This window comes from Sphingomonas sp. CFBP 13603, assembly GCF_014892665.1.
GTDB lineage: Bacteria > Pseudomonadota > Alphaproteobacteria > Sphingomonadales > Sphingomonadaceae > Sphingomonas.
Genome location: NZ_JADBIA010000011.1, coordinates 55,838 through 111,681, shown reverse-complemented (window position 1 = coordinate 111,681; position 55,844 = coordinate 55,838). Strand labels below are relative to the sequence as shown.

Sequence of the window (55,844 nt, the reverse complement as noted above, 5' to 3'; positions counted from 1 at the left end):
CGGGGGTGTGCTTCATCCTCGCCCTGCGCGGGCTGTCGAGCCCGGCGTCGAGCCAGCGCGGCAATCGCTTCGGCATCATCGGCATGACGATCGCGGTCGTGACGACGCTGGTGACGCATGTGCCGTTGCGTTCGGAAGCATGGCCTCCCGGCAATCCGCACGATTGGATGATCGACTGGACCACCGTCGTCGAAATCCTTGCGGCGATTGGCGTCGGCGCCGCGATCGGCCTCGTCACCGCGCGACGGATCGCGATGACCGCGATGCCGCAGCTCGTGGCCGCATTCCACTCACTGGTCGGGCTCGCCGCGGTGCTGGTCGGAGTCGCCGCGTATCTCAACCCGCAGGCGTTCGGAATTTCGGACCTCGTCATTCCGCTGATCGGCCAGCCGTTCGCGGTCATCCACCCGGTCAGCCGGATCGAACTCGGGCTCGGCGTGGCGATCGGTGCGATCACCTTCTCCGGCTCGGTCATCGCGTTCCTCAAGCTCAACGGCAATATGGGCGGCAAGCCGATCATGCTGCCCGGCCGCCACGTCATCAACCTCGCGCTGCTCGCCGCCATCCTCGGGCTGATCGCCTACTTCGTCACCGACCAGGCCCCGTGGATCTTCTGGACGGTCGTGATCCTGAGCTTCGTCATCGGCTTCCTGTTGATCGTCCCGATCGGCGGCGCGGACATGCCGGTGGTGGTCAGCATGCTCAATTCCTATTCGGGCTGGGCGGCCGCCGCGATGGGCTTCACGCTCCACAACAGTGCGATGATCATCACTGGCGCGCTGGTCGGCAGCTCGGGCGCGATCCTCAGCTACATCATGTGCCGCGCGATGAACCGCAGCTTCATCAGCGTGATCGCAGGCGGCTTCGGCGCGGTCGCGGACACCAGCGGCGGCGCGGTCGCGAGCGATCGCCCGTGGAAACGCGGCTCGGCGGAAGACGCCGCGTTCCTGATGAGCCAGGCGGAACAGGTTATCATCGTTCCGGGCTACGGCATGGCGGTGGCGCAGGCGCAGCACGTCCTGCGCGAGATGGGCGACAAGCTGAAGGCCGAGGGGGTGCGCGTGAAATACGCGATCCACCCCGTCGCGGGGCGCATGCCGGGGCACATGAACGTGCTGCTGGCCGAAGCCAACGTGCCGTATGACGACGTGTTCGAGCTCGAAGACATCAACAGCGAGTTCGCACAGACCGACGTCGCGTTCGTGATCGGCGCGAACGACGTGACCAACCCGGCGGCCAAGACCGACAAGTCCTCGCCGATCTACGGCATGCCCGTGCTGGACGTCGAAAAGGCGAAGACGGTATTGTTCATCAAGCGCTCGATGGGCGGCGTCGGCTACGCAGGCGTCGATAACGAGCTGTTCTACCGCGACAATACGATGATGCTGCTCGCCGATGCCAAGAAGATGGTCGAGGATATCGTCAAGGCGCTCGATTGATCGTGGCTCAGTAGGTTCCCAACTCCGACGAAACTCGATCCAGTTCGGGTGTAACTCTTGGTCTGACGCAGGTTAGTCTCGCTACCACAGCGGAGACCTTGATGACCCGACCGGACAACGCACCTGATGCGGCAAATTACGATACCGGGATCGACGCGGTTCTGGTTGCTGCTACGGGCGCGCCAGACCGGCTTACCGTCGCGCTCGACGCTCTACGCGGGAGGATCGTAGGCCGGTTCGATTGGCAGACCCCGTTCGGCGATCACGCCACGCCTCAGGTGATTGTCATCGAAGCGATCGGCGTCGCTGACGCGATGCTCGAAGAGCGGCTGCCTGCGATCGTCGACCAGGCAGTTGCCGTGCAGGCAGGCCTCGTGGTTGCCCTGACGTTCGACCAGATCGATGTCGTGACTGCGGCAACGCTTGGTGGCGGTACGCGATTGCTGGTGGACCCGACCGTCAGTGACTGCGTCGCGGCGATTGTTGTCGCAGCGGAGACCGCACGCAGCCCCACCGGCGTGTTCGACGTCGGTCGCGAGACCGATGGCACGCGACTGGAGCGGCTGAACACGGAAGTCGCGCGGATCGCCGAAGCGCTGGCGCGCCTGACGCGCACGGAGATCGAGGATGATGCTCCAGCGGCGGCGATCGTCGGCGACCGGACCAATCGCTACGGCGCGCCACCGCCCTTGGCCGAGCCGAGTGCGGCGGATGTTCGTCGGGCGATCCGCGCTCGGCGGTTGCGCGACCAGTTCTTCGGCGCGACGCTGTTCGAGGATCCCGGCTGGGACATGCTGCTCGATCTCTATGCCGCCGAACTGGAGCGCGGCCGCGTGTCAGTGTCGAGCCTGTGCATCGCCGCCGCGGTCGCGCCCACCACTGCGCTGCGCTGGATCGCGCGGATGACCGACACCGGGTTGTTCGAACGCCGCCCCGACCTGCACGACCGGCGGCGCGCTTTCATGGTGCTCTCCGACCGCGCGAGCGAGGCAATGCGCGGCTATATCGTGGCCACCAGAGGCGCCGACCTGCGGATTCCGTGATTTTAGCTTGCCCCCGCCGCCCGGCTTTGGCATCGGACGTCGACCCGAGAGGGGCGATTAGCTCAGTTGGTAGAGCGTCTCGTTTACACCGAGAATGTCGGCGGTTCGAGCCCGTCATCGCCCACCATCCTCTATAGTTCGCGGACCAGCCGCACGACGACCGCGATCCAGGCCGGATCGGCGATGGTCAGCGACTGCGTGCCTGCGCCCGATGGCAAGACGGTAGCGCCGCCGTCGCATCCAGTCAGCCGTCCGAATGCGAACCTCCCGGCCGGTTGGGGGACAAGGACGTCGCGGTTGAGCGCGGTTGTGAAATCATCGGGCCCCAGCGTCGCCGCCCAGATCACGTCGCCCACGCGGTAATCGCCCGTGCCGTTCACGACGGTGATGGCGATCTGGCCCGGCGCGACCTGGGGTGGCGGTGCCGTCGTGGTTCGCCGCGGTGCGTGGGCGCCACGGCCGTCTAGGATCGCGGCGACGGGCAGGTCGGTGCGGTCCGGCAATGTTACGAGGTCGCTCGCCTCGACGCCCAGTGCGGTGGCGATCCGGTTGAGCCAGCCGATCGAGACGGTGCGCGTGCCCGTCTCCAGCCGCCCGATCGTCTGCGCGGTGGTCGATGGATCGCAACGCCTGGCGACGTCCTCCAACGTCAGTCCCTTGGCGCGCCGGACTTCGCGAATGGCAGTGATCATTGAAATGCGATCATCGAACATCTCCAAACCAGATGGGTTATTCTTGTGTCCTACAACCATGCGGATATGGCAACCGCCAAGCGCAACGGGAGATGGTGGATGCGCGAACTGGTAGAGCGGACGATCGATTCGGAGGGGATTCCGCAGCTGGTCGGCGTGCGTCGCGGCCGTACCGTGACCTTCAACCTTGCGGAGTCGCCGCTCGGGTGGCTGCGGTCGCGCGGGTTGATCGACGTGACGCAGTTCGAGGCGGGGGAGCGGTTGCGGGCCAATTACGAACGCGCGTCCATCGCGCCCAGCGTGACGATGCGCTGGGCGGAGCGCGTCGATGGGGGAGGCCATGACGGGCTCGATCCGACGTCGGCGCAGATCGCGGCGAAGCGTCGGTTCGACGAAGCGCTGGCGGCGGCGGGGCCGGGGCTGGCGGATATCCTTTGGCGCGTGGTTTGCGCGGGGGAGGGGCTGCCGGTGGCGGAGAAGGCGTTGCAATGGCCGGCGCGGGCGGGGCGGGTCGTGCTGACGCTCGCGCTCGATCGTTTGGCCGCGCATTACGGGATCGGTTAGGCGCTCGCTTTGATCCGCGGGCGTGACTAAGTGGCTGGTATGCGCTTCGACCTTATCAAATGCCACGGCTCCGGTAACGACTTCCCGCTGATCGACGCGCGTGCGTCGACGCTCGGCGATGCGGCTTGGGCTGCCGTCGCGCGGGCGCTGGCGGACCGCGCTGGGCCGGTAGGTGGCGACGGGCTTCTTCTGCTGACCGCCGGCGACGAGACCCACGCGTTCGGGATGCGGATGTTCAATTCGGATGGCAGCGAGTCTGAGACCTGCCTCAACGGCCTGCGCTGCGTGGCGCGCGCCGGGTTCGCAGCCACGGGCTATGAAACTGCTATGGCGCTGCTGAAGACGAGCGACGCGGCCGTGCAGCGCGATGCCGATATCGCCGAGGGCGTGTTCACCGTGCGCGAGATCGCCGGCCCTGCGTCTCTGGATGCCGCGGCGTGGCCGATGCATGTCGGGACCGATCGCATCGTCGATACGCCGATCGCGCGCTTGCCGACGGACCGCGCCTTTACCGCCGTCGCAATGCCCAACCCTCATCTCGTGACGTTCGTGGATGCCGTCGACGAAGCCGAACTCGTCCGCGTCGGCGAGGCGTGCGAGGCGGCACCCGACTGGCTGCCGAATCGCGCGAACGTCAGTTTCGTAGAGGTGCGTGGCCGCGACCTGTTCGTGCGGACGTTCGAGCGCGGCGTCGGCCTCACCGACAGTTGCGGCAGCGCGATGGCGGCGTCGACCTATGCCGCGTGCCTGACCGGGCGGATCGCGTACGACACGCCGACGACGGTGTTCAACAAGGGCGGGCTGGTCCGCACGGAGGCGAGCGAGGCGGCGATGGTGACGCTGTCGGGCAATGCGACGTTCGAGTGGACCGGCACGATCGAGGTCGATCTCGACACGGCGATCGCTAGCGACCTGGTCATCACACGGCGGCATGACGATGAGGTCGCGGCCTGGGCGGGACTTCTCGCGACCATCTGAACGCCGGCTGCGTCCTTCTCCCGGCGGGCGCGTATCTCCCCGCAGTGGCGCCGCACACCGGCTCCGCACGCAGGAGAGAAGCCATGAACCACTTCATTCGTACCGCGATAGTCGCAGCGGCAGTTGCCGTCAGCGGCAGCGCCATCGTCGCAGCCCAGACCAACCCGATGGTCGGCGGCGCCGCGATGTACCCGACCAAGACGATCGTCGAGAACGCCGTCAATTCGAAGGATCACACCACGCTGGTCGCCGCGGTCAAGGCCGCCGGCCTGGTCGAGACGCTGTCGGGCCCGGGTCCGTTCACCGTGTTCGCGCCGACCAACGCGGCGTTCAAGAAGCTGCCGGCCGGCACCGTCGACACGCTGCTCAAGCCCGAGAACAAGACACAGCTCGCCAGCGTCCTGACCTATCACGTCGTCCCCGGCACGATCACCGCAGCCGACATTGCCGCCAAGGCGAAGGCGAACGGCGGCACCGCGACCTACACGACCGTGCAGGGCGAGCCGCTGATGTTCAAGAAGGTCGGCACCGGCTGGGGCATCATGGACGGCAAGGGCCACAAGGGCCGCATCACGATCGCCAACGTCATGCAGTCGAACGGCGTGATCCACGTCGTCGACACGGTGATGCTGCCGTAATCGGCGATCACGCGAGATAGCTGCCTCGCTTCCCCCCCCCCGCGAGGCCGTTTACGTCGGGCCCGTTGCCGAAAGGTGGCGGGCCCGATTGCGTTTGGGAGCCGCGTCATCCCAATCCTGTCATCCTGACGAAAGTCAGGATCCAGGGTAACAAACGACACCCTCGTGGCTCTGGATCCTGACTTTCGTCAGGATGACGGAGAGGGGTCAGCCGATCAGCAGACCCGCAAGCGCGGCGGACATCAGGTTCGCGAGGCTTCCTGCGGCGAGCGCACGCAGGCCCAGCTTGGCGATCATCGGCCGCTGGTTCGGCGCGAGGCTGCCGGTCACCGCCATCTGGATCGCGATCGACGAGAAGTTCGCAAAGCCGCACAGCGAGAAGGTGATGACCGCGATCGTCCGCGCGCTCAGCCCCTGCTGCGTACCGAGCGAGATATACGCGACGAACTCGTTCAGCACGATCTTCTGCCCGAACAGGCCGCCGGCGATCCCGGCCTCGCTCCACGGCACGTTCAGCAGGAACATGATCGGCGCGAACACATAGCCGAGCAGCCCCTGGAAGCTCAGCCCCGGCAGCCCGATCATGTTGCCAAGCCCGCCGAGCAGCCCGTTCGCGAGCGCCACCAACGCGACGAACGCCAGCACCATCGCGCCGACTGCGACGGCCAGCCGCACGCCGGTCTGGGCGCCCTGAGCGGCGGCCATGATCAGATTGGCCGGCTTTTCCTCGTCGTGCGTCGCCTGCGGCATGGGCTCGCCCGCGCCCGATTCACCCGGCTGGTCGCCGAGTGCCAGTTCGCCCTCGGGTGGCATCACCCGGTCGGGCATGATGATCTTCGCCATCAGAATGCCGCCCGGCGCCGCCATGAAGCTGGCCGCGAGCAGGTAATCGATGCGGATGCCCATCGACGCATATGCCGCGAGGATCGTGCCCGCGACGCCGGCCATCCCGCTGGTCATCACGGTGAACAGCTGCGCCGGGGTGAGGCCCGCCAGATACGGCCGGATCACCAGCGGCGATTCGCTCTGGCCGACGAAGATGTTCGCCGCCGCGCACAGCGATTCGACCTTCGAGACGCCGATGACCTTCTCGATCCCGCCGCCGACCCAGCGCACCACGAACTGCATGATGCCGAGATAATAGAGGATCGAGACGAGGCTGGCGAAGAAGATGATCACCGGCAGCGCGGCGATCGCGAAGCTCTGCCCGCCGATCTCGGGGGTCGCCATCTTGCCGAACAGGAATTCGGTGCCCTTCTGCGAATAGCCGAGCAGGTTGGCGACCCCGCCGGACATCTCGCCGAGCACGACCTTGCCGAAGCTCGAATACAGTACGAGGACCGCGATCCCGGCCTGCAATGCGAACGCGGCGCCGACGATGCGCAGGCGGATCGCACGGCGGTCGCTCGACAACAGCACGGCAATGCCCAGGATGACGGCGATGCCCGCCAAACCGATGAAGAGTCTTTCCATGGACGCCCTGCGTTTTCTTGCGATGACACGCGCCGCCCCCCGGCTGCGCAAGCGACCGACATGACACGCGAGCGCCGCGCTCGCCAGTTATTTGAAGCGCGCTAGTCATTTGACGGCGCGCGCGTTTTCGCTAGCGTCCCGCGCGATGGATAAGTTGCCCCCCGCGTTCCCGCGTTCGCTCTTCGTTTTCTCGGTCCTGTACGGTGGCATGGTGTGCATCGCCGGCGTGTTGGGAGTGAAGCAGGTCGCGCTCGGCCCGCTCGCGGTGGAGGCCGGGATCTTCGGATTCTTGTTGCTGGTCGTGTTGAGCAGCGCGATTTCCGAGTTGCACGGCCAGAAGACCGCGACGTTCCTGGTGCGCCTCGGGTTCATTCCGCTGCTGGTGTCGGCCGCGCTGATCCACCTCGTACTGGCATTGCCGCACGATCCGGGGATGTACCCGCCCGCGGTCGACGCGTTCCCGGTCGTGGTCGGGCAAAGCTCGCGGATGATGATCGCCGGGCTGATCTCCTACGGGATTTCGCAGACGCTCAACGTGCTGATCTTCTCGAAACTGTCGGGACAGGTTGGCAGCGGCGAGGGCAAGCTGGTGTGGCTCCGCGGCATGATCGCGAGCATCATCTCGCAGATCATCGATACGATCCTGTTCATCACCATCTCGTTCCTCGGCGAGCGGCCGATCCTCGGGCTCATGGAGGGGCAGATGCTGACCAAGGTCGTGCTGTCGATCGTGCTGGTGCCGTTCATGATCACGTTCTTCGTGAAACTCGGGCGGCGGTTGGACCGGGCGTAAACTCCGTCACCCCAGCGAAAGCTGGGGTATCCCCGTTGGCGGACGCTGAGGCTCGAACCGGGAGATCCCAGCTCTCGCTGGGATGACGGCGGGGGAGTGCAAAGACCACGCACGTTCCCCGGATGACGAACCGCCTGCGACTGGCTAAAGCGCGACGATGACCGATCACACGCCCGATCCCGCCCTGCTCGCCAAGGCGGAAACGCTCACCGAGGCGCTGCCGTATCTGCAGCGCTATGCCGGCAAGACGTTCGTCGTAAAGTACGGCGGCCACGCGATGGGCGATCCCGAGCTGCAGCGCGACTTCGCCGAGGACATGGTGCTGCTCAAGGCGGTCGGCATCAACCCGGTGGTGGTGCACGGCGGCGGGCCACAGATCGGCGCTATGTTGAAGCGCCTCGGCGTCGAATCGCGCTTCATCGACGGCCTGCGCGTCACCGATGCGGAGACCGCACAGATCGCCGAGATGGTCCTGGCGGGCTCGATCAACAAGGAAATCGTCGGCTGGATCGGCCAGGCCGGCGGCCGCGCGGTCGGGATCTCGGGCAAGGACGCAGGCCTCGTCCTCGCGCAGAAAGTCGGCCACGGCCGAGAACCCGACAAGCTCCAGGGGATCGAGCGTCACGTCGATCTTGGCTTCGTCGGCGAGCCGATCGCGGTCGACCGGACGATCCTGGACACGCTGATCGCCGCCGACATCATCCCGGTGATCGCGCCGATCGGCATCGGTGCCGACGGCCACACCTACAACATCAATGCCGACACGATGGCGGGTGCGATCGCCGCCGCGATGGGCGCCGCGCGCTTCTTCCTGCTGACCGATATCGTCGGCGTGCTCGACAAGGAGGGCGAGCTGCTCACCGACCTCGACCCGGCGCGTATTGCCGAACTGCGCGCCGACGGCACGGTAACCGGTGGCATGATCCCCAAGCTCGACACCTGCGTCGCGGCAGTTGAATCGGGCGTCGATGCGGCGGTCATCATCGACGGCCGCGTGCCTCACGCGATGCTGCTGGAGATCTTTACCAAGCAGGGCGCGGGCACGCTTGTCAGCGCGAACGGGCGCTCGCGGTAAGGGACGCGACGGGTCTTACCCTCCCCAACACCACGCCGTCATTCAAGCGAAAGCCGGGATGACGATCGTTGGTTGGCCACGAGAGAGCGGCGGCGGAAACGAGCCGCATCACAGGGGTTATCGTTCTCTTCCCGCCTCCTTATATCCGGATCACACCAGCGGAGACCCACGCCTTGATCGCCCTTCTTCAGATCGTCCAGTTGCTGCTCACCGTCATCTGGTGGATCATCGTCGTGCAGGCGATCCTGTCATGGCTGATCGCGTTCAACGTCATCAATACGCACAGCGATTTCGTCCGCACCGTATGGACCGCGCTGCAGCGCATGACCGAGCCGATGTACCGCCCGATCCGCCGCGTGCTTCCGGATTTCGGCGCACTGGACCTGTCGCCGCTCGTCGTGCTGCTGATCCTCTACATCCTGAGCAACATCGTCATTCCGAACATCGCGCAGAACTACCTCGTCGCGACCTATTGAGGTCGGCGTCTGAGGCTTATGTCACCGCCACCTGCAATGCAGGTTGTCTTCGCCCGTGATTGCGCGGGAAAGGCGGTTTTCGGCCGCGTGACTTTGCGCTAGTCGGAGGCATGGCATCGACGATCTCCTGCGACGTCGCGATCGTTGGCGCGGGTTTGGCCGGCGGGATGATCGCGCTGGCGCTCAAGGCCAAGCACCCGGCGCTCGACGTACGGCTGATCGACTCGGCGTCGGTCGTCGGCGGCAACCATCTCTGGTCGTTCTTCGGCAGCGACGTGGCGCAAGGCGATCGGTGGATCGTCGCGCCGCTCGTGGTGCATGCGTGGCGTGGGTACGACGTGCGATTTCCTGCGCACGAACGGACGATCGACGCGACCTATTATTCGATCGAGAGCGAACGGCTCGACCGCGAGGTTCGCCGCGTACTTCCGGCTCATGCACTGATGCTCGGGCGGAAAGTGTCGGGCGCGAGTCCGACGGCGGTGGTGATGGCGGATGGCGACCGGATCGAGGCGACCGGCGTGATCGACGCTCGGGGGGCGGGCGACCTGTCCTTGCTCGACCTCGCATGGCAGAAGTTTCTCGGGCGCGAACTGGCGTTGAGCGTGCCGCACGAAAGCCCGCGGCCGATGGTGATGGACGCGACGATTCCGCAGATCGACGGGTACCGGTTCGTCTATTGTTTGCCGTTCTCACCCGAGCGCATGTTCGTCGAGGACACTTACTATAGCGACACGCCCGATCTCGATATCCCGGTGTTGGGCGCGCGGATCGATGACTATGTCGCCGGCCGCGGCTGGTCGGTCGATAGCATCGTGCGCGAAGAGTCTGGCGTGCTTCCGGTGGCGATGGGTGGCGATTTCGAGGCGTATTGGCGGTCGGGTGGCGCGCATGTCGCCAAGGCTGGCATGCGCGCGGGGATGTTTCATCCGACGACGGGGTACTCGCTGCCCGATGCGGTGCGGACCGCTTCGATGCTGGCGGGCCTCGGCGATTTCTCGGGCGCGAAACTCCACGATGCGACCCACGCGATGGCGCGGGCGACGTGGAAGTCGCGCGGGTTCTACCGGATGCTCGACACGATGTTGTTCCGCGCCGCCGAGCCGGAGGAACGCTACCGCATCCTCGAGCGCTTCTACCGCCTCTCCCCATCGCTCATCGGTCGTTTCTACGCCGGACGTTCGACGCTTTCCGACAAGGCGCGCGTTCTGACCGGCAAGCCCCCCGTCCCCATCGTGCGCGCCGTCCGCGCCATCGCAGGCAGTATGTCATCATGAAGACCGCAATAGTCATCGGCGCAGGTTTCGGCGGGCTGGCGCTCGCGATCCGGCTGCAATCCGCGGGCGTGCAGACGACGATCGTCGAGAGCCGCGACAAGCCGGGTGGGCGTGGGTATTTCTGGGAGCGCGACGGCTTCACGTTCGACGCGGGGCCGACGGTCATCACCGATCCGGACTGCCTGCGCGAGCTGTGGGCGCTGACCGGGCGCGACATGAGCGAGGACGTGACGCTCGATCCGGTGCTGCCGTTCTATCGCCTCAACTGGCCCGACGGGACCAATTTCGACTACACCAACGACGACGTGCAGATGCGCGCCGAGATCGAGAAGCTGCATCCCGGCGACTGGGCGGGGTACGAGAAGTTCCTGCAATATTCGGCAGGTGTCTTTCACGAAGGCTATGAGAAGCTCGGCCATGTCGCGTTCCTCGACTTCGGGTCGATGATCAAAGCGGCGCCGGCGCTGGCGAAATACCAGGCGTGGCGGTCGGTCTATTCGATCGTGTCGAGCTTCGTGAAGTCGGAGAAGCTGCGCGAGGCGTTGAGCTTCCACACGTTGCTGGTCGGCGGCAACCCGATGACGACGAGCGCGATCTATGCGCTGATCCACAAGCTGGAGCGTGACGGCGGGGTGTGGTTCGCGCGTGGCGGGACCAACCGGCTGGTGGCGGCTTTGGTGACGCAGTTCGAGCGGCTGGGCGGCGTGCTGCGGCTCGACGATCCGGTGACGTCGATCGAGACTCTCGGGGATCGTGCGACGGGTGTGACGACCGCGAGCGGCTGGTCGGGTCAGGCGGATGCGATCGCGGCGAACAGCGACATCATGCACACCTATCGCGACCTGCTGGCGACGTCGCGCAGCGCCAAGCGCAAGACCGGGTCGCTCGAGCGGAAGAAATATTCGCCGTCGCTGTTCGTGGTGCATTTCGGGATCAAGGGCACGTGGCCGGGCATCCCGCACCACATGATCCTGTTCGGGCCGCGCTATAAGGGGCTGCTCGAGGACATTTACGACCACGGCGTGCTGAGCGAGGACTTTTCGCTGTACCTGCATCATCCGACCGTGACCGATCCTTCGCTGGCGCCGGAGGGGCATTCGACGTTCTATGCGCTGGCGCCGGTGCCGCATCTCGGGAAATTCCCGGTGGATTGGGACGAGATCGCACCGATCCTGGAGAAGCGCATCCTCGACGAGATCGGGCGACGGTTGATCCCGGATATCCACGAGCGGATCGTGACGAAATTCTCGTACGCGCCGAAGGATTTCGCGGAGGATCTGAATGCGCATCTGGGGAGCGCGTTCTCGCTGGAGCCGGTGCTGACGCAGAGCGCGTATTTCCGGGTGCATAATCGCGACGAGCATATTCCGAATATGTACTTCGTGGGGGCTGGGACGCATCCGGGTGCGGGGATTCCGGGGGTTGTCGGGAGCGCGAAGGCGACTGCTCGGTTGATGTTGGAAGGCGAGAAGTAAGGCTTTTTGTTCACGCGAAGGCGCTAAGGCGCTAAGATTTTCGTGAAGGGCGTGGCGCCATGCTGCACTGGCCGTTTTCGCGGCTTGGGATGTGTAAGTCGCTTTGCGACGGGAAAGACATCTTCGCGCCTTTGCGCCTTCGCGTGAACCCATTCTTTCCTTGCAGCAGCCTGCGCGCTTCCCCTAGCGGTGCGGGATGAAGAGACTTGCTGTGTATTGCGGGTCGGCGACGCCGGCTGATCCTACTTATATCGAGGGTGCTCGGGCACTGGGGCGCGCGTTTGCCGAGCGGGGGATTGGCCTTGTTTATGGCGGTGGGCGGACCGGACTGATGGGCGCGATCGCCGATGGCGCGCTCGAGGGCGGCGGTGAGGTTATCGGCGTTATTCCCCAGGCGCTGGTCGATGCGGAGGTGGCGCATCGGGGGCTTACCGAGTTGCACGTCGTGCAGGGCATGCATCAGCGGAAGCAGATGTTTACCGATCTCTCCGATGGGTTCGTGACGATTCCGGGTGGGACGGGGACGATGGACGAGCTGTGGGAGGCGCTGAGCTGGGCGCAGCTTGGGTATCATGCGGATCCGGTTGGGTTGCTGAATACCGCCGGGTATTACGATCACCTGATCGCGTTCTGGGAGAAGATGGGCGAGGTTGGCTTTTTGCGGCCGCAGCACCGGGATCTGCTGATCGTGGCGGATACGCTGGATGTTCTGCTCGACCGGATGGGGCGCCACGTCCCGACGCAGCCGATCGTGCGGATGAACGCGTCGGATTTGTGAGCTTCGAACCACACCCCGACACCATGCACCACCCCGGCGGAGGCCGGGGGCCAATTGGGGAACGTGAATTGGTTTGCGTTGCGCGTCGTTACTTCAACCTTTCCAATTGGGCCCCGGCCTTCGCCGGGGTGGGGCCTGCAATGGTGGTAGCGTTGGGGGGCAGGTCGTGAGTCAGCCTCTCCCATCGCGCGAGGCGATCGTGGCTACCGCGCATGAGTCGATCTCGCGCGGGTCGAAGAGCTTTGCCGCTGCCAGCTTGTTGTTCGACAAGCCTACGCGCCAGCGGGCGTGGCTGTTGTATGCGTGGTGCCGGCGGTGCGACGATATCGCCGATGGGCAGGACCATGGCCATGGGATGACCGTGGTCGACGACGCCCCAGCCCGGCTGTTGGCTCTGTCGGCCATGACCGAGCAGGCACTCGCGGGCGAAGTGGTCGGCGAGCCGGCGTTCGATGCGCTGCGGATCTTCGCGGCCGAAACGCGGCTGCCGAAGCGGTATGCGCGCGACCTCGTCGAAGGCTTTGCGCTGGATGCGCGCGAGTGGCGGCCGCGGTCGGAGAACGACCTGTACAAATATTGTTACCATGTCGCCGGTGTCGTCGGGTGCATGATGGCGATCGCGATGGGCGTCGATCCCGAGGACGAGGATACGCTCGATCGCGCGTGCGACCTGGGAATGGCGTTTCAGCTCGCCAATATCGCGCGCGATGTCGAGGAGGATGACCGGGTCGGGCGGTGCTATCTGCCCGAGGAATGGCTGGTCGAGATGGACTTTCCACCGGGGCAGCACATGAAGCCGCCGTTTCGCTCGCGGCTCGCGGTGTTGACGAAGCGGATGGCGGATCGGGCTGCTGCGTTCGAGGCGAGTGCACGGGAGGGAACGCCGGCGCTGTCGTTCCGTTCGGCTTGGGCGGTGTTGTCTGCGGCGGGGATTTATGGGGCGATCGGGCGGACTGTGGCGGCTCGGGGGGAGCACGCTTGGGATAACCGGGTGACGACGTCGGGGATGCAGAAATTGGGATTTATCGTGACCGCAGCGCGAGAGGCGGCGCGGCGAGATACGCTGTATCCAAGGACTGTGCGCGATGCTCGGTTGTGGACGCGGCCTAGAGCTTAAACTTCGTCATCCTCGCGAAGGCGGGGATCCATAACCTACGCCGTATCGATGGATCGAAACGTCAGCCGGCATGGGTTCCCGCCTCCGCGGGAATGACGCGCATTGGGTGTCAGCCCTGTGGCTTCGCCTTGCCGGCCTTCGCCATCAACTGGCCTTGCGCACGGCAATTCGCGCCGATCATCGGATACGGAACGTCGGTGTTCTGCGCCAACTGGTCGGGGAGCGCCGCGCGGCACTGGGCCATCGTCTCATACCGCGCCGGGATCACGCGCGCCTCGGTGCAGTTCACGTTGCCGTCACCGCAGCCCATGATGGCCATGACGTAGAACAGCGGTTCCATTTCATTCTCCAGTGGCTCGCGGTGTCCGACGTTGGACACGGTAACAAAAGCGACGAAGTGGCAGGATTGTTCCCCCAACTGCTTTCGCCGGGGCTTGACTGCGCCTACATCGCATCGATCCATGCCACCTGACACCTACACCTCCACCCGCGCGGACCAGCCGTTGCTGCCGACGCTCCGCCGCTTCCTGCCGTTCCTGTGGCCGGCGGGGCAGCCGAAGCTGAAGGTGCGGATCGTCGTCGCGATGCTGCTCGTGATCGCCTCGAAGCTGATCCAGGTCTTCGGCGCCGCGTTCACCCTGAAATACGCGGTCGACCGGATGGCGGGGAACGATCGCGGGGCGCTGACCTTGGTCGTGCTGCTGGTGGTCGGGTATGCGGCATCGCGGTTCGGGACGACGCTGTTCGACAATCTGCGCAATGCGGTGTTCGAGCGCGTCGGGCAGGATGCGTCGCGGCGGCTGGCGGCGCAGGTGTTTCGCCATCTGCATGCGCTGAGCCTCGATTTTCACCTGTCCAGGCGGACGGGTGCGGTCACCAAGGTGGTCGAGCGCGGCACCAAGAGCATCGATACGATGCTGTATTTTCTGCTGTTCAATATCGCGCCGACGGTGTTCGAACTGGTGCTGGTACTCGGGCTGTTCTGGACCAAGTTCGGTTGGCCGCTGGTCGTGGCGACCGTGGTGATGGTGGTCGGCTATATCGCGTTCACGCGGATGGTGACAGACTGGCGCAATGCGCTGCGCGCGCGGATGAACGACCTCGATACCGGCGCGGTCGCGCATGCGGTGGATTCGCTGCTGAACTTCGAGACGGTGAAGTATTTCGGCGCGGAGGAGCGCGAGGCGCGGCGCTACGACAGCGCGATCACCGCGTATTCCGAGGCGGCGGTGAAAAGCGAGAATTCGCTCGCCTGGCTCAACCTCGGCCAGGCGCTGATCACCAACGTGATGCTGGCGGGCGGCATGGGGTTCGTAGTGTGGCGGTGGAGCCGCGGCGAGGCGTCGGCGGGCGACGTGGTGTTCGTGTCGACGCTGCTGGCGCAGCTGTTCCGGCCGCTCGATCTGTTGGGGATGGTGTATCGCACGATCCGGCAGGGCGCGCTCGACATGGCGGCAATGTTCGACCTGATCGATACGCCGGCCACGGTCGTCGATGCGCCGGGGGCGCCTGCGCTGGCGGTGAGCGCGGGGCATGTCCGGTTCGAGGGGGTGTCGTTCGGCTATGACGCGGGGCGGCCGATTTTGCGCGACCTGGAGCTGGACGTGCCGGCGGGATCTACGCTGGCGGTGGTGGGGCCGTCGGGTGCGGGCAAGTCGACGCTCGCCCGGTTGCTCTACCGGTTTTACGACCTGACGGGCGGGCGGATTACCGTCGATGGGCAGGATATCGCGCAGGTGCGGCAGGCTTCGCTGCGGGCTGCGATCGGGATCGTGCCGCAGGATACGGTGCTGTTCAACGACACGATCGGGTACAACATCGCCTATGGCCGTGAGGGGGCCGAGATGCCCGAGGTCGAGGTTGCGGCCAAGGGTGCGGCGATCTCGGGGTTCATCGAGCGTCAGCCGCTGGGGTATGAGACGCGCGTCGGCGAGCGTGGGCTGAAGCTGTCGGGCGGCGAGAAGCAGCGTGTGGCGATTGCGCGGACGCTGCTGAAGAACCCGCCGATCCTGATCCTGGACGAGGCTACGTCGGCGCTCGATAGCCGGACCGAGGCGGAAATCCTCGATACGCTGGAGGCGATCGAGCGCGGGCGCACGACGATCGTGATCGCGCACCGGCTCTCCACGGTGGTGCATGCGGACCAGATCGTCGTACTGGAGGCGGGGAGGATCGTCGAGAAGGGGACGCATGCGGACTTGCTGCGGCAGGGCGGCGTGTATGCGGAGATGTGGAACCGGCAGGCGCAGGAGCGGGCTGGTGATGACGATGGGGCGTTGGCGGCGGAGTAGGCACGGGCAGTGCGTCGTCATCGATGATGAACGCTCGCCATAGTTTCTGTGATGTCAGACGCGTTCGGGGCCCCCCTAGATACGGCCCCGGACGAAATCGAAGGACTGCTCAGCCTTCCTTGTTCTCCCGCGAAGGCGGGAGCCCAGTCTGGGTCCCCGCCTTCGCGGGGAAACAAGGTTGGCGACGGCGTCTTAGAAACTTGTGCGTTCCCCCACCATCAACCGACCGAGCCTACCCGCAGGTGACGCGGATCTGCTTGGCGGGTTTGTCGAAGACGATGGCGGAGCAGCGGTCAAGCAGGTCGGCGCCGATCGTCAGGCGATCGCGGTTGGCGCCGCGCTTGCCCTTGGCGACGACGACGATCTCGTCGGGGTCGGGTGGCGGCGCGTCGGCATCCGGAATCGCGGCGGCGTTGCCGACGTCGGTGGTGCGGACGCCGAGCGACGATAGCGCGAGCGGGCCGACCAACAGCGGGGTGGCGAGCGTCATCATGCGGACAGGTCGGGCGATACCGAAGGCGATCTCGACCGGTGCGGTGAGGCCGGCCAGCGTGCCGCGCTGCGCCTGCGCGATCAGCGTGGCGGCGTTGGCGGTGACGGTCGTGCGTGGATGATAGGGTTCGAAGCGGACCCGGATCGGCTGGCCGCCGATCGTGATTTGCGCGAAGGTCCCGGAGAGCTTGCCCAGCAGGCCGCCGCCGTCGACCATCGGCAACGCGACGGTCCGTTCGCCAGCCCGCGGCGCGTTTAGGAGGATTCGTACGACGGGTTCGGGTAGCGACGCCGGGCCGATGGTGCCGTCGCCGACATCGGCATAGGGCCGCCCGACCCAGCGCGGGTCCGCAGCCTTCCCCTTGGTCTCGTGCTTGCGGCTCGGAAAGCCGATCCGCCGCTTCACCGCGTTGGTCCCGAACGTCATCGGGCGGACCGTCGTCGCCTGCATCGCGCCTTGCCCGCCGACCGAATAGCCGAGTCCCAGCGCACCGCCCTTCAACGCAAGTCGCTCGGCGACCGCGGTCGTGACGAAGACCAGGCCGGGCGCGGCGGGGTCGACGCGCAGCGTGACGGGCTTGCCGTCGATCGTTGCGGCGATCATCCCGCCGACCGGTACGTCGCGGATGGCCGTGACCGTGTCGCCGGCTAGCGCGACGCTGCTCACGAGCACCGATGCCGCCACGCCGGTTCTCAGGATATTGGCGATCATCGTGAAGTCTCCGGCGTCAGGCGCCGCGATCTTGGCGCGTCATATCGTATTCGCAACGAATTTATGATCGGTAATGATTGGATAACCAATGCAGGCTCGCCTCTCGACGGGCGACTGCGCGACGCCTAGATCGCATGGCAATGGCACTCGACCCCCTTCCCGATCTCCAGCGCATCTTCGGCTTTCCTGATTTTCGTGGCGTGCAGCGCGATGTCGTCGATCGGGTGCTCGCGGGGCAGCGGACATTGGCGGTGATGCCGACGGGTGCGGGCAAGTCGCTTTGCTATCAGTTGCCGGCGACGATGCTGGAGGGGACGTGCGTCGTTGTCTCGCCGCTGATCGCGTTGATGCATGACCAGTTGCGGGCCGCCACTGCTGTGGGGATCAAGGCGGCGACTTTGACGTCGGTCGATACCAATCGCGAGGAGACGATCGCGCGGTTCCGGGCTGGCGATCTCGACCTGCTGTATGTGGCGCCGGAGCGCGCCTCGAACGAGAGCTTCCGGAACCTGCTCAGCCAAGCCAAGCTGTCGCTCTTTGCGATCGACGAGGCGCATTGCGTTAGTGAGTGGGGGCATGACTTCCGGCCGGACTATCGGTTGCTGCGGCCGTTGCTCGACAGTTTTCCGGACGTGCCACGGCTAGCGCTGACCGCGACCGCCGACGCGCATACCCGCGCCGATATCCTCGAGCAGCTGGGGATTTCGCAAGAGGGGCTGATCGTGTCGGGGTTCGACCGGCCGAACATCCGCTATGCGATTTCGGGGCGCGACAACGTCAACCGGCAGATCGCGGATATCCTGGAGAAGATTCCGGGGCCGGGGATCGTCTATGCCCAGACGCGCGCGGCGACCGAGAAGCTGGCGGAGGCGCTGGGGCGGAGCGGGCGGCCGACGCGGGCCTATCATGCGGGGCTCGATCCGCAGGTGCGCGCGAAGAACCAGGCGGATTTCGTCGCGAGCGAGGACATGGTGATCTGCGCGACGGTCGCGTTCGGGATGGGGATCGACAAGCCCGACGTGCGGTTCGTGGCGCATGCCGGGCTGCCGAAATCGATCGAGGCCTATTATCAGGAAACCGGGCGCGCGGGGCGTGATGGCGACCCGGCGATCGCGCACCTGTTCTGGGGCGCGGAGGATTTCGCGCGCGCTCGGCAGCGGATCGGGGAAGTGGAGCCCGAGCGGCAGGCGGGCGAGCGGCAGCGGCTGACGGCGATGGGCGGGCTGGTCGAGACGGCGGGGTGCCGGCGGCGGATCCTGCTCAAGCATTTCGGCGAAGAGCGGCTCGAGGATTGCGGGAATTGCGACAATTGCCTCGGCAATGTCGATGCGGTCGACGCGACCGAGACGGCGCGGAAATTCCTGTCGGCGGTGTTCCGGACCGGGCAGATGTTCGGGGTGGGGTATATCGAAGGTATTCTGACCGGCGTTTCGTCGGAGCGGAGCCTGATGAACGGGCACGAGGCGCTGTCGGTGTACGGGATCGTCGATGGCGACGAGGTTGCGTTGCTGAAGCCCGTGTCGCGGGCGCTGATGCTGAAGGATGCGCTCAGGACCAATCCGCACGGGGGGCTGGAGTTCGGGCCGGCGGCGAAGGCGATTCTGAAGGGCGAGGCGGCTGTGTCGATCGTCGTGCCGCCGAAGCGCGAGCGGCGGCGCCAGGGGGCGGTTGGCGCCACCCCGAACCCGGTCGACGATCCGCTGTTCGAGGCGCTGCGCTTGCGGCGGCGCGATCTGGCGAAGGAAGCGGGCGTTCCGCCGTATGTGATCTTTCACGATTCGGTACTGCGTGACATTGCGCGGCAGCGGCCGGCGTCGCGGGCCGAGCTCAGCCTGTTATCAGGCATTGGCGCGCGGAAACTCGACGCCTATGGGGATGCCTTCCTCCAGGTGATCCGCGAGTCCGCATGATACGGCATATAAACGAAAGTATTTCGGTCGCGCCGCAGATCGCGGTCGAGCAGGTTGCAGAGATCGCTGCGGCGGGGTTCAAGACGATCGTCAACAACCGGCCCGACGACGAGGACGCGGGACAGCCTTCGGGCGACGCGATCCGTGCGGCGGCGGAAGCGGCCGGGCTGAAGTACGTCTCGATCCCGGTGACGCATGCGGGGTTCTCGCATCCGCAGATCGACGCGATGACGCAGGCGCTGACCGATTCGGACGGGGCTGTGCTCGCGTATTGCCGATCGGGGACACGGAGCTGCAATCTGTGGGCGCTGGCGGCGGCGAAGGCGGGGCGGAACCCGAACCTGCTGCTCGCGCAGGCCGAGGACGCCGGGTACGACCTGCGCGGAATCCGCCCGATGCTGGACGCGCTCGCAGGGCCGCGATGACGCCTGCGATCGTCGGCGGCGTCGTGGCCGTCGTTGTGCTGCTGCTCGCGGGCCTGGCCTGGGTGGTCGTACGGATGCGGCGGGTCGTGAAGATCGAGACTCCCGAAGAGGCGGCGGACGCGGCGCAGGCGCAGCTTGCCGGTTTTGCGGTGGCGGGCGCTGTCGTGGGGGCGGACGGCCAGGGGGCGCTGGCGATCGCGGATGACGGGCGCGTTGCTGCAGTGAAGCGGATCGGCAAACGGCTGGCGGTGCGCGAGGTGTCTTGGCGGACGGTGCGCGCGACCCGCGAGGGGATTCTGGTGGAGACGGGGGACAAGGCGCTGGGGGCGGTGATGCTGGCGCAGGTCGACGTGCTGGATATCCGGCGGTTGGCGCCGAAGAGCGTTCGGGTCTAACGAGCCCCGCGCGCCGCCGTCATTCTGCGGCAGCGGTCCTGACGCTTGCGGAACGTTTCTCGTTTCGACGCGTCGCCGCAGTAGATGAGAACATGGGTCGCCAAGCGCTGGGTGAAAGTCACCGGCATCGTCGTCGTGGCCGTGATGGCTACGGTCATAATCGGGCTCGCCGTGTTCCCCTGGGGATCGCTGAAAGGCGTTATCGAGCGGCAGCTAACCGCGCGCTTCGGGCGGCCGGTGACGATCGGCGGGATCGAGCGCGTCGACGGGTTCGGCTTTTCGCCGACGATCCGCATCACGCAGGTTCGTATCCCGCAGGCGGGGTGGGCCGGTAGCGGCGATTTCGTGCGGTTGCGCGAGGCGGAGGCGACCTTCTCCGCACTGTCGCTGTTGAAGGGCGGGTTCGGGCCGCGCGACGTGAAGGCGTCCGGGCTGTACCTGGCGCTGGTGCGTGACAAGCAGGGGCGGACCAACTGGGATCGGCCGGGCAAGGCCAAGAGCGGCGGTAGTTCGAACGACCTGCAGGGGCTCGTCATCCGCGACAGCGTGATCTCGTACCGCGATGCCAAGCAGGGGCGGCAGGTCACTGCGCGGTTCTCGTCCGATCCGGTTGCGGGCATCCGCGCGAACGGCACCGGCATCGTGCGTGGTGCGGCGGTGCGGATCGCGGTTTCGGGGCCGTCGATCGAGCGATCGCAGGGCAAGCCGTGGCCGTTCACCGCGTCGATCGATGGGGACAAGCTGTCGATCTCGGCGAAGGGCGTGATGGACCGGCCGCTCGATACCGATGCGATGACGCTCGACGTGACGGCGCGCGCGACCGACCTGAAGCTGATCGACGCGGTGATCGAGGCGGGGCTGTTCCGGACACAGCCGGTGTCGTTCAGCGCGCATGTCCGCCACGATGCGCCGAAATGGACCATCACGCAGCTGAAGGGCGTGGTCGGGCGGTCGGATTTTGCCGGTCACGTGACGGTCGACAAGCGGGATGGGCGGAGCAAGGTGAACGGCGACATCGTCTCGCGCCAGTTCGACTTCGCTGACCTGTCGTCGGACGAGGCGCAGGCGAAGGGCGCCGCGCTGGAGCGGGCGATCGGGCCGAGACTGGTGCCCAATACGCGGATCGATATCGGCAAGATCGACACGACCGACGCCGAGTTCGGGTTCCGCATCCAGCATATCGTCGCTGCGAAGGGCAAGTCGCCGATCGTGTCGGCCAAGGGGACGATCGCGATCGACCACCAGTTGCTGACGCTGGATCGGCTGGTCGCGAGGCTGCCGCAGGGGACCGTTACCGGCAAGGTCACGGTCGACCAGCGGGGCGATCGCAAGACGCCGACCGTCGCGATCGACCTGCGGTTGCGCGGCAGCAGCGTGCAGGCACTGGCGGGCGGGCGCGGCGACTTCAGCGGGAATGTTAGCGCGCGGGTAAGACTGAAGGGGCCGGGGGAGACTATCCGGGCCGCAGTCGGGAACGCCGATGGCAGCATTGGGTTCGTCGCGCGGGACGGGCAATTGCCGCAGGGGATCGCGGCGGCGCTGGGGTTCGATGCGGCGCGCGCGTTGCTGGCGAAAGATGGCGAGCGCGCGGGTCTGCGCTGCGTGGTGGTGAAACTCGACGTGACGCGGGGGCGAGGGCGGGTCGATCCGATGATCGTCGATACGACCGCCAGCCAGTTGCGCGGGCAGGGGAGCGTAGTGTTTCCGTCCGAAGCGCTCAACATTCGGCTGAGTGGGTCGCCGAAGCAGCACGCGCTGCTGCAACTGCCGGGGTCGGCATACATGACCGGGACGATCCAGCAGCCGAATGTGACGATCCCGCCAGAGGTGAAATCCGTCGGCAATATCTTCAAGGCGATCGGGCGTGCGATCACCGGCAAGCAGGGTCCGACGGCTAGCAATGCGGACTGTTCGGGGTTGGCGGCACGGGTGCTGCGATAGGCCGAGACGTCGCCGGGTACGAAAAACCCCGCCCCGCTGGTTGCGGGACGGGGTCGGACCTCAGCGATATCTCGGGGATATCAGCGGTAGAAGACGTGGTTGCCGATCGAGGCGACCTTGATCGCACGGACGCTGGGGCGGCGATCGGGGGTGTTGAAGTAGAGCGCCTTGTCAGCCGGGCTGTTCCACGCATCGGCGAGAGCGACCTTGGCGACTGCAATCGCGGTGCGGTAGGCAGTGCCGGCGTTGATGTTGGGGATCTGGCCACCGCGGACGAAGCTGAACTGGCCGCGCTGCTTGACGACGGCGCAGACGTTGGCGGGGAAACGACCCGACTTGGCGCGATTGATGATGACTTCGGCGACGGCGAGCTGGCCGGCCAGGGGCTCACCCTTGGATTCGAAATAGATCGCGCCGGCAAGGCACTGAAGCGCTTCGTCGGCGGCGGCGCTATCCTGCGCGGCAACGGCCTGGGCGAGCGTGTCGAATTCTTCGGCTTCTGCGACTGCAGGGCTGACTGCGGTGTTCTGGGCGTTCGTCTCGACAGGTGCGACGGTGGTGGCAACTGGAGCGATCTGCGGAACATTCTGCGGCGAGAGCGCGTTTATATTGGCGAGAGCAGTGAGATTGGTGGTCGAGCGATCGATACCGGTTGCCTGACCGGGAGCGCTGTTGCCGAGCAGGCCGGCGAGAGAAAACGTCATGACCGCGATCGTCGCAGCCCGCTGAAGAATCGTCATTCAAACTTATTCAGATGCGGTTGGACCGCGGAAGCAATCGTACGAGCCGATCGTCCAGGCATCCCCCCGACTGCGTAACTGATCCGGATCGCACCCGTCCCAGCACAACGCCAATCAATGTTGCAATTCCCCTCTATTGGGGGGGCTTTCGAGTCAATCGTCGAGGATCGTTTCAGCGGCGAACCGTTCCGCCGCTGCGATGTCCACCTCAATTACCCATAGATCCGGGTCGCTTGCGCGGCGACGACGCCAATATCCGTCGAGGTCTTCGAGCGGGGTGGAGTCGATCAGCGCGGTCCGTCCGTCGGGTCCGATGCCGCGTTCCAGCAGGCGGGGAGGGGCGCCCTTGTCGATCGCGATGACCAGGATCGCGCCGCCCTGCGGGTCGCCTTTCGCCATCACCGCGCCGAAGCCGCCGGCGTCATTGACGCGCCGCAGCAGGGCGCTGACGAGCATTCCGCTGGGGAGACGGCCGCTCATGCTGCGCTGCGGTATCCGGGGAGGCCGGCGAGCGCGATGCGCGAGCGCATGAAGGTGCCGGTGCCGCGGGCCGCTTCTTCACCGTCGGCGTCTATCAGTCGGGCGTCCGCGACGAACACGCGTCGCTTACCGCTGATCCAGCGTCCTTCGGCGATCACCGGGCCGATTTTCAGCGGGCGCGTGAGCAGCAGGTTGAACGCGGTGGTGAGCAGGAAGCGATCGGTGACCAGGCTGTTGCAGGCATAGAAAGCGGCGTCGTCGAGCATCTTGAAATAGCTCGTGCCGTGCGCGGCGCCGCCGGCGTGGTAATGGCGCTCGTCGATCGTGAAATGGATGCGCGCGACGCCGGCTTCGGGGATTTCGAGCGAGGAGTCGAAGAAGCGGTTGATCGGCGCTTGAGCATATAGCGACTCCAGCGCGCGGAAATGCGCGTCTGCGCCTGCCGAGTTAGGGGCCGACTCAGGCTGCATCGCGGACCTCGTCGGCGGTGAACAGCGCGTAGACCGCATCGGGCGAACCACCGCCGCGCAGTTTTTCCAGGAACGCCTTGTCGCGCAGCCGTCGCGAGACGCGAGCGAGCGCCTTCAAATGAACCGCGCCGGCATCGGTGGGAGACAGCAGCATGAAGACGAGATCGACGGGGAGATCGTCGACCGCCTGGAAATCGACCGGCTGCGCGAGCCGTGCGAAGACACCGGTTACCTGCGCAAGCCCTTCGAGCTTGGCATGCGGGATTGCGACACCGCCACCGAACCCGGTCGAGCCGAGCTTTTCCCGCGCGGCCAGCCGGTCGGCGATCATCTTTGGGTCGGAATCGAGTATCTCCGACGCGATCGTGGCGAGATGCTGGAACACCGCCTTCTTGCTGGTGGCGATCACGCCCGTCTGCACTGCGTCGGGACGCAGCATATCGCTGAAATCAGTCATTCGGTTCAATGTCTCAAGCGCCCCCGCGCGCGTCCGCCTTAGCGGGTTGCGCGGGGGCGTAAAGGCGCGGCCTTGAGACCCGCGCCTTTATGGACCCTTCTTTACTGGGGAGGGGAGGCCGCCACGCGCTGTGGCTCGACCCAGCCGATCGTGCCGTCGCCGCGCTTGTACACCATGTTGTGCGCGCCGGTGCCCGCATTCATGAACAGCAACGCCGCGGTGTTGCGCAGATCGAGCATCATCACCGCGTCCGATACGCTGGCCTCGGGGATATCGACGCGCGTTTCGGCGATGATGAGCGGCGCGTCCGCGACATCGTCTTCTTCGACGCTTTCCTGGAACAGCGTGTAGCCGGCATTATCATAGCCATTGCTCTCGGCAATCGCGACCGCTTCGCCGGCGTGGCGATCCTTCAGGCGGCGCATGTAGCGGCGGAGCTGAGTCTCGATCTTGGCGGCGGCGGCATCGAACGCGGCGCGCGCATCATAGGCGTCGCCATGCCCCTTGATCACGAGGCCCTTCATCACGTGCGAAACGATGTCGCATTTGAAGCCGGCGTCGTGCGGGCCCTTGCCGAACGTGACCTCGGCCGAGATGGCGCGCGAGAAATATTTGTCGGCGATACCCTGGAGTCGGTCTTCCACGTGGCTGTTGAGTGCTTCGCCAGTGTCAACCTGATGACCAGAAATCCGGATATCCATTGTCGTCTCCTTAACGGCGTTACAGTCTTCGGGCGGTCCTATTGGCTCCACCCTGCCAGCGTCATCCGGACGCCACGGCCCCCCAGATCGGATCCTTGATCCCCTTCATAAACGCAGCATGGGCCGCAAGGTCTCCCTCGCTCACCGCGAAAACGCGGGCAGGGCGAACGACCCGAGGCGCCTGTGCGACGATCGGAGTCGCGGCGGTGCTGCCGGTATCGCTCAGCAGGCCGAGGCCGATCTGGCGACCGCCCATCAGCTCGACATAGACCTGCGCGAGCAACTGCGCGTCGAGTAGCGCGCCGTGCAGGACGCGGTGGCTGCGATCGATTCCGAACCGCGAACAGAGCGCGTCGAGCGAATGCTTGGCGCCGGGGTGACGGCTGCGCGCGATCTGCAGCGTGTCGACCATCCGCTTCATGTGGACGATCTGGCGGCCGCACTTGGTGAGCTCGCCGTTGAGGAACGAGAAATCGAAACCGGCATTGTGCGCGATCATCGGCGCGTCGCCGACGAATTCGAGCAGGTCCTCGACCGCGTCGGCGAACTTCGGCTTGTCGGAGAGGAACTGCGCGCTCAGCCCGTGGACGTTGAACGCCTCGACCGGCATGTCGCGTTCCGGGTGGTAATAGGCGTGGAAGGTGCGGCCGGTCTCGACCCGGTTGAGCATCTCGACGCAGCCGATTTCGACCATGCGGTCGCCGCCGGAAAAACTGAGGCCGGTGGTTTCGGTATCGAAGACGATCTCACGCATCCCGATGGTATCGGCTCAGATTTCCAAGGATGCAAGCACCGCCCGGACTTGCGCGCGTGTTGCGTCGAAGCTGGTGTCGGTGTGGATGACGTGATCCGCGCGGGCGCGTTTTTCGGCGTCGGGGGTTTGGCGGGCGAGGATCGCGGCGAACTTCTCCGTGGTCATGCCGGGACGGGCGAGGACGCGCGCGCGCTGGACGTCGGGGGCGGCGGAAACGACGACGATCACGTCGACGTTGCGGTCGCCGCCGGTTTCGAACAGCAGGGGGACGTCGAACACGACTCGCTTGCCGGCGTGCTGTGCGAGGAAGGCGGCGCGTTCTTCGCCGACAGCGGGGTGGACGATCGCTTCGAGGCGCTTGATCGCGGCGTCGTCGCCGAAGACCGCTGCGCCGAGTTTCGTTCGGTCGACTGCGCCGTTGACAGTGGTGCCGGGGAACGCGGTTTCGATCGCGGGGACGAGACGCCCGCCGATGCCTTGCAGTCGGTGGACGGTCGCGTCGGCGTCGAACACGGGGACGGCCTCGTCGGCGAACATCGCGGCGACGGCTGATTTGCCCATGCCGATCGAGCCGGTGAGGCCGATGATCATTTGTTCAGTAACGCGCGGAGTTCGTCGTCACGATCGCGCGGTGGTTCCACGTGGAACAATATCTCGAACGCGACAGCGGCTTGGCCGATCAGCATTTCCAGCCCGTCGACGGTCTCAAGGTCGCGCGCGCGCGCGACTTTCAGGAGGCCGGTTTCGAGCGGGGAATAGACGATGTCGTAGACAAGCGAGTCCGGCTCCAGCGCGCCGAGATCGATATCGAGCGGTGGCTGGCCGGCCATGCCGAGAACGCTGGCGTTGACGAGCAGTCGCGAGGGCGGGGCGGCGGGGCCGATCGGGAGCGCTTGGCCCTTGAGTCCGAAGGTCGAAAGGAGCGCCGCACCCTTCAGCGGATTGCGGTTCAGGATGGTGACGGGGCCGACTCCCATCCGCGACAGCGCGAACAGGATCGCGCGGGCGGCACCACCTGCGCCTATCACCGTGACGGGCTGGCCGGCGATGTCAAGGTCGTCGATCGGAGCCCAGAATCCGGCAGCGTCGGTGTTGGTGCCGATGCAGTCGCCCGCCTGGTTGCGGAACACCGTGTTGATCGCGCCGATCGTCCCGCGGACATTGCCGGGGTCGGAGACGTCGTCGAGCGCGGCGAGCTTGTGCGGCATCGTGATGTTGCACCCGCGCCAGGCGGGGTCGGCTTTCCGCTCGGCGAAGTAGGCGGGGAGGGCGTCCGGGGTGACGAGCTTGTGGCGGTACTCCGCGTCGATCCCGAGCGCGTCGAGCCAGAAGCCGTGGATCAAGGGCGATTTCGACTGTGCGATCGGATCGCCGATCACTTCTGCATAGGGACGAGTCATTCGAAGCTCCGTGTTTCCCCGCGGGAGGCGGGGATCCAGTCTGGGCACCCGCCTTCGCGGGTGAACATGGTTTAGTCTAGCTCGGGCGGATTGCCATGTGCAGCACCTACTCAATCCTCCCCCGCCAGGGGGAGGTGGCGCCGACGGTGACGGAGGGGGAGGACACGGAACAAACGCGTCGCATGCCTCCCCCTCCGTCTGGCAAGCGCCAGCCACCTCCCCCTGGCGGGGGAGGATTGAAAGCGTCGGGTTACGCCGGCAGTTCGCCTCGCGCGCGGAGGAAGTCGAGAACGTTCAAGAGCGGCATGCCGAGTACCGTGAACTGGCTTCCTTCGATCCTGGCGAACAGCTGCGCGCCGGGGCCTTCGATGCGGTAACAGCCGACGCAGCCCGAGATCGCGGGCCATTCCGCGTCGAGGTAGGTCTCGATGAATGCATCGGACAGCGGGCGGACGTGCATCTTCGCGCGCTCGACATGGCGCCAGATCGCCTGGCCGTTCTCGGCGATGACCGCGGCGCTCCAGAGGTCGTGGCGCTTGCCGGACATCAGTCGCAGATGCGCCGCCGCATCGGCGCGGTCGACGGGCTTGTCGAGGATGGTGCCGTCTTCCAGCGCGACCAGCGAGTCGCTGCCGAGGACGAGATAGCCCGGCATTCTCGCGGAAACCTTGAGGGCCTTCAGTTCGGCCAACGCGTCCGCAAGATCGCGCGGGGACAGGTCGCGCAGCGCCGCCTTCGCCGCATCCTCGTCGACGCCCGCAAAGGTGGCCTCGAACGGTACGCCGGCGGCGGTCAGCATCGCGCGACGCGAGGCGCTTTGCGAGGCGAGGATCAGGCTCATGACTCGATCTTGGCGACGTCGTCGCTCCGCCGCTGGTTACACAGCGCGATGATCGCCGCCGCGGTTTCCTCGATCGAACGCCTGGTGACGTCGATCACCGGCCAGCCATTGTCGGCGAACATGCGGCGCGCAAAGGCGAGTTCGCGCATTACCGCTTCCTCCTCGACGTACGACGTGTCGGGCTGTTGGTTGAGCGATAACAGCCGGTTGCGGCGGACCTGGATCAGGCGGTCGGCGCTGGTCGTGAGGCCGACGATCAGCGGGTTGGTAAGCTTGTAGAGGTTCAGGGGTGGTGGGCTTTCCACGACGATCGGGATGTTCGCGGTCTTGTAGCCACGATTGGCGAGGTAGATCGAGGTCGGCGTCTTCGACGAGCGCGATACACCCGCCAGGACGATATCGGCCTCCTCCCATTCTTCCGAGGCGATCCCGTCGTCGTGTGCGATCGTCCACTGGATCGCGTCGACGCGCGCGAAATAGGCCGCATCTAGGACGTGCTGGCGGCCAGGTCGCGCCTTTGCCTGCTGCCCGAGCAACCCCGATAGCGCGTCGTTGACCGGGTCGAGCGGCGCTACTGCCGGAAGACCTAGCGCCAGGCACCTCTGCTCGAGAATTCGCCGCGTCGCGGGGTTCACTAGCGTGAAAACCACCAGCCCGGGGTTTTGCGCGATCTCCTGGAGGATGCGTTCGAGATGCGCCTCGGTTCGCACCATTGGCCAGAAATGGCGGACCGTCTCGACGTCGTCATATTGCGCCAGCGCCGCCTTCGCGATGTTCTCCAATGTCTCGCCGGTCGAATCCGACAACAAATGTAGGTGGAGCCGCATCATCGGCGTTTTATCCCCAGCGGGCGGGTTTGTGGGCGTGAATCTGTGGATAACATGGGGAGAACGGCTAGCGTAACTCGTCCGCCCCGCCAAGCGACGGGTACGCCGTGGATAACACCGATTCTATCCACACTGCCGCGCACAGGGCCGGATTTTATCCACAGGCTGTGGGTAACGGGGAGCCTTGAATCGAATCAGCGCGTTTGTGGGCGTGCCGAGGGGTCAAGCTGTTGGCATTTCCGGGATCACCGCATAAGTCCCGGGTTCAACCGCCCAACCACTGCAACAACCTATTTCTTGAATCTTCTTATAGTAGAAGAAGGGTGCTCCGCTGACCGATCCGACCCCCAACTCGCCTCCCATCAAGCCGCTTCTGGCGACTCTTCGCGGAGAGCGTCAGGCCCTGCCGCCACTGTGGCTCATGCGGCAGGCGGGGCGGTATCTCCCCGAATACCGCGAACTGCGTGCCGAGAAGGGCGGGTTCCTCGCACTCGCCACCGATCCAGACGCGGCGGCCGAAGTCACGCTCCAGCCGATCCGCCGGTTCGGGTTCGACGGCTCCATCCTGTTCTCTGACATCCTGATGATCCCGTGGGCGCTCGGGCAGGATCTGAGCTTCGGGGTCGGCGAGGGGCCTCGGCTCGAGCCGGCGCTGATCGACCATGCGCTCGATCGGTTGCAGCCGGTGATGGGGCGGCTGGAGCCGGTCTACGGCACCGTCGCGAAGGTCGCTGCTGCCTTGCCGCCCGAGACGACGTTCCTGGGCTTTGCGGGGTCTCCTTGGACGGTCGCGACCTATATGGTGGCGGGGAAGGGCTCGAAGGATCAGTCCGAGACGCGGCGTTTCGCATATCGCGACCCCGAGGCGTTCGGTGCGATCATCGATGCGATCGCGGACAACACCGTCGAGTATCTCGCGCGGCAGGTCGGGGCGGGCGTCGACGTTGTGCAGCTGTTCGACAGCTGGTCGGGCTCGCTCTCGCCTGCGCAGTTCGAACGCTGGGTGATCGCGCCGACCGCGTCGATCGTCGAGCGGCTCCACGCGCGTTGCCCCGGCGTTCCGGTGATCGGCTTTCCGAAGGGCGCGGGGGGCAAGCTGCCGGCCTATGCGCGCGCGACGGGCGTCGATGCGATCGGGCTGGACGAGACGGTCGATCCGGTCTGGGCGCATGCGTCGTTGCCTGCGGACATGCCGGTGCAGGGCAATCTCGATCCGCTGGCGTTGATCGCGGGCGGCGCGGATCTCGATGCGGCGATCGACCGGATCCTGGCGGCGTTCGTCGAGCGCCCGCACGTCTTCAACCTCGGCCACGGCATCCTGCCCGACACACCAATCGAGCACGTCGAGCAGCTGATCGCCCGCGTAAGGAGCACGACATGAGCGGTTTTCTTGGGGGCACGTATGACTGGGTGAAGGCGGCGCATCTGATCTTCGTGATCTTCTGGATGGCAGGGCTGTTCATGCTGCCGCGCTATCTCGTTTATCACCAGGAGGCGCTGGCGGCGGGCAACACGAGCGAGGCGGCGAACTGGGTCGAACGCGAGAGCAAGATCCGCCACATCATCCTGACGCCGGCGATGATCGTCGTCTGGGTGCTGGGGATCGCGCTGGCGCTGAACCTGGGGCTGGCGGACGACGCGCCGGGGCTCGGGTGGCTCCACCTGAAGCTGCTGCTCGTGCTGTTGTTGTCGGGGTATCATGGCTGGGCGGTCGGTTACGCGAAAAAGCTCGCCGCGGGGAAACCGACGCTGGCGGGGAAGCAGTTGCGGATGTTGAACGAGGTGCCTGCGCTGGCGGTGACGCTGATCGTCGTGCTGGTGATCGTTAAGCCGTTCTGACCGCGTGTCCTCCTGCGAACGCAGGAGCCCAGGGTTACAGGCGATCGCGTTCGTGATCCTGGGCCCCTGCGTTCGCAGGGGAACGTCGAGAGCGGTGTACGCACTCCCGCTTGACTAACCCGCCCCCCAATTCTAACCCCTTCTCCCAACACGGCCTCCTGGCGTCCTGCCCGGTCGTGTCTTGCCAGACTCGTCTCGCACAGTTCCGCTTCCCAAGCGCACCGCCGACCGAGCGTTCTCCCGTTGATTGCTATCCGGAAATTCCCATGCATCTCAAAGACCTGAAGAAAAAGAAACCCGCCGAGCTGGTCCAGCTGGCCGAGGAACTGGGGGTCGAGAGCGCCTCGACGCTGCGCAAGCAAGACCTGCTGTTCGCGATCCTGAAGGTCCAGGCGGACAATGGCGACCAGATCATGGGGCTCGGCACGATCGAAGTGCTGCCCGACGGCTTCGGCTTCCTGCGCTCGCCGGAATCGAACTATCTGGCGGGGCCGGACGACATCTACATCTCGCCGAACCAGGTGCGGAAGTTCGGCCTGCGCACCGGTGACACGGTCGAGGGCGAGATTCGTGGGCCGAAGGATGGCGAACGCTATTTCTCGCTGGTGAAGCTCACCGCGGTCAATTTCGACGATCCCGACGTCGTCCGTCACCGCGTCAATTTCGACAACCTCACGCCGCTCTATCCCGAGAGCAAGCTGACGCTTGATCCCGCCGACCCGACCGTCAAGGACAAGTCGGCACGCGTGATCGACATCGTCTCGCCGCAGGGCAAGGGCCAGCGCACGCTGATCGTCGCGCCGCCGCGCGTCGGCAAGACGGTCATGTTGCAGAACATGGCCAAGGCGATCACCGACAACCACCCCGAGGTGTTCCTGATCGTCCTGCTGATCGACGAGCGCCCCGAGGAAGTCACCGACATGCAGCGCAGCGTGAAGGGCGAGGTGGTCAGCTCGACCTTCGACGAACCCGCGCAGCGCCACGTGCAAGTCGCTGAAATGGTGATCGAAAAGGCCAAGCGCCTGGTCGAGCACAAGAAGGACGTGGTGATCCTGCTCGATTCGATCACGCGTCTGGGTCGTGCCTACAACACCGTCGTGCCGTCGTCGGGCAAGGTCCTGACCGGTGGTGTCGACGCGAACGCGCTGCAGCGTCCGAAGCGCTTCTTCGGTGCCGCGCGCAACATCGAGGAGGGCGGTTCGCTCTCGATCATCGCGACCGCGCTGATCGATACGGGCAGCCGCATGGACGAGGTGATCTTCGAGGAGTTCAAGGGCACCGGCAACTCGGAAATCGTGCTCGATCGCAAGGTCGCGGACAAGCGCATCTTCCCGGCGCTGGACGTCGGCAAGTCGGGTACCCGCAAGGAAGAGCTGCTGGTCGACAAGGCCAAGCTCAGCAAGATGTGGGTCCTGCGCCGCATCCTGATGCAGATGGGCACGATCGACGCGATGGAGTTCCTGCTCGACAAGATGAAGGATTCGAAGACCAACGAGAATTTCTTCGATTCCATGAATCAGTGATCGAATGCGGCCCGCTGCACGCTGCAGCGGGACTCGCATCGATCCGGCCGGCGGGGCAGGGCCCCGACTGACGACATGGGCTTTGCCCATGTCCGGCCAAGCAGACCAAAGCGGCACGCGAGAGCATGGCTTTCGCGTGCCGCTTTGCTATTAATCGCTATGAAAACCGCCACTCCGCCCGCGGCGTGGCCCGTCACCGGGAGCTGACATCTTGAGTATCATCGCCATGCTGGCCGCCGCCGCATCGAGCACCGCGGGCCCCGGCTCGCCGCTGGAAATCTGGCAGCATATCGTCGCCGACTTCTCCAACCTCGGCGACCCGAAGGCGCTGGCCGCATTCGGATCGGTCCTGATGATCGATCTCGTCCTCGCGGGCGACAACGCGATCGTCGTCGGTGCACTCGCCGCCGGACTTCCCACCGACCAGCGCAAGAAGGTCATCCTGATCGGTATCGGCGCGGCGCTCGTCCTGCGCATCTTCTTCGCGTTGATCGTGACGTGGCTGATGGGCATCGTCGGCCTGATCTTCGCGGGCGGCTTGCTGTTGCTCTGGGTCAGCTGGAAGTTCTGGCGCGAAATCCGCGAGGGCGCGGAGAATGCGGGCTCCGAGGAGATCGAGGGCGACGAGCGATCGGGTATCCGCTCCTCGAAGGGCTTTGCAAGTGCAGCCTGGGCTGTCGCCGTCGCCGACGTCTCGATGAGCCTCGACAACGTCCTGGCGGTCGCCGGCGCGGCGCGCGAGCATCCGGGCATCCTCGTCATCGGCCTGCTGCTGTCGGTCGCGATGATGGGTCTGGCGGCGAACTACATCGCACGCGTCATCAACAAGTATCGCTGGATCGCGTATATCGGCCTCGCCGTGATCCTCGTGGTCGCGCTGAAGATGATTTACGAGGGCTGGGTCGGCACCGGCGAGACGCTCGGGATCATCTCGCTGCTGCGCTGATCGCGGTGCGATTGGGATAAGGAAAAGGCCTCGCCGGGATCGTCCGGCGAGGCCTTTTTCATGTCCGTCCCGAGCAACCCGTCACCCCGGAACAGGGTAACGGGGAGGGAGTGGTTAGCCCAGGTTCTCCGCGAAGAACTTGGCCGTACGCTCGTCCGCCAGCTTGGCCGATGCATCCGAGCGGCGCTCGCCGAACTCGGTGGCGAAGCCGTGGTCCTCGCCCGCGTAGTCATAGATCGTCACCTTGGGGTGATCGTCGAGCCCGGCGTGCATCGCAGCCTGCGCCGCCTTGTCGACGAAGTGATCCTCCTCCGGCACGTGCAACAGCACCGGGTGTGCGATCGCATGCTTTTCGCCGAGCAAGCCGTCGATCCCGACGCCATAATAGCCGACGCTCGCATCGACGTCGGTCCGCGCCGCGGTCATGAACGCCAGGCGGCCACCGAGGCAGTAGCCGACCACGCCGACCTTGGCGCCGTCACCCAGCTCGCTGCGAACGGCGCGGATGCTCGCCTCGATATCGGCGATACCCTTGTCCTGGTCGAACTGGCCCATCAGTTCGAGCGCGCGGTCGAACTCGGGCTTGATGTCCGGGTCGAGCTCGATGCTGGGCTCGAGGCGCCAGAACAGGTCGGGGGCGATCGCGAGATAGCCGGCCTCGGCGAGCGTATCGCACTTGCGGCGAATCCCGGCGTTCACGCCGAAGATCTCCTGGATCACGACGATCGCGGCCTTTGGCGTGCCTGCCGGGGTCGCACGATACGCGGTGAATTCGCCATCGCTCGTGAGCGTGGCGATCTTGGTAGTGTTCGTCATAACAGTCCTCCTGGCGGCCGCTCGTGGTCGAGCAGCCGGGATTTGGTGATCGGGCCTTCCCCCGCGGAGTACGCACCAAGCGCTCCGCCGGCTCCAAGGATTCGGTGGCAGGGGACGATGATCGGAAAAGGATTGCGTGCGCACGCCTGGCCGATAGCGCGTGGGCTGGAGCCGATCGCCTTGGCGAGCGCGCCGTAGCTGGCCGTCGTGCCGTAGCCGATGTCGACGATCGCCTGGCGAAGGTTGGCACCGCGCGGGGTAGGGGAGAGTGCGAGGGGCAGGTCGAACACGGTCAGCCGTCCGGCGAAATACGCGTCGATCTGGCGGAGTGCTTCGAGGATCGCGGGGGCGTGGCTGGTCGAACCATGCTCCACGCCGATATCGATCGCGTCGATCCGGTCCTCGGTGCCGGTCACGCGGACCAGACCGATAGGCGTTGCGATCGAGGCGGCATCGCGCGCATACATTCCAACGCTATGCAGCGCCGCGATGGACCGCTCAAGCGTCATCGAGGGTGCGTCACATGAAGATGAATATCGAGATCGAATGCACGCCAGAGGAAGCGCGTCGCGCGGTCGGGCTGCCCGATCTGACGCCGATCCACGACCGCTATATCGCGATGATGATGGAGGCGATCCCGGACGGCCAGATGAAGCCCGAGATGCTCGAATCGATGATGCGCGGCTGGCAGCCGATGGGCGAGGCGGGGATGGCGATGTGGAAGCGGCTGTTCGACAGCGCGACGAAAAGCGGCTGAGTTTCACGTGAAGACGATTTTTGCGGTATCGAGCGGACGACCGCCAGCGGCGATCGCCGTCGTCCGGGTGAGCGGGCCCCAGGCGTTTGCCGCGGCCGAGGCGTTGGCGGGACCATTGCCGGCGCCGCGCCATGCCAGCCTCCGGGGACTGCGGGGCACCGATGGGGCGTTGCTCGACCGCGCGCTCGTGATCGTGTTTCCGGGACCGGCGACGGCGACCGGCGAAGACCTGGTCGAGTTTCATTGCCACGGTGGTCGTGCGGTAATCGCGGCGGTCGAGAGTGTGTTGTCGGGGATGCCCGGTTTGCGTCATGCCGAACCGGGCGAGTTCACGCGTCGTGCGTTGACCAATGGCCGCATCGACCTGACCGAGGCGGAGGGGCTCGCCGACCTTCTCGAAGCCGAGACGGAGAGCCAGCGTGTCGCGGCGATGACGGCGGCGGAAGGTCGCGTGAGCCAGGCGGTTCGCGGCTGGATGGATTCGGTCGCGATGCTGTCCGCGCGGGTCGAGGCTATGCTCGACTTCGCCGACGAGGACGACGTCGCGAGCGATACCGCAGCGTTCGACGCGATCGTTTCCGAGATCGACGCGCTCGCCTCGGAGATCGAGGTCGTGGTCGATGCCCCGCCGGTGGAGCGGCTGAAGGACGGCCTGCGCGTCGTCATTGGCGGTCCGCCAAACAGCGGCAAGTCGACGTTGCTCAACCTGCTGGGCGAGCGCGATGCGGCGATCGTCTCGCCAATCTCGGGAACGACGCGCGACCGGATCGATGTTCCGGTGACGCGGAACGGTATCGCCTATGTGCTGACCGACACCGCGGGTTTGATCGATACGCTCGACCCTATCGAGGCGATCGGCGTCACGCGTGCGGAGGGGGCGCTCGCCGCGGCGGACATCGTGATGTGGCTGGCCGATACCGCGCCGCCCCGCGCCGATGCGATCTGGATTCATGCGCGCGCCGATCTGCCGGGGCGGGGAGAGTTGCCGTCTGGTCGGACATTGGCAGTCTCGCAGAACGACCGGGAATCGCTCGATGCCCTTTGGGGTGAACTGCATCGGCGAGCGATTGCGATGCTGCCGCGTGGCGATGAGATAGCATTGAAGCAGCACCAGCGCCGGCAGTGCGCTCCGACGGTCGAGGCTCTGCGGTATCGAAGCTCGGATGCGCTTGTCGTTGCGGAACACCTTCGACAGGTTCGCGCGATTCTTGCTGGCGTACTTGGGCTCGACGCGACCGGGGAGATGCTCGACGCGCTGTTCGGACGATTCTGCATCGGGAAGTGATGTTCCACGTGGAACATCTTTGACGCGTCGGGCGCGGCGTTCTACGGCCGTAGCATGTTCGATGTAGTGGTGGTTGGCGGTGGCCATGCCGGAACCGAAGCCGCAGCCGCGGCGGCGAGGAGGGGCGCGCGTACCGCGCTCGTGTCGTTCGACGCGCGGCATATTGGCGCGATGTCGTGCAATCCGGCGATCGGTGGGCTCGGTAAGGGGCACATGGTTCGCGAGGTCGATGCGTTCGACGGGCTGATCGGTCGTGCTGCCGACGCTGCCGCGATCCATTATCGGATGCTCAATCGCAGCAAAGGTTCGGCGGTGCAGGGGCCTCGGGTCCAGGCTGATCGCCGTCTCTATTCCGGTGCGATCCAGGCGATGCTTGCGGCCACGGAAGGGCTGTCGATCGTCGAGGGCGAGGCGACGGCGTTGCATTTCGACGGCGATCGCGTGGCGGGTGTCGTGCTGGCGGATGGCGCGATCGTGGCGGCACGAGCGGTCGTGCTGGCGACCGGCACGTTCCTTGGTGGACGTATCTTCCGGGGTGACGATCGTGAGGAGGGAGGGCGGATTGGCGAGCGGGCGGCCAAACCACTCGCCGACCAGTTGCGCGCGCGGAACCTGCCGATGGCGCGGCTGAAGACGGGAACGCCACCGCGGCTCGATGGTCGGACGATCGACTGGGGTGCGCTTGCCGAGCAGCCGTCTGACCTCGATCCCTGGACGATGTCGCCGATGACTCGCGCGCGTCCGCTCCCACAGATCGCGTGCGCCATTACCCGCACGACTGACGAGACCCACTCGATCATCCGCGAGGCGTTCCATCGGTCGCCGCTGTTCACCGGCGCGATCGAGGCGGCGGGGCCGCGTTACTGTCCGTCGATCGAGGACAAGGTGCATCGGTTTGGCGACCGCGACGGGCACCAGGTTTTCCTGGAACCCGAGGGCCTCGACGATGCGACGGTGTATCCGAACGGGCTGTCGACGTCGCTGCCAGTTGAGGTTCAGGCGGCGATGCTGGCTAGTATTCCAGGGCTCGAGCGCGTGACGATGACGATGCCGGGTTACGCGGTCGAGTATGATTATATCAATCCGCGTGCGCTCGATACGCGGTTGGCGCTGGGTGCAATCGAGGGCGTGTTCTGCGCGGGGCAGATCAACGGCACCACCGGGTATGAGGAAGCGGCTGGGCAGGGGCTTGTCGCGGGGCTGAACGCAGCGGCACATGCGTGCGATCTGGCGCCGGTGATCCTGGATCGCGCGTCCAGCTATCTCGGGGTGATGATCGACGACCTCACGCTGCAAGGCGTGACCGAGCCGTATCGGATGCTGACCGCGCGTGCCGAGTTCCGGTTGTCGTTGCGCGCGGACAATGCCGAGACCCGGCTGGGCGGGATTGCGGAGGCGGCTGGGTGTCTTGGACCCGAGCGGTTGGCGCATCAGCACGCGCTGGCCGAGGACCGTGCTTATTTCCGGTCGGCACTCGACTGCGAGCGGACTGCGACCCATGTAGCCGATCAGGGCGTTGCGATTGGTCGGGACGGGGCACGGCGGACTGCGTTCGACTGGCTTCGGTTCGAGGGCGTGACGCTCTCGCATGTCGCGCCGGACGCTGCTGAAGGCATCCCGACGGCGGTCGTTGACGAGGTGTTAGAGGACGCGCGCTATGCCCCGTATATCGAGCGGCAGGCGCAAGAGGTCGCGCGGTTGCGGGCCGACGAGGCGCTCCGGTTGCCGGAGGAGCTAGCCTATGATCGCGTGCCGGGACTGTCGAACGAGATGATCGATCGCCTGAGCGCCGCTCGGCCGACGTCGCTGGCGGCCGCAGCGCGGGTGCGGGGGATTACCCCAGCGGCTTTGTCGGCTGTTCTATTGCATACAAAACGAGTTCCAGCATGACCGAAGACGAAGCGCAGAGCTGGACCACCGAGCGGTTCGGGGCAGAGGCGACCGAGCGCTTGAATGCGTTCGTGGCGATGGTCATCGAGGAAGCGCCGCACCAGAATTTGATCGCGCCGTCGACGATCCCGACGATCTGGGATCGACACGTGGTGGATTCGCTCCAGTTGGTTGCGCTTGCGGGGGCGGATACGTCGGCGAAGCGGTGGCTCGATATCGGCACTGGCGGGGGGTTTCCCGGTATGGTCGTTGCGCTGGTTCGCGGGGGGCCGGTCGATCTGGTCGAGCCCCGGCGTCGGCGTGCGGACTTCCTCCAGCTTTGCGTTGCTCGACTTGGGCTTGGTGATCAGGTGCGCGTTCACGCGTCGAAAGTGGAGAATGCGACCGCGGACGCTTCAATCATTTCCGCCCGTGCGGTGGCGTCGTTGCAAAACCTTTTGCGTGGCGCGACACACTGCGCCACAACGGAGACGCGGTGGTTGCTTCCTCGGGGGCGTTTCGACGAGGAGGAGTTGGCCGCGCTCAAGCAGCATTGGCGGTTTATGTTTCACGTGGAACAAAGCCTCACGAACCCGGAGTCGTCGATCGTGGTTCTGGATCGGGTAAGCGCGCAATGATCACCATCGCGGTCGCCAATCAAAAGGGTGGGGTGGGCAAGACCACCAGCGCCATCAACCTCGCGACGGCGCTGGCGGCGACGGGCATGCGCGTGCTGCTGGTCGATCTCGATCCGCAGGGCAACGCGTCGACCGGGCTCGGCATCGGTCATTCGCAGCGCGAGCGGTCGAGCTACGACGTGTTGGTCGGCGAGACGTCGATCGAAGAGGCGGTGGTCCACACGCGCGTGCCGCGGCTCGATATCGTGCCCGCAACGGTCGACCTGTCGGGCGCGGAAATCGAGCTGGTCGATTTCGACGCGCGCACGCATCGGCTCGATCGCGCGGTGAAGGCGGCGCAGGGGCCGTGGGATATCGCGCTGATCGATTGCCCGCCGTCGCTCGGGCTGCTGACGATCAACGCGATGGTCGCGGCGGATTCGCTGCTGGTACCGCTGCAATGCGAGTTCTTCGCGCTTGAGGGGTTGTCGCAATTGTTGAGTACGGTCGAGCGGATCCGCCAGCGGTTCAATCCTGGGCTGTCGATTCTGGGGGTGGCACTGACGATGTTCGATCGGCGGAATCGGTTGACCGACCAAGTCTCGGCGGACGTTCGCGCGGTGCTGGGCAAGGTCGTGTTCGAGACGGTGATCCCGCGCAACGTGCGGCTGTCGGAGGCGCCGAGCCACGGGTTGCCGGCGCTGATCTACGATCACCGTTGTTCGGGGTCGCAGGCGTATATCGCGCTCGCGCGTGAGTTGATCGGTCGGCTTCCCGCTGCCGCGCAGGCCGCGGCATGAGCGAGAACAAGCGTGGCCGGCCGGGGCTGGGCAGGGGCCTCAACGCGCTGCTCGGCGAGATGGCGCGCGAGACGCCGGTGTCCGCCGATGGCGCGTCGGCCCCTCAGTCGTCTGGCGTGCGGATGCTGCCGGTCAGTTCGCTGTCGCCGCATCCCGATCAGCCGCGGCGGCATTTCGATGAGGCGATGCTCGACGAGCTGGCCGCGTCGATCGCGTCGCGCGGATTGATCCAGCCGATCGTGGTTCGGCCGCATGGGCATGATTTTCAGATCATTGCGGGCGAGCGGCGCTGGCGGGCGGCGCAGCGCGCACGGTTACACGAGGTGCCGGTCGTCGTTCGCGACTTCGATGATGCCGAGACGCTTGAGATCGCGCTGATCGAGAATATCCAGCGCGAGGACCTCAACGCGATCGAAGAGGCTCAAGCGTATCAGCGGCTGGCGGGCGAGTATGGCCACACGCAGGAGGTGCTTGCCAAGATCGTCCACAAGTCGCGCAGTCATGTCGCGAACCTGCTGCGGCTGCTGGAGTTGCCGGCGCAGGTGCAGTCGCAGGTGGTCGATGGCTCGCTGTCGATGGGGCATGCTCGGGCGTTGTTGGGGTCGCCCGATGTGGAGTCGCTGGCGGACCAGGTCGTGTCGCGTGGGCTGTCGGTGCGCGAGACCGAGAAGCTGGCGCGGGATGCGAAGCCTGGGCGGAGTCGTAGTGGCGGTGGTGGGTCGTCCGAGCCTCGGGTCCCGGATGCGGATATTGCTGCGTTGGAGCGGCAGTTGGCGGACTTGCTCGGGTTGCAGGTCCGGGTGGCGCATACCGATACGGGCGGGACGTTGACGTTGAATTACTCGACGTTGGACCAGCTGGATATGGTTTGCCAGCGGTTGACGGGTGGGGCGATCTAAGGCGCGGGCCTGATCCAATCGCACCCCGCCCGTTCGTGCTGAGCGAAGTCGAAGCACTTGCGTACTGGACCATCCTTCGACTTCGCTCAGGACGAACGGGGGATAGGAGGGGGTGGAGGGTGAAGGGAGGACCAATACTCTCCGTCATCCCGGCGGAAGCCGGGACCCACGGTTGCGGTCCGCTTCGTTAGTGATTGCACCCTATCCATGGGTCCCGGCGTACGCCGGGATGACGGAAGGGGGGTGTTGGGAAGCGGGAAGCGGAGGCAGACGCTAGTGCGGTTGCGGATGCGCGTTAGTTTCGCCGTGCGATCGCCCGCGATAGCGCCACCACCGCTGCCTCCGCTACAACCCCGCCAGCATTCCCCGATGCCATGATCGCCCGCTCGGCGGTCCGGACCCGCTGGATCGCGGTGGCGAGCATCGTCGGGGTCCAGCGGCGCAACGACCTGGCCGTGCTCGCCTCTTCCTTGAAGAACACGCGATGGCGTTTCATGACCGCGTCGACCGCTTCGCCGCGGTCGATTTCGCCGCGCATGTCGGCAAGCGCGATCAGGCGGCGGACGAGTTGGCGGAGCCAGGGGATCGGCGACGTGCCGGCTTCTTCGAGCACCGCGAGTTCGGCGCCGAGATCGTCGACCCGGCCCTCGATAACGGCGTCGATTGCGCGGCTCATTTCAGCATCGCAGAGGTCCGCGCCGACCGCATCGAGTGCGTGGTGATCGAGGTCCGCGGGGCGATCGGGCGCTGCGTCGACGTATAGCGCAAGCTTCTCGATCTCGCGCGAAATGACGGCGCGGTCGCCGCCGGTCGTATCGACGAGGCGGCGGGCGACGCCGGGGGCGGGGCGGAGTCCGTTCTCGTTGGCGATCGTGGTGGCGAGGCGTTCGGCGTCCTGCGCGGTCGGGGCGTAGCAGGCGAACGCCATCGCGCGCGGGGAGTCGATCGCGAGCTTGACGATCTTGGCGGTCGATTTGACGGTCGGGGCGATCGCGACGACGGGGTTGCCGACGCGCTCGGCGGCTAAGAGGTTGGTGAACGCTTCGAGGCTTTCCTCGCCCGCCGAGGCGACGCGGACAAACCTTGCGCCTGCAAACAGCGACAATGACGCGGCTTCGTCGGTCAGCCGGCCGGGGTCGCTCTTGAGCATCGAGCCGTCGAGATCGACGCGTTCAGCGTCCGCGCCCATCGCCTTGGCCAGTACGCGGGCAAGGTCGCTTGCGCCGGCCTCGTCGGGGCCGTGGAGCAGGTACAGGCGGATATCGCCGCCCGGTTTGGCCAGCGCACCGCGGATCTGGCCGGCGCTGGCCTTCACTTGGCGGGCGAGGTGGCCTGCGCCGCGGCGACCGCAGGCGTGTTGCGTGCATACAGCGCAACACGCGCGACGATCTGGTCGGCGACGATCTGCGACAGGCGTTCGAGCGCAGTGTTCTCGGCCGCGATCGTCGCATATTCGGAGCGGACGACATCGATGCCGGCGTCGGAGCCGGCGGTCGCGTCGAGCAGGACCGAATTGTCGCCTATCCGCACGAGTTGATAGCGTGCGCGCAACGTGCGGCGTTCGCGCGAGACGCTGTCGTCGGTGCGGACGCCGAGGCCGCTGATCGTGTCGTCGAGGCGGATGTCGATCCGGTAGAGTGCCGGTGCGCCGTTCGAGGGCAGACGGTCGCGCAGCGCGGTGGCCATCAGCCAGCCGTTCTTCCCCGCGATCGGCGCGATCTCGACCTGGCCGAGCGCGCCCGCGACCGGACCGCTGCTGCCGCCGGCATAGAGCGGGTGCAGGCCGCAGCCGGACAGTGCCGGGGCCAGCGCGAGTGCGCCGAGGATCGCTAGGCGCTTCATGCGACGATGTTCACGAGACGGTCGGGCACGACGATCACTTTCCGGGGCGGCTTGCCCTCGAGCAGGCGGACGATCTTCTCGGAGGCGAGCGCGGCGGCTTCGACCTCGTCCTTGGCTGCGCCCTTGGGGAAGACGAGCGTGTCGCGCAGCTTGCCGTTGACCTGCACCGCGATCGTGACCTCGTCGTCGACCAGCATCGCCGGATCGACGATCGGCCAGGCAGCGTCGGCGATCAGGCCGTCATTGCCCGCGGTCGCCCAGGCTTCCTCAGCGACGTGCGGCACCATCGGGCTGACGAGCAGCAGCAACGTGCGGATCGCCTGTTCGCGGTCTGCGGAGGGTGCTGCTTTCTCGATCGCGCTGCACAAGGAATAGAGTCGTGCGACTGCCTTGTTGAACTGCAAGGCGTTGATATCGCTCTCGATACCGACGGTCGTGCGGTGGCAAAGTTTGCGCAGGGCGATGTCGTCGCCCTCGGCCTTGGCGTCGTCGTCGGACTCGATCAGGCGCCAGAGACGCTGGACGAACCGCCACGCGCCTTCGATGCCGGACTCGCTCCAGGGGAGATCGCGCTCGGGGGGCGAGTCTGAGAGCACGAACCAGCGCACGGCGTCGGCGCCGTATTGGTCGACGATCGGCTCGGGATCGACGGTATTCTTCTTCGACTTCGACATCTTCGTCACGCGGCCGACCGTCACGGGGCCTCCGGTCGCGATCTCGATATACCCTGTATCGGTCTTGCGGACCTCGTCGGGAGACAGCCACTTCGTCTTTACCGGCGCGTCGCTCGAATCGTCGTCGTCGGTGTCGGCCTCCGGCTGCGCGTCGCCGGCATCGCCTCGGCTATACGTCTCGTGCGTGACCATGCCTTGCGTGAACAGCCCGGCAAATGGCTCGGCGATGTCGAGCATGCCGATATGCTTCAGCGCGCGCGTCCAGAAGCGCGCATAGAGCAGGTGCAGGATCGCGTGCTCGACGCCGCCGATATACTGGTTGACCGGCAGCCACTTCTCCGCGCCCGACCGGTCGAACGGTTTCGCGTCCGGCTGGCTGGCGAAGCGGATGAAATACCACGACGAATCGACGAAGGTGTCGAGCGTATCGGTCTCGCGGCGGGCAGGGCCTGCACAGGACGGGCAGGGGACATGCTTCCAGGTCGGGTGGCGATCGAGCGGGTTGCCGGGGATGTCGAACGACACGTCCTCGGGCAGCATGATCGGCAGCTGATCCTTGGGCACCGGCACCGCGCCGCACGCGTCGCAGTGGATGATGGGGATCGGCGTGCCCCAGTAACGCTGGCGGCTGACGCCCCAGTCGCGCAGGCGGAACACGGTCGTGCCCTTGCCCCAGCCTTCGCCCTCGGCGCGCTCGATCACGACGCGCTTGGCGTCTTCGATATCCATGCCGTCGAGGAAGTGCGAGTTCACGATCGTGCCGGCGCCGATCCAGGCGGTGTCGCCGACGAACACGGGGGCCTCGTCATCGCCTTCGCTGACGACGCGCTTGACGGGCAGGTCGTATTTGCGCGCGAAATCGAGATCGCGCTGGTCGTGCGCTGGCACGCCGAACACCGCGCCGGTGCCGTATTCCATCAGCACGAAGTTCGCGATGTAGACCGGGAGGTGCCACGTCTTGTCGAGCGGGTGCACCGCGCGGATGCCGGTGTCGAAGCCGAGCTTTTCCTGCGTGTCGAGTTCGGCCGCGGTGGTGCCGCCACGCTTGCAGAGTTCGATGAAGGCCGCGGCGTCGGGGTTCGTTTCGGCGATGGTGCGCGCGATCGGGTGATCGGCGGCGACCGCGACGAAGCTGGAACCGAACATCGTGTCCGGGCGCGTGGTGAAGACCTCAACCGAGCCGATGCCGGTCGCGTTGCCCGCCAGCGCGAACTTGAACTGCAGGCCCTGGCTGCGGCCGATCCAGTTTTCCTGCATCAGCTTGACCTTGTCGGGCCAATGCTCGAGCGCGCCCAACCCGTCGACCAGCTCGTCGGCGAAGTCGGTGATCTTCAGGAACCACTGCGACAGTTTCCGCCGCTCGACCAGCGCGCCCGAGCGCCAGCCGCGACCGTCGATCACCTGCTCGTTGGCGAGCACGGTCATGTCGACCGGGTCCCAGTTTACCGCCGATTCCTTGCGATACACGAGCCCCGCCGCGAACAGGTCGAGGAACAGGGCTTGTTCGTGGCCGTAATATTCAGGCTCACACGTTGCCAGTTCGCGCGTCCAGTCGAGCGCGAAGCCCAGGCGCTTCAGCTGCGCCTTCATCGTCGCGATGTTGGCGCGCGTCCAGGTGCCCGGATGGACGCCCTTTTCCATCGCCGCGTTTTCGGCGGGCATGCCGAACGCGTCCCAGCCCATCGGATGGAGCACTTCCATGCCTCTCATCCGACGGAACCGCGCGAGCACGTCGCCCATCGTGTAGTTGCGGACATGCCCCATGTGGATGCGCCCCGACGGATAGGGGAACATCTCGAGCACGTACGAACGCGGCTTGGTCGACAGGTCGTCCGCGGCGAACGTCTTGCGTTCGTCCCAGACCTTCTGCCACGCCGCGTCCGCCTTCAACGCATTGAAACGCGACGCCATTATATCAGTCCTCAGCCCGCGATCGAGGCGCGGCGCAGGTCGCGGGCCTTGGTCAGGATGATGTCCTCGAGCTTCTGCGTGGTCGCGGCCTGGACCGGCGACGAGACCCACTGGCCGTTGCGGTTGACTTCGCGGAGGGCAGCAACGCGGAGCGCATCGGCGCGCAGATCCTGGTCGAGGATCGACACGGTCACCTTCATCCGCTCGGTCGGCGTCTGCGGGTTGATGTACCAGTCGGTGACGATCACGCCGCCATTGGAGTCGGTCTGCAGCAACGGCATGAAGCCGAGCGTGTCGAGGCTCGCGCGCCACAGGTAGCTGTTCACGCCGATCGTCGTGATCTTCGACGCGGCGAGATCCGCCTTGGGACGCGCCGATCCGCCGCCGCAAGCGACGAGAGGCAGGGCAAACAGCACGACTGCGATACGCGAGCGGCGGAACATGGGCATCATCCTGGCAAGAAAATCAGCCCTTGCTCTACAGGCGAGCCCGCGCGCCCGCAAGCAGACGCCGGCGTGCGCGACGAGCGTATGCGCGGGGGGCGGCCGATCCGGGAAAGCGACCGATTCGGTAGCGCTATCGCAGTGATCTGTGTGCTGATTGCAACACTGTCCGACAATTCGGCGACGAAGGGTGGGAATGGGCGGTTCTGCGGCCTTTGCTGTGGATCAATTCATGTTAGATGCGGTTTAACAGAATCCGATTACGGGATTCGAAGGACAGATTCGTTGTGATGACGCGTGGGGGAATAGTTGGGGTGGTTGCCGGGGCGCTTGTCGCCACCGCCGCAATCGTCGCGCCTGCCTTCGGCGCCAGCGAACAGCCCGCCCGGATCGCCAAGCATAACGTCGCCGCGGTTCGCGGTATCGGATCGTTCACGCCGGCCGCCGCCGACCCCCGCCTTGCCGCGATGTTCGCGCGCGGTGGCTTCGACGCCGGCAGCTTCAAGTTCACGCCCGCCGAAACTCGGCAGGACAACCGGGCGGTGACCGTTGCGGTCCGTGCGCAGACCAACCGCGGTGTCGCCAACACGGCCAGCCTTGCTTCGACCACGCCGACCGTCGGTATTGCGCCGATCGCCTACAACCTTGGGATGTCGGTCGGCTGGAAGCGGTTCGCGATCTCGGGTGACGTGAACAAGCTCGATCTCGGCGTGATGCCGGGTGGGCGTGAGGCGGCTGACCTTGCGGTGAGCTATAGCGCCAAGCGGTTTAGCGGCACGGTGAAGGCTGCGGCGGATCGTCCGCTGTCGAGCGCGCCGCGGCTTGTCGAGGACGCGCCGAGCTATTCGGTCGATCTTGGCGGGTCTTACGCTCTGACGCGTAGCCTCGCGGTGACGGCGGGCGTGCGGTATCGGTCGGATCGGGAGCGCTTCGTGAAGGTCGATGACGACCGTCGCGACAGCCAAGCCGTGTATCTGGGCACCGCCTTCCGCTTCTAAGCGTCCGACGGAGCTAGGCTCGTCGGAATCGAGACTGGCCGTCGCGAGCTGAATCCGGGTGGTGCGCAGCTCTCCCTTCCCGTCATCCTGACGAAAGTCAGGATCCAGTGCCATGAGACGCAGTGATCGGTTACTCTGGATCCTGACTTTCGTCAGGATGACGGCGTACTGTAGGTCTCCACGCATCGATCGCGGCCCAGCCATGGAAGCCGAACCGCCGGATTTGCCGCCAGCGCGACTCGGTCATTCCGCCTAGTGCGATCATTGGTATCCCGAGTCCGCGTCCAATCCGCAGAGCATGTGCCGGACCGATCCCGGCTGCACCCTGGTGTGATCGGGTGACGTGGATCGGCGACACGAACAGGGCAGTAGCCCCAGCGCGCTTGCCAGCCAAGGCCTCGCCTCTCGAATGCGCGGGCCAGGTTCTGATCCCGTGCGTCTGTGCCCGACCATGCACGCCGTCGGCCGCGATCACAGGCTTTCCCGCCACCACAACGACTAGCCGGCGCGCTTGTGCGATCCGCTTCACCCGCCGCAACAGCGCCCGCCGTTCTCGCTCTGGCGTGGCGTAATGCCGAAACACCACGCCGGATCCCGGCGGCAATTGCCTCAGCGCATGCCACAAGGCGTCGCCCATCCGCTCGTCCGTCATCAGCCAGCGCGCGGGAATGGGGTTACGACGGGCCACGCCGCTGCCTATAGCGCGCCGCATGATTGCTGACGACACCACCAAATTGCAGGCCATCCGCACCCGGATCGCCAAGGCCGCCGAGATCGCCGATCGCCGCGCGGACGACGTGACGCTGATCGCGGTCTCCAAGACGCATCCGGTCGAGGCGATCGAACCGCTGCTCGCCGAGGGCCAGCGCGTGTTTGGCGAGAACCGTGTGCAGGAAGTGTGGGAGAAATGGCCGGCATTGCGTGCGGCGTATCCCGACGTCGAACTGCACCTGATCGGCCAGCTCCAGTCGAACAAGGCGGCCGAGGCGGTGGCGTTGTTCGACTGCATCCATGCGGTCGATCGCCCGTCGCTGGTCACCGCGCTGGGGAAGGCGATGGCGGCGAGCGATCGTCGGCCGGACTGTTTCCTCCAGGTCAACATCGGCGACGAACCGCAAAAGGGCGGGTGCGCGATCGCCGACCTGCCCGCGCTGGTGGAGCAGGCGCGTGCTGCCGGCCTGCCGATCGCCGGGCTGATGTGCCTGCCGCCGGCGGACATAGAGCCGGCGCCGTATTTCGCGCTGCTGGCGAAACTCGCGCGCGACCACGGGCTGACAGGCCTCAGCATGGGCATGTCCGATGATTTCGAGACCGCGGTGACGATCGGCGCGACTCACGTTCGGATCGGCAGCGCGCTGTTCGGCGCACGGGGGACGGGCGCATGAGCATTGCGGTCCGGTTCGACGCGCTGCTGTTCGACTTCGACGGCGTGCTGATCGACAGCGAAGCCGTCGGCAACCGCCACATCGCGGAGTGGCTGACCGCCGCGGGTCACCCGACCACCGCCGAAGATTCGATGGCGAACTTCATGGGGCTCGCCGGGCCGCAGTTTATCGACGCGATCGAGCGCTGGATCGACCGTCCACTCCCCGACGATTTCTACGCCGCGCGGAAGGCCGAGGATGAGCGCGTGATGGCGGCTGGCGTCGATGCGATCGAGGGCGCGGCGGCGTTCGTCCGCTCGCTCCCTGCCGACCTGCCCAAGGCGATCGTTTCGTCGAGCCCGGTTTCGTGGATTGCGCGGCATCTGGAGCATATCGGCCTGCGCGACGCGTTCGGCGACCATCTCTATAGCGGGCGTGAGCATGTTACGAACGGGAAGCCGGCGCCTGACCTGTATCTGTTCGGCGCGCGTCAGCTCGGCGTCGACATCGCGCGGACGGCTATTCTCGAGGACTCTCCTGTCGGCGCGACCGGCGCGGTGGCGTCAGGCGGCTACGTCATCGGCTTGTCGGCTGGGTCGCATTGCAACGCCGAGCATGGCGCGCGGCTGAAGGCAATCGGTGTGGACGCGCTGGCGGAGAGTTTCGACGACGTGGGGCGGTTGATTGGAAGCATTTGATGGGAGCCTTGGGGTCTCCTGCCTCCTTGTTCTCCCGCGAAGGCGGGAGCCCAGTCTGGGTCCCCGCCTTCGCGGGGAAACAAACTAGACGACGGCCAGAGGTGCTCCGCTTGACTAGAGTGGAGGCGAGGGTCGCTTAGCCCGCCCGCTTCCGCCGCCAGATCGCACCGATTCCCGCGACCAGATCATACGGAATTGCCGCCGCCTCGCGCGTTCTCATCTTGAGCTGGTACCGCCGGCTCCCGCCATGCGGCACGTGGATCGCGCTCGCGGGCATGCCGAGCATCGCGAACAGCATCCGGATGCGCGGCTGGTGATAGCCGTCGGTGCAGATCATGCACTGCGCATACCGGCCCGCACGCGCGAACGCCGTCGCCGCGACGACGCTCTGCAACGTATCCACACTCGCCTCGTCGAGATGGATCCGCGACCTGTCCACCGTTTCGGCCAGCACATCCGCCATCACCGACGCTTCCGAAGGTCCATGCGTGCCCTTCGCACCCGAGCAGAACAGGTCCGCATCGACGTAGCGCGCCGCGGCCGCCGCCGCGAATGCGATGCGGCGGGCAAGCGTCGGGCTCGGGCTGCCATCGGGACGAACCGCCGCGCCAAACACCACGATCAGGCGGCGTGAGGGTGGAATCTCGGTCAGAACTGGTGGCCCGTGCGGTCGCGCTTGGTCGCGAGATACTGCGCGTTGTGCGGGTTCGACGGGAGGAAATGCGGCACGCGTTCGATCACCGTCACGCCCGCCGCTTCGAGCCCGGCGACCTTGGCGGGGTTGTTGGTCAGCAACCGAATCTCGCGCTGGCCGAGCAGCGTCAGCATCCGCGCCGCCACCCCGAAATCCCGCGCATCGACCGCAAAGCCGAGCCGGGTATTCGCGTCTACCGTGTCGAAGCCCTGATCCTGCAACGCATACGCGCGCAGCTTGTTGACCAGCCCGATCCCGCGACCTTCCTGCCGAAGATACAGCAGGATCCCCCAGCCGCCATGCTGGATCGCGTGGATCGCGGCGTGCAGCTGCGGCCCGCAATCGCATTTGAGGCTGCCGAGCACGTCGCCCGTGAGGCACTCGCTGTGGAGGCGGACGAGCGGCGGTTGGCCGTTGGGCTGGCCGACGAGGAGCGCGATGTGCTCGTCCGCGCTCTCGGGGGAGCGGAAGGCGACGATCTCCGCATCCTCCGCGCCTTCGACCGGCAGCCGTGCGCGTGCTGCGAGTGTCAGGCGGTTCGCGTCCTCGTGTGCGTCGATGTCCGCGGCTGTTATGCTGACTTCGGGTTCGCCGGTGCCGAGGAAGAAGGCGGGGAGCAGTCCAGCAATTCTTGCGAGTCGTAATGCGGCGGCCGCTGCTTCGGGATCGGTCAGCGGGAGCGTGCGGAACGGGCCTTTCAACGGAGTCGCGAGGTCGAATTGCGGATCGGCCAGCGCGGTCGCGGCGGCGAAATCGATCCAGGGGGCGCGATCGACGAGTACGGGCTCGGTCGGATCCGCGGCTGCGAGTTGGTTCGCGAGCTTCAACGTCGCCGCGCGGCCCGACGAGATCAACACGGCGCCATTCGCGTCGGAATCGAACGCCGCCAACCGCTCTGCATCCGCCGTCTCGACCGCGAGCAGCACTAGCCCGTCGATCGCGATCGGCCAGCCGCGCCTGAGCGCGTCGACCGCGCGGGCGGCGGCGCGGGGATTACTCAAAATGCGAACTCGGTCATGATCGGGACGTGGTCGGACGGCTTGAGCCAGCTTCGGCAGCGTTCGTAGACGTGGTGCGACACCGCGGCTTCGGCGGCGGCACCGGTCGCCCACATGTGATCGAGCCGACGCCCGCGATCCGACGCGGCCCAGTCCTTTGCGCGGTAGCTCCACCAAGTGAACAGGCGGGCGGGGGCGGGGTGGAAATGGCGGCCGAGATCGACCCAGTCGCCTGCCGCCTGCAACTTGCCGAGCGCCTCGACCTCGATCGGGGTGTGGCTGACGACGTCGAGCAACTGCTTGTGGCTCCAGACGTCGGATTCGAGCGGCGCGATGTTGAAGTCGCCGACCAAAATCGTAGGCCCCGCCAGCGTTTCCGACCAAGTCGTCATGCGCTCGATGAAGTCGAGTTTCTGGCCGAACTTGGGATTCACCTCGCGGTTCGGGACATCGCCGCCGGCGGGGACGTAGACGTTCTCGAGCCGTACGCCGTTCTCCAGCCGGACGCCGATGTGGCGCGCCTCGCTGTTCGCCTGCCAGTCGAAGCGGTCGTCCTCGACGATCGGGACTTGGCTGAGGATCGCGACGCCGTGGTGCATGCGCTGGCCGTGCAGGACGATGTGCTCGTAACCAAGCGCGCGGAATGCCGCCAAGGGGAAGTCGCCGTCGATGACCTTGGTCTCCTGCAGGCACAGGATGTCGGGCTGCTCGTCGCGCAGAAACTGTTCGACGATGGCGATCCGGAAACGGACCGAGTTGATGTTCCAGGAGACGATCTTCACGAGCGCGATGTAGCGTTGCGTGGGGGTGGGGACAAGGAAGCGGGTGCGGACCTTGAAGAAGGAAGAAGGCGCCATCGGCAAAGCCGCTGTCGTCGACCGAGCTATCGCTCGTCGGCCGCGCTTGAGCGAGTCTGGCAAACTTGTTTGCCTGCCGCTCTACGCGAAAGACCCCCGCTCCGGGGGCATGGAGCGAGGGCCAACTCAGCGTTCGTCACGCAGGCGAGAAGTAGGGAAACCATCCGGGCAACAGGGGGAAAAATCCCGAATGCCCCACATCCGCAGGCCACTCTCTAGGGGGCCGAACCTGTCGCTTGCATGAATGACACCGATTTTAGGTTACTTTCTTACACCCGTGCGGCGCGGATCGTTCCAGCGGAAGGTATTGTCGCTGACCGCTTCGCCGAATTTCTGGTTGGTCAGGCGGATCGTCGTGCGGTTGTTCTGGCTGTCGAGCGCGACCCAGCCCTGCAGCATCAGCCCGCCCGGTGCGCTCGCGTTGCGGACGAACACCAGCGTGATCCGGCCATATTCGGGATGCTTGGGATCGTTCGCCTCGACCGACACGATCCGCTGGTCGTAGCCGGGGACGAGCTTGGCATAGCGCGTGACGTCGCGCGTCGGATCGAGCAGAACGCCCAGCGGCGAGTTCTTGATCGGCCAGCGTTGCACCTGCTTCACAGAATAATCGATGAAGGTCAGCGCGCCGCCCTCCGCGACGATCAGGATCGGCACGCCCTTTTCATACTGGAAGCGCAACTTGCCGGGCTTCTTCAGCGTCAGCACGCCGGTCAGCACCTTGCCGTTGCGATCCGCCTGCGAGAAATTCGCGGTCATCGTCTCGACCGATTGCAGGTGCTTCTGCACGGCGGCGAGGTCACCGGTCGCCTGCGCGGCGATCGGGGCAGGCACGGCGGCGACGGACAAAGCGGCGATCGTCGCGATCACCGCGGGGCGGGTATTGAACATCGAAATCTCCTCAAGGCGCGACCGTTGCCCGCCCGCGCTTGAACCGCCACTGAATTCGGCGAGTTCCCTCAGAGCGGGCGGCTACAGCGTGATCGCGCCCTTCAGGCCGAGCACCGCGACGTCGTTCGCGTCGTGTACGCCGCCGGGGTTGTGGACCCACTGCACGTTCGGGCGCAGTTCCAGCCACTTGGTCGGGTGGACGCTGTAGTAGATCTCCGACGCGTATTCCGCATCCTGCACGGCAGGCCGCGTCGGATCGAGTGCCTGGCCCTTCGCTACGCGCCCGTTGACGTTGGTCCGCGCCACGCCGAAGCCGAGGATGTCGTTCGGCCGCCACGGCACTAGCCCCTTGTAGAACAGCCCCGCGGCGATCTGGTTGTCGGTGGTCGAGGTCGCGCGGTCGGCCTGCGTCGCGTTGAGGAACACGCTGAGTCCGGTGACCGACTTGCCGTCCTTAGACGTGCCGGTGATCTGCTGCTGGATGTTGAGATACACCCCGTAGCGTGCGTTGCGGCGGAGCGGTTCGAGCCCCGTGATCGCGATCGGCCGGCGGTTCACATCGTAGAACACGTCGTCGCCGTTCGAGGTGTTGACCCAGCCGCCGACCTTGTACGCACCGACCCGACCGTCGTCGGCGCCGCGTCGCCATTCTGCCTCGACGGGGATCAGAGCGCCGGTCGCGCCGTGGAAATGGCCTATCACGAAGTCGTTATCGAGGTTGCGCGGGTTCACTTCGTAGGCGGCGGTCTTCAGCGTCAGGTGATCGTTGACGTCGTAGCGTAGTCGCGCGCCCCATTGGCTGATCGGCCAGTTCTGCCAGTAATCGCCGTTCAGATTGCCCGGCGGCGCACCGCAGAAGCTGAGGTTCTGGAAATAACACGAGAAGGACGCGAAATCCTCGCCCGGATTGGTGCGGCCGATCTTTAGTTCGAGCTTTTCGCCGAGCATCTGCTCGTACCAGAATTGCGTCAGCCGGACGGTCTGCCCGCGGCCATACACTTCCTGCACCTGTTGCAGCACGCCGAGATTGGCGTCCGCACCTAGATCGCGGCCGCGGCGGTAGGTAACGGTCGCCTGGAATGCGCCGCCCCTGAGGCCGACGACCTTGTCGAGATCGAGCAGCACGCCGACGTCGAACTGGCCGGTTTCGCGCAGCAGCTTCCGGTCGCCGCCGGAAAAATTATACGCGCTTTCCGAGGCATAGCGTGCGCTGACCCCGATGCCGCGATCGGCCAGACGTTTGCGGATATCGAACCAGTCGGCGAACAGGCCAGGCGGCGGTGTACGCTGCGTATCGGCGGTCAGCGCGGAGGGGGAGAGATCGCTGTCACGGCGCACGCCGGAGCGCGGGCGGTGCTGCGTGTCGGTCGCGCTGCTGCCGGGGATCTGCTTGGCGGTATCCTGCGCGGAGACCTGACCGGGTAGGGCGAGCGCCACCGCTGCCGCAAACAACCGCCGATACTGCATTACGCCCACCTGTTTTTCGTAACTTGTATCAACCCCGTATACCGGGCGTCGGCCGATCGAAACCCCGGTCTGCGTGCGCCACTTAGTGAAGGGCGCCCCTCCCAGTTTTCCCGCGAAGGCGGGAGCCCAGGGTTCCAGACGACATCGTTCTTGGTTCCTGGACCCCCGCGTTCGCGAGGGAACAGCGAGGGCAAACGATAGCGCGGGCAGCGCTAGATCGCATGCCCCTCGGTATCGCGCAGCACTTCGCGGCGGCCGACATGATCCGGCCGCCCGACGATGCCGTCCTTCTCCATCCGCTCGATCAACCGCGCAGCCGAGTTGTAGCCGATCCGCAACTGACGCTGGAGCCACGAGGTCGAGGCCTTCTGCGACTCGCAGACCAGCTGGATCGCCTGGCGATATTGCTGGTCTTCCGCCGAATCCTCACCCGTCGGCGAGCCCTCCAGCGCGAAGCTCTCCTCGGGCTCCTCGGTCACCGACGAAATGTAATCCGGCAGCCCCTGCGAGCGCCAGTGATCCGCCACCAGCCGCACTTCGTCATCGGTCACGAACGGCCCGTGCACGCGGACGATGCCCTTGCCGCCAGGCATGTAGAGCATGTCGCCCTTGCCCAGCAGCTGCTCTGCGCCCTGTTCGCCGAGGATGGTGCGCGAATCGATCTTCGAGGTGACGTGGAAGCTGATCCGGGTCGGCAGGTTGGCCTTGATCACGCCGGTGATGACGTCGACCGATGGCCGCTGCGTCGCCATGATAAGGTGGATGCCCGCCGCGCGCGCCTTCTGCGCAAGCCGCTGGATGAGGAACTCGACCTCCTTGCCCGCGGTCATCATCAGGTCGGCGAGCTCGTCGACGATTACGACTATCTGCGGCAGCACGTCGTATTCGAGCTTTTCCTCCTCGTACATCGGCGCGCCGGTATCCGGATGATACCCCGTCTGCACTTTCCGCCCGAGCGGCTGCCCCTTGGCCTTCGCGCCACGCACCTTGTCGTTGAAGCCGGCAAGGCTGCGCACGCCCACGGAGGACATCTGGCGATAGCGATCCTCCATCGTCTCGACCGCCCATTTCAGGGCGCGCACGGCCTTTGCAGGGTCCGTGACGACCGGCGACAGCAGGTGCGGGATGTCGTCGTACATGCTCAGTTCGAGCATCTTCGGATCGATCATGATCATCCGGCACTGGTTCGGCGTCAGCTTGTACAGCAGCGACAGGATCATGCTGTTCAGGCCGACCGACTTGCCCGAGCCAGTCGTCCCTGCGACCAGCAGATGCGGCATCGGCGCGAGATCGGCGATCACCGAATCGCCCGCGATGTTCTTCCCCAGGATGATCGGCAACTGCGCCGACTGGTCCTCGAACGTCTGGCTGCCGACGAGTTCGTGCAAGCTCACCGCCTCGCGCCGCGCATTCGGCAGTTCGATGCCGATCACGTTGCGCCCCGGGATCACCGCGACACGCGCGGAAATCGCGGACATGTTGCGCGCGATATCGTCGGCCAGCGCGATCACGCGGCTTGCCTTAATGCCGGGCGCCGGCTCCAGTTCGTACATCGTCACGACCGGGCCCGGCCGCACCTCGATGATCGATCCCTTGACGTGGAAATCGTCGAGCACGTTCTCCAGCAGCCGCGCGTTGCGCTCCAGCCCCGCCTTGTCGATCACGTTGCCCTGGCTCGGCGGCGACGGGGTCAGCAGGTCGAGGCTCGGCAGCGTGAAATTATCGCGCAGGTCGAGCGACGACTGGCGCTCCTTGGGTTTCGCCTGCGACGGTGCGTTCTGGCGATCGGCGATCACCGGCGCTGGGCGCGAATCGGGTTCGGCGACCGCACGCGGCTCGACCGGTTTGCGCGTCAACGTCAGCGGCTCGGCGTCGTCCTCGATCTCCGCAAAGCCGTCATAGCCCAGCGCCTCGGTGCGATTGCGGCGGGGAAGGCGCCATTTGCGCTCGCCGAGATCGATCTCGATGCTCTTGCCCCAGACGATCGCACCCGCGATCGCGGCGACCAGCCCGATTGCGCGGGCGGACCAGAGCTCGGCAACCGGCTGGCCGATAAAGCTCAACGCCCAGTGGACGGCGCTGGAGACCGACAGGCCGATCACGCCGCCCCAGCCGGCGGGGAGCGCGAGCACCGACGTGCCCGATACGAACGCCAGCGCGCTCGCCATCAGCGCGACGCCAATCGCCGCGCCGCGCACCATCCGCACCCAATGCCCGAGCGGCGCGTCACGCCACAGTCGCATCCCGAGAATCGGCCCAATCGGCAGCAACAGCGCGACGGCGGGCCCGAACAGGGTGAGCGCGATGTCCGCGAACCAGGCACCCGGCGGCCCGACCAGATTCGCGGGGTCGCCGCCCGATGCGGTGTTCAGCGCGGGATCGCTCGGGTGATAGCTCGCCAGCGCCAGCGCCATCAGCAGCGTGCCGACGAACAATGCGATCGCCGCGATCAGCGCGCCGCTGCGGACGGCACCCGCCTTCACCGTCTCACGCCACAAGGCTGGCTGCGCGCGGCTGGCCATGACCCGTATTCTCCAGATTCACCATGATATGTAGAGATTCTCTACAATAGAGAATGCATCGCGCCGGGCGGGCTGAACGTCAAGGTAACCACGCGACAACACGGGTTAAGCTGCGCCCGGATCGTCGTTGGCAGCGACCGGCTACCGGGATACAGCGCGACCATGGACACAGATGTAATCATCCTCGGTGGCGGGCTGGTCGGCGCGACGCTCGCCGTGGCGCTCGACGTGCACGGCATCTCGACGATCGTGATCGACCCCGCCGACCCCGCGATAACGCTGGCGCCCGGCTTCGACGGCCGTGCGTCGGCAGTCGCGAGCGCGAGCCACCGGATGCTCGACGCGATCGGCATCGGCGCGACGCTGGCGGGGCAGGGCTGTGCGATCCGCCAGATTCGGGTGAGCGATGGCCTCGAACCCGGCGCGCTCGATTTCGTCCCCGCCGCGGACGATGGTGCGCTCGGCACGATGTACGAGAAC

58 protein-coding genes and 1 tRNA gene (2 of these 59 running past the window's edge) are annotated in these 55,844 nt (G+C 66.1%); 32 read left to right on the top strand and 27 right to left on the bottom strand.

The annotated features are described in order from the left end of the window. The 3 genes from IFR23_RS16040 to IFR23_RS16030 form a co-directional block, all read left to right on the top strand. A protein-coding gene (locus tag IFR23_RS16040) for an NAD(P)(+) transhydrogenase (Re/Si-specific) subunit beta (RefSeq protein WP_107964328.1) crosses the window boundary here: on the top strand, positions 1-1,439 show its 3' portion. It extends 49 nt beyond the left edge of the window; 1,439 of the gene's 1,488 nt are visible here — the last part of the coding sequence; the start codon falls outside the window, past its left edge; the stop codon is at positions 1,437-1,439. A 101-nt stretch (positions 1,440-1,540) separates the two neighbouring features. After that, positions 1,541-2,482, top strand: coding sequence for a MarR family winged helix-turn-helix transcriptional regulator (locus IFR23_RS16035; RefSeq protein WP_192976755.1), 942 nt, complete (start codon positions 1,541-1,543; stop codon positions 2,480-2,482). A gap of 51 nt (positions 2,483-2,533) precedes the next feature. Then, positions 2,534-2,609: transfer RNA gene (locus IFR23_RS16030), tRNA-Val, on the top strand. Positions 2,610-2,613: 4 nt separating this feature from the next. On the opposite strand, the gene IFR23_RS16025 is transcribed toward IFR23_RS16030, so the two are convergent. Continuing rightward, entirely contained in the window at positions 2,614-3,174 is a 561-nt protein-coding gene (locus IFR23_RS16025) for a helix-turn-helix domain-containing protein (RefSeq protein WP_192976754.1), read from the bottom strand. A gap of 99 nt (positions 3,175-3,273) precedes the next feature. Between IFR23_RS16025 and IFR23_RS16020 the strand changes: the two genes are divergently transcribed. From IFR23_RS16020 to IFR23_RS16010, 3 genes are all read left to right on the top strand, one after another. After that, positions 3,274-3,738 (top strand): DUF6456 domain-containing protein, encoded by a 465-nt coding sequence (locus tag IFR23_RS16020; protein ID WP_107964336.1) that lies wholly within the window; start codon positions 3,274-3,276, stop codon positions 3,736-3,738. Between the two features lie 39 nt (positions 3,739-3,777). Continuing rightward, positions 3,778-4,716 (top strand): diaminopimelate epimerase, encoded by a 939-nt coding sequence (gene dapF, locus IFR23_RS16015; RefSeq protein ID WP_192976753.1) that lies wholly within the window; start codon positions 3,778-3,780, stop codon positions 4,714-4,716. Between the two features lie 83 nt (positions 4,717-4,799). Beyond that, complete coding sequence (locus IFR23_RS16010; protein ID WP_192976752.1) at positions 4,800-5,354, top strand: fasciclin domain-containing protein; 555 nt, start codon at positions 4,800-4,802, stop codon at positions 5,352-5,354. Positions 5,355-5,561: 207 nt separating this feature from the next. Here the strand turns inward: IFR23_RS16010 and IFR23_RS16005 are convergent, their stop codons facing one another. Beyond that, complete coding sequence (locus tag IFR23_RS16005; protein WP_192976751.1) at positions 5,562-6,827, bottom strand: NupC/NupG family nucleoside CNT transporter; 1,266 nt, start codon at positions 6,825-6,827, stop codon at positions 5,562-5,564. A 145-nt stretch (positions 6,828-6,972) separates the two neighbouring features. Between IFR23_RS16005 and IFR23_RS16000 the strand changes: the two genes are divergently transcribed. The 7 genes from IFR23_RS16000 to IFR23_RS15970 all read left to right on the top strand — a co-directional run bounded on the left by IFR23_RS16000 (position 6,973) and on the right by IFR23_RS15970 (position 13,818). Then, entirely contained in the window at positions 6,973-7,620 is a 648-nt protein-coding gene (locus tag IFR23_RS16000) for a queuosine precursor transporter (RefSeq protein WP_192976750.1), read from the top strand. Positions 7,621-7,777: 157 nt separating this feature from the next. Then, positions 7,778-8,695, top strand: coding sequence for an acetylglutamate kinase (gene argB, locus IFR23_RS15995; RefSeq protein ID WP_192976749.1), 918 nt, complete (start codon positions 7,778-7,780; stop codon positions 8,693-8,695). 173 nt (positions 8,696-8,868) lie between these two features. Beyond that, positions 8,869-9,171 (top strand): YggT family protein, encoded by a 303-nt coding sequence (locus IFR23_RS15990; RefSeq protein ID WP_056066456.1) that lies wholly within the window; start codon positions 8,869-8,871, stop codon positions 9,169-9,171. Positions 9,172-9,281: 110 nt separating this feature from the next. Further along, a complete protein-coding gene (crtY, locus tag IFR23_RS15985) occupies positions 9,282-10,448 on the top strand; it encodes a lycopene beta-cyclase CrtY (RefSeq protein ID WP_192976748.1) in 1,167 nt (388 codons plus the stop codon). Continuing rightward, positions 10,445-11,923: a phytoene desaturase gene (locus IFR23_RS15980; RefSeq protein WP_192976747.1), complete on the top strand. Its 1,479-nt coding sequence runs from the start codon at positions 10,445-10,447 to the stop codon at positions 11,921-11,923. The genes crtY and IFR23_RS15980 overlap by 4 nt, the downstream gene beginning before the upstream one ends. A 196-nt stretch (positions 11,924-12,119) precedes the next feature. After that, positions 12,120-12,701, top strand: coding sequence for an LOG family protein (locus IFR23_RS15975; RefSeq protein ID WP_192976746.1), 582 nt, complete (start codon positions 12,120-12,122; stop codon positions 12,699-12,701). 166 nt (positions 12,702-12,867) lie between these two features. Continuing rightward, positions 12,868-13,818 (top strand): squalene/phytoene synthase family protein, encoded by a 951-nt coding sequence (locus IFR23_RS15970; protein ID WP_192976745.1) that lies wholly within the window; start codon positions 12,868-12,870, stop codon positions 13,816-13,818. Between the two features lie 109 nt (positions 13,819-13,927). Here the strand turns inward: IFR23_RS15970 and IFR23_RS15965 are convergent, their stop codons facing one another. Further along, on the bottom strand, positions 13,928-14,158 hold the full coding sequence (locus tag IFR23_RS15965; protein WP_056487649.1) for a hypothetical protein: 231 nt from the start codon (positions 14,156-14,158) through the stop codon (positions 13,928-13,930). A gap of 121 nt (positions 14,159-14,279) precedes the next feature. Here IFR23_RS15965 and IFR23_RS15960 point away from each other — a divergent pair, with 121 nt between their 5' ends. Next, positions 14,280-16,109: an ABCB family ABC transporter ATP-binding protein/permease gene (locus tag IFR23_RS15960; RefSeq protein ID WP_192976744.1), complete on the top strand. Its 1,830-nt coding sequence runs from the start codon at positions 14,280-14,282 to the stop codon at positions 16,107-16,109. Positions 16,110-16,341: 232 nt separating this feature from the next. On the opposite strand, the gene IFR23_RS15955 is transcribed toward IFR23_RS15960, so the two are convergent. After that, a complete protein-coding gene (locus IFR23_RS15955; protein WP_192976743.1) occupies positions 16,342-17,313 on the bottom strand; it encodes a hypothetical protein in 972 nt (323 codons plus the stop codon). A 140-nt stretch (positions 17,314-17,453) separates the two neighbouring features. Here IFR23_RS15955 and recQ point away from each other — a divergent pair, with 140 nt between their 5' ends. From recQ to IFR23_RS15935, 4 genes are all read left to right on the top strand, one after another. Further along, positions 17,454-19,223, top strand: a complete 1,770-nt coding sequence (gene recQ / locus IFR23_RS15950; protein WP_192976742.1) for a DNA helicase RecQ — start codon at positions 17,454-17,456, stop codon at positions 19,221-19,223. Continuing rightward, positions 19,220-19,648 carry a TIGR01244 family sulfur transferase gene (locus IFR23_RS15945; RefSeq protein WP_192976741.1) on the top strand — a complete coding sequence of 143 codons (429 nt, stop codon included), beginning with the start codon at positions 19,220-19,222 and terminating at the stop codon, positions 19,646-19,648. The genes recQ and IFR23_RS15945 overlap by 4 nt, the downstream gene beginning before the upstream one ends. Then, positions 19,645-20,043, top strand: coding sequence for a hypothetical protein (locus IFR23_RS15940; RefSeq protein ID WP_192976740.1), 399 nt, complete (start codon positions 19,645-19,647; stop codon positions 20,041-20,043). Before IFR23_RS15945 ends, IFR23_RS15940 begins: the two co-directional genes overlap by 4 nt. 84 nt (positions 20,044-20,127) lie before the next feature. Further along, on the top strand, positions 20,128-21,984 hold the full coding sequence (locus tag IFR23_RS15935) for an AsmA family protein (RefSeq protein WP_192976739.1): 1,857 nt from the start codon (positions 20,128-20,130) through the stop codon (positions 21,982-21,984). An 80-nt stretch (positions 21,985-22,064) separates the two neighbouring features. On the opposite strand, the gene IFR23_RS15930 is transcribed toward IFR23_RS15935, so the two are convergent. The 10 genes from IFR23_RS15930 to IFR23_RS15885 all read right to left on the bottom strand — a co-directional run bounded on the left by IFR23_RS15930 (position 22,065) and on the right by IFR23_RS15885 (position 28,657). After that, on the bottom strand, positions 22,065-22,724 hold the full coding sequence (locus IFR23_RS15930) for a cell wall hydrolase (protein ID WP_192976738.1): 660 nt from the start codon (positions 22,722-22,724) through the stop codon (positions 22,065-22,067). Positions 22,725-22,877: 153 nt separating this feature from the next. After that, complete coding sequence (locus IFR23_RS15925; RefSeq protein WP_192976737.1) at positions 22,878-23,204, bottom strand: DUF1491 family protein; 327 nt, start codon at positions 23,202-23,204, stop codon at positions 22,878-22,880. Further along, the gene (locus IFR23_RS15920; RefSeq protein WP_192976736.1) at positions 23,201-23,674 is read right to left on the bottom strand and encodes a PaaI family thioesterase; all 474 of its coding nucleotides are present in this window, start codon (positions 23,672-23,674) and stop codon (positions 23,201-23,203) included. Before IFR23_RS15920 ends, IFR23_RS15925 begins: the two co-directional genes overlap by 4 nt. Then, on the bottom strand, positions 23,664-24,131 hold the full coding sequence (locus IFR23_RS15915) for a PTS sugar transporter subunit IIA (RefSeq protein ID WP_192976735.1): 468 nt from the start codon (positions 24,129-24,131) through the stop codon (positions 23,664-23,666). The genes IFR23_RS15920 and IFR23_RS15915 overlap by 11 nt, the downstream gene beginning before the upstream one ends. A 101-nt stretch (positions 24,132-24,232) precedes the next feature. Then, entirely contained in the window at positions 24,233-24,832 is a 600-nt protein-coding gene (gene hpf, locus IFR23_RS15910) for a ribosome hibernation-promoting factor, HPF/YfiA family (protein WP_192976734.1), read from the bottom strand. Between the two features lie 61 nt (positions 24,833-24,893). Beyond that, positions 24,894-25,586, bottom strand: coding sequence for a DNA polymerase III subunit epsilon (gene dnaQ, locus IFR23_RS15905; protein ID WP_192976733.1), 693 nt, complete (start codon positions 25,584-25,586; stop codon positions 24,894-24,896). A 15-nt stretch (positions 25,587-25,601) separates the two neighbouring features. Further along, entirely contained in the window at positions 25,602-26,177 is a 576-nt protein-coding gene (coaE, locus tag IFR23_RS15900) for a dephospho-CoA kinase (RefSeq protein WP_192976732.1), read from the bottom strand. Continuing rightward, entirely contained in the window at positions 26,174-26,986 is an 813-nt protein-coding gene (locus IFR23_RS15895) for a shikimate dehydrogenase family protein (protein WP_192976731.1), read from the bottom strand. Before IFR23_RS15895 ends, coaE begins: the two co-directional genes overlap by 4 nt. A 250-nt stretch (positions 26,987-27,236) precedes the next feature. Further along, on the bottom strand, positions 27,237-27,827 hold the full coding sequence (locus IFR23_RS15890) for a Maf family protein (RefSeq protein ID WP_192976730.1): 591 nt from the start codon (positions 27,825-27,827) through the stop codon (positions 27,237-27,239). Then, a complete protein-coding gene (locus tag IFR23_RS15885; protein WP_192976729.1) occupies positions 27,824-28,657 on the bottom strand; it encodes a pyruvate, water dikinase regulatory protein in 834 nt (277 codons plus the stop codon). The genes IFR23_RS15890 and IFR23_RS15885 overlap by 4 nt, the downstream gene beginning before the upstream one ends. Before the next feature lie 358 nt (positions 28,658-29,015). Here IFR23_RS15885 and hemE point away from each other — a divergent pair, with 358 nt between their 5' ends. The 4 genes from hemE (at position 29,016) to IFR23_RS15865 (ending at position 32,962) form a co-directional block, all read left to right on the top strand. Next, the gene (gene hemE, locus IFR23_RS15880) at positions 29,016-30,035 is read left to right on the top strand and encodes a uroporphyrinogen decarboxylase (protein ID WP_192976815.1); all 1,020 of its coding nucleotides are present in this window, start codon (positions 29,016-29,018) and stop codon (positions 30,033-30,035) included. Beyond that, a complete protein-coding gene (locus tag IFR23_RS15875) occupies positions 30,032-30,493 on the top strand; it encodes a CopD family protein (protein ID WP_192976728.1) in 462 nt (153 codons plus the stop codon). Before hemE ends, IFR23_RS15875 begins: the two co-directional genes overlap by 4 nt. A 266-nt stretch (positions 30,494-30,759) precedes the next feature. Further along, positions 30,760-32,016, top strand: a complete 1,257-nt coding sequence (rho, locus tag IFR23_RS15870) for a transcription termination factor Rho (RefSeq protein WP_031395107.1) — start codon at positions 30,760-30,762, stop codon at positions 32,014-32,016. Positions 32,017-32,242: 226 nt separating this feature from the next. After that, positions 32,243-32,962 (top strand): TerC family protein, encoded by a 720-nt coding sequence (locus tag IFR23_RS15865; protein ID WP_192976814.1) that lies wholly within the window; start codon positions 32,243-32,245, stop codon positions 32,960-32,962. Between the two features lie 114 nt (positions 32,963-33,076). Here the strand turns inward: IFR23_RS15865 and IFR23_RS15860 are convergent, their stop codons facing one another. After that, entirely contained in the window at positions 33,077-33,778 is a 702-nt protein-coding gene (locus IFR23_RS15860; RefSeq protein ID WP_192976727.1) for a dienelactone hydrolase family protein, read from the bottom strand. Beyond that, positions 33,775-34,245: a methylated-DNA--[protein]-cysteine S-methyltransferase gene (locus IFR23_RS15855; RefSeq protein ID WP_192976726.1), complete on the bottom strand. Its 471-nt coding sequence runs from the start codon at positions 34,243-34,245 to the stop codon at positions 33,775-33,777. The genes IFR23_RS15860 and IFR23_RS15855 overlap by 4 nt, the downstream gene beginning before the upstream one ends. Before the next feature lie 56 nt (positions 34,246-34,301). On the opposite strand from IFR23_RS15855, the gene IFR23_RS15850 reads away from it, so the two are divergent. The 6 genes from IFR23_RS15850 to IFR23_RS15825 are packed head-to-tail and all read left to right on the top strand — an operon-like array spanning position 34,302 to position 40,005. Then, complete coding sequence (locus tag IFR23_RS15850) at positions 34,302-34,535, top strand: DUF6489 family protein (RefSeq protein ID WP_056053820.1); 234 nt, start codon at positions 34,302-34,304, stop codon at positions 34,533-34,535. A 7-nt stretch (positions 34,536-34,542) separates the two neighbouring features. Beyond that, complete coding sequence (gene mnmE, locus IFR23_RS15845; protein ID WP_192976725.1) at positions 34,543-35,820, top strand: tRNA uridine-5-carboxymethylaminomethyl(34) synthesis GTPase MnmE; 1,278 nt, start codon at positions 34,543-34,545, stop codon at positions 35,818-35,820. 54 nt (positions 35,821-35,874) lie between these two features. Further along, positions 35,875-37,710, top strand: coding sequence for a tRNA uridine-5-carboxymethylaminomethyl(34) synthesis enzyme MnmG (gene mnmG / locus IFR23_RS15840; RefSeq protein ID WP_192976724.1), 1,836 nt, complete (start codon positions 35,875-35,877; stop codon positions 37,708-37,710). Positions 37,711-37,769: 59 nt separating this feature from the next. After that, entirely contained in the window at positions 37,770-38,327 is a 558-nt protein-coding gene (gene rsmG / locus IFR23_RS15835; RefSeq protein ID WP_244655730.1) for a 16S rRNA (guanine(527)-N(7))-methyltransferase RsmG, read from the top strand. After that, positions 38,324-39,106, top strand: coding sequence for a ParA family protein (locus IFR23_RS15830; RefSeq protein ID WP_192976722.1), 783 nt, complete (start codon positions 38,324-38,326; stop codon positions 39,104-39,106). The genes rsmG and IFR23_RS15830 overlap by 4 nt, the downstream gene beginning before the upstream one ends. Continuing rightward, on the top strand, positions 39,103-40,005 hold the full coding sequence (locus IFR23_RS15825; RefSeq protein ID WP_192976721.1) for a ParB/RepB/Spo0J family partition protein: 903 nt from the start codon (positions 39,103-39,105) through the stop codon (positions 40,003-40,005). The genes IFR23_RS15830 and IFR23_RS15825 overlap by 4 nt, the downstream gene beginning before the upstream one ends. A 295-nt stretch (positions 40,006-40,300) precedes the next feature. On the opposite strand, the gene holA is transcribed toward IFR23_RS15825, so the two are convergent. The 4 genes from holA to IFR23_RS15805 are packed head-to-tail and all read right to left on the bottom strand — an operon-like array spanning position 40,301 to position 44,875. Further along, positions 40,301-41,320: a DNA polymerase III subunit delta gene (gene holA, locus IFR23_RS15820; RefSeq protein WP_192976720.1), complete on the bottom strand. Its 1,020-nt coding sequence runs from the start codon at positions 41,318-41,320 to the stop codon at positions 40,301-40,303. Beyond that, a complete protein-coding gene (gene lptE, locus IFR23_RS15815) occupies positions 41,317-41,847 on the bottom strand; it encodes an LPS assembly lipoprotein LptE (protein ID WP_192238436.1) in 531 nt (176 codons plus the stop codon). Before lptE ends, holA begins: the two co-directional genes overlap by 4 nt. Then, positions 41,844-44,432, bottom strand: a complete 2,589-nt coding sequence (gene leuS, locus IFR23_RS15810; RefSeq protein WP_192976719.1) for a leucine--tRNA ligase — start codon at positions 44,430-44,432, stop codon at positions 41,844-41,846. Before leuS ends, lptE begins: the two co-directional genes overlap by 4 nt. An 11-nt stretch (positions 44,433-44,443) precedes the next feature. Further along, positions 44,444-44,875 (bottom strand): DUF3576 domain-containing protein, encoded by a 432-nt coding sequence (locus IFR23_RS15805; RefSeq protein ID WP_056053843.1) that lies wholly within the window; start codon positions 44,873-44,875, stop codon positions 44,444-44,446. A gap of 290 nt (positions 44,876-45,165) precedes the next feature. Between IFR23_RS15805 and IFR23_RS15800 the strand changes: the two genes are divergently transcribed. Beyond that, a complete protein-coding gene (locus IFR23_RS15800) occupies positions 45,166-45,873 on the top strand; it encodes a hypothetical protein (RefSeq protein ID WP_192976718.1) in 708 nt (235 codons plus the stop codon). Between the two features lie 130 nt (positions 45,874-46,003). On the opposite strand, the gene IFR23_RS15795 is transcribed toward IFR23_RS15800, so the two are convergent. After that, positions 46,004-46,561, bottom strand: coding sequence for a thiamine phosphate synthase (locus IFR23_RS15795; RefSeq protein ID WP_342344981.1), 558 nt, complete (start codon positions 46,559-46,561; stop codon positions 46,004-46,006). A gap of 22 nt (positions 46,562-46,583) precedes the next feature. Between IFR23_RS15795 and IFR23_RS15790 the strand changes: the two genes are divergently transcribed. Next, positions 46,584-47,258, top strand: a complete 675-nt coding sequence (locus IFR23_RS15790; protein WP_192976717.1) for a YggS family pyridoxal phosphate-dependent enzyme — start codon at positions 46,584-46,586, stop codon at positions 47,256-47,258. Continuing rightward, on the top strand, positions 47,255-47,935 hold the full coding sequence (locus tag IFR23_RS15785; RefSeq protein WP_192976716.1) for an HAD family hydrolase: 681 nt from the start codon (positions 47,255-47,257) through the stop codon (positions 47,933-47,935). The genes IFR23_RS15790 and IFR23_RS15785 overlap by 4 nt, the downstream gene beginning before the upstream one ends. Before the next feature lie 136 nt (positions 47,936-48,071). Here the strand turns inward: IFR23_RS15785 and IFR23_RS15780 are convergent, their stop codons facing one another. From IFR23_RS15780 to IFR23_RS15755, 6 genes are all read right to left on the bottom strand, one after another. Then, the gene (locus IFR23_RS15780; protein ID WP_192976715.1) at positions 48,072-48,554 is read right to left on the bottom strand and encodes an ElyC/SanA/YdcF family protein; all 483 of its coding nucleotides are present in this window, start codon (positions 48,552-48,554) and stop codon (positions 48,072-48,074) included. Between the two features lie 29 nt (positions 48,555-48,583). Next, positions 48,584-49,630, bottom strand: coding sequence for a GTP cyclohydrolase II (gene ribA / locus IFR23_RS15775; RefSeq protein ID WP_192976714.1), 1,047 nt, complete (start codon positions 49,628-49,630; stop codon positions 48,584-48,586). Beyond that, complete coding sequence (locus IFR23_RS15770; protein WP_192976812.1) at positions 49,627-50,409, bottom strand: exodeoxyribonuclease III; 783 nt, start codon at positions 50,407-50,409, stop codon at positions 49,627-49,629. Before IFR23_RS15770 ends, ribA begins: the two co-directional genes overlap by 4 nt. A gap of 336 nt (positions 50,410-50,745) precedes the next feature. Next, on the bottom strand, positions 50,746-51,375 hold the full coding sequence (locus IFR23_RS15765) for a LolA family protein (protein ID WP_192976713.1): 630 nt from the start codon (positions 51,373-51,375) through the stop codon (positions 50,746-50,748). A gap of 81 nt (positions 51,376-51,456) precedes the next feature. Continuing rightward, complete coding sequence (locus IFR23_RS15760; RefSeq protein WP_192976712.1) at positions 51,457-52,842, bottom strand: carbohydrate porin; 1,386 nt, start codon at positions 52,840-52,842, stop codon at positions 51,457-51,459. A gap of 212 nt (positions 52,843-53,054) precedes the next feature. Further along, positions 53,055-55,364, bottom strand: coding sequence for a DNA translocase FtsK (locus tag IFR23_RS15755; protein WP_192976711.1), 2,310 nt, complete (start codon positions 55,362-55,364; stop codon positions 53,055-53,057). A gap of 162 nt (positions 55,365-55,526) precedes the next feature. On the opposite strand from IFR23_RS15755, the gene IFR23_RS15750 reads away from it, so the two are divergent. Then, positions 55,527-55,844 carry the 5' portion of a UbiH/UbiF/VisC/COQ6 family ubiquinone biosynthesis hydroxylase gene (locus IFR23_RS15750; protein ID WP_192976710.1) on the top strand. Its footprint extends 897 nt past the window's final position, so only the first 318 of its 1,215 coding nucleotides appear in the window; its start codon is at positions 55,527-55,529; its stop codon lies beyond the right edge, outside the window.

Coding starts and splice junctions, on each gene's coding strand:
- IFR23_RS16035 (WP_192976755.1), top strand. CDS start 1,541: ATGACCCGACCGGACAACGCACCTGATGCGGCAAATTACGATACCGGG.
- IFR23_RS16025 (WP_192976754.1), bottom strand. CDS start 3,174: ATGATCACTGCCATTCGCGAAGTCCGGCGCGCCAAGGGACTGACGTTG.
- IFR23_RS16020 (WP_107964336.1), top strand. CDS start 3,274: ATGCGCGAACTGGTAGAGCGGACGATCGATTCGGAGGGGATTCCGCAG.
- dapF (WP_192976753.1), top strand. CDS start 3,778: ATGCGCTTCGACCTTATCAAATGCCACGGCTCCGGTAACGACTTCCCG.
- IFR23_RS16010 (WP_192976752.1), top strand. CDS start 4,800: ATGAACCACTTCATTCGTACCGCGATAGTCGCAGCGGCAGTTGCCGTC.
- IFR23_RS16005 (WP_192976751.1), bottom strand. CDS start 6,827: ATGGAAAGACTCTTCATCGGTTTGGCGGGCATCGCCGTCATCCTGGGC.
- IFR23_RS16000 (WP_192976750.1), top strand. CDS start 6,973: ATGGATAAGTTGCCCCCCGCGTTCCCGCGTTCGCTCTTCGTTTTCTCG.
- argB (WP_192976749.1), top strand. CDS start 7,778: ATGACCGATCACACGCCCGATCCCGCCCTGCTCGCCAAGGCGGAAACG.
- crtY (WP_192976748.1), top strand. CDS start 9,282: ATGGCATCGACGATCTCCTGCGACGTCGCGATCGTTGGCGCGGGTTTG.
- IFR23_RS15980 (WP_192976747.1), top strand. CDS start 10,445: ATGAAGACCGCAATAGTCATCGGCGCAGGTTTCGGCGGGCTGGCGCTC.
- IFR23_RS15975 (WP_192976746.1), top strand. CDS start 12,120: ATGAAGAGACTTGCTGTGTATTGCGGGTCGGCGACGCCGGCTGATCCT.
- IFR23_RS15965 (WP_056487649.1), bottom strand. CDS start 14,158: ATGGAACCGCTGTTCTACGTCATGGCCATCATGGGCTGCGGTGACGGC.
- IFR23_RS15960 (WP_192976744.1), top strand. CDS start 14,280: ATGCCACCTGACACCTACACCTCCACCCGCGCGGACCAGCCGTTGCTG.
- IFR23_RS15955 (WP_192976743.1), bottom strand. CDS start 17,313: ATGATCGCCAATATCCTGAGAACCGGCGTGGCGGCATCGGTGCTCGTG.
- recQ (WP_192976742.1), top strand. CDS start 17,454: ATGGCACTCGACCCCCTTCCCGATCTCCAGCGCATCTTCGGCTTTCCT.
- IFR23_RS15945 (WP_192976741.1), top strand. CDS start 19,220: ATGATACGGCATATAAACGAAAGTATTTCGGTCGCGCCGCAGATCGCG.
- IFR23_RS15940 (WP_192976740.1), top strand. CDS start 19,645: ATGACGCCTGCGATCGTCGGCGGCGTCGTGGCCGTCGTTGTGCTGCTG.
- IFR23_RS15935 (WP_192976739.1), top strand. CDS start 20,128: ATGAGAACATGGGTCGCCAAGCGCTGGGTGAAAGTCACCGGCATCGTC.
- IFR23_RS15930 (WP_192976738.1), bottom strand. CDS start 22,724: ATGACGATTCTTCAGCGGGCTGCGACGATCGCGGTCATGACGTTTTCT.
- IFR23_RS15925 (WP_192976737.1), bottom strand. CDS start 23,204: ATGAGCGGCCGTCTCCCCAGCGGAATGCTCGTCAGCGCCCTGCTGCGG.
- IFR23_RS15920 (WP_192976736.1), bottom strand. CDS start 23,674: ATGCAGCCTGAGTCGGCCCCTAACTCGGCAGGCGCAGACGCGCATTTC.
- IFR23_RS15915 (WP_192976735.1), bottom strand. CDS start 24,131: ATGACTGATTTCAGCGATATGCTGCGTCCCGACGCAGTGCAGACGGGC.
- hpf (WP_192976734.1), bottom strand. CDS start 24,832: ATGGATATCCGGATTTCTGGTCATCAGGTTGACACTGGCGAAGCACTC.
- dnaQ (WP_192976733.1), bottom strand. CDS start 25,586: ATGCGTGAGATCGTCTTCGATACCGAAACCACCGGCCTCAGTTTTTCC.
- coaE (WP_192976732.1), bottom strand. CDS start 26,177: ATGATCATCGGCCTCACCGGCTCGATCGGCATGGGCAAATCAGCCGTC.
- IFR23_RS15895 (WP_192976731.1), bottom strand. CDS start 26,986: ATGACTCGTCCCTATGCAGAAGTGATCGGCGATCCGATCGCACAGTCG.
- IFR23_RS15890 (WP_192976730.1), bottom strand. CDS start 27,827: ATGAGCCTGATCCTCGCCTCGCAAAGCGCCTCGCGTCGCGCGATGCTG.
- IFR23_RS15885 (WP_192976729.1), bottom strand. CDS start 28,657: ATGATGCGGCTCCACCTACATTTGTTGTCGGATTCGACCGGCGAGACA.
- IFR23_RS15875 (WP_192976728.1), top strand. CDS start 30,032: ATGAGCGGTTTTCTTGGGGGCACGTATGACTGGGTGAAGGCGGCGCAT.
- rho (WP_031395107.1), top strand. CDS start 30,760: ATGCATCTCAAAGACCTGAAGAAAAAGAAACCCGCCGAGCTGGTCCAG.
- IFR23_RS15865 (WP_192976814.1), top strand. CDS start 32,243: ATGCTGGCCGCCGCCGCATCGAGCACCGCGGGCCCCGGCTCGCCGCTG.
- IFR23_RS15860 (WP_192976727.1), bottom strand. CDS start 33,778: ATGACGAACACTACCAAGATCGCCACGCTCACGAGCGATGGCGAATTC.
- IFR23_RS15855 (WP_192976726.1), bottom strand. CDS start 34,245: ATGTATGCGCGCGATGCCGCCTCGATCGCAACGCCTATCGGTCTGGTC.
- IFR23_RS15850 (WP_056053820.1), top strand. CDS start 34,302: ATGAAGATGAATATCGAGATCGAATGCACGCCAGAGGAAGCGCGTCGC.
- mnmG (WP_192976724.1), top strand. CDS start 35,875: ATGTTCGATGTAGTGGTGGTTGGCGGTGGCCATGCCGGAACCGAAGCC.
- IFR23_RS15830 (WP_192976722.1), top strand. CDS start 38,324: ATGATCACCATCGCGGTCGCCAATCAAAAGGGTGGGGTGGGCAAGACC.
- IFR23_RS15825 (WP_192976721.1), top strand. CDS start 39,103: ATGAGCGAGAACAAGCGTGGCCGGCCGGGGCTGGGCAGGGGCCTCAAC.
- lptE (WP_192238436.1), bottom strand. CDS start 41,847: ATGAAGCGCCTAGCGATCCTCGGCGCACTCGCGCTGGCCCCGGCACTG.
- leuS (WP_192976719.1), bottom strand. CDS start 44,432: ATGGCGTCGCGTTTCAATGCGTTGAAGGCGGACGCGGCGTGGCAGAAG.
- IFR23_RS15805 (WP_056053843.1), bottom strand. CDS start 44,875: ATGTTCCGCCGCTCGCGTATCGCAGTCGTGCTGTTTGCCCTGCCTCTC.
- IFR23_RS15800 (WP_192976718.1), top strand. CDS start 45,166: ATGACGCGTGGGGGAATAGTTGGGGTGGTTGCCGGGGCGCTTGTCGCC.
- IFR23_RS15790 (WP_192976717.1), top strand. CDS start 46,584: ATGATTGCTGACGACACCACCAAATTGCAGGCCATCCGCACCCGGATC.
- IFR23_RS15785 (WP_192976716.1), top strand. CDS start 47,255: ATGAGCATTGCGGTCCGGTTCGACGCGCTGCTGTTCGACTTCGACGGC.
- IFR23_RS15765 (WP_192976713.1), bottom strand. CDS start 51,375: ATGTTCAATACCCGCCCCGCGGTGATCGCGACGATCGCCGCTTTGTCC.
- IFR23_RS15760 (WP_192976712.1), bottom strand. CDS start 52,842: ATGCAGTATCGGCGGTTGTTTGCGGCAGCGGTGGCGCTCGCCCTACCC.
- IFR23_RS15755 (WP_192976711.1), bottom strand. CDS start 55,364: ATGGCCAGCCGCGCGCAGCCAGCCTTGTGGCGTGAGACGGTGAAGGCG.